The organism is Saccharothrix longispora, from assembly GCF_030852425.1.
In the GTDB taxonomy this organism is placed as follows: domain Bacteria; phylum Actinomycetota; class Actinomycetes; order Mycobacteriales; family Pseudonocardiaceae; genus Actinosynnema; species Actinosynnema longispora.
In genome coordinates this window covers 173015-230685 of sequence record NZ_NSDM01000014.1, presented here as the reverse complement: position 1 = coordinate 230685, position 57671 = coordinate 173015, and the positions used below count along the sequence as shown (strand labels likewise).

The 57671-nt window shown below is 69.9% G+C and carries 51 protein-coding genes and 7 pseudogenes (1 of these 58 cut by a window edge); 33 read left to right on the top strand and 25 right to left on the bottom strand.

The features are described from left to right. Positions 1 to 267 precede the first annotated feature (267 nt). From CKY47_RS29700 to CKY47_RS29675, 6 genes are all read left to right on the top strand, one after another. Positions 268 to 3543 carry a LamG-like jellyroll fold domain-containing protein gene (locus CKY47_RS29700; RefSeq protein WP_306749624.1) on the top strand — a complete coding sequence of 1092 codons (3276 nt, stop codon included), beginning with the start codon at positions 268 to 270 and terminating at the stop codon, positions 3541 to 3543. Positions 3544 to 3641: 98 nt separating this feature from the next. Next, on the top strand, positions 3642 to 10406 hold the full coding sequence (locus CKY47_RS29695; protein ID WP_306749623.1) for an RHS repeat-associated core domain-containing protein: 6765 nt from the start codon (positions 3642 to 3644) through the stop codon (positions 10404 to 10406). A 4-nt stretch (positions 10407 to 10410) separates the two neighbouring features. Further along, positions 10411 to 10878 carry a hypothetical protein gene (locus tag CKY47_RS29690; protein WP_306749622.1) on the top strand — a complete coding sequence of 156 codons (468 nt, stop codon included), beginning with the start codon at positions 10411 to 10413 and terminating at the stop codon, positions 10876 to 10878. 131 nt (positions 10879 to 11009) lie between these two features. Continuing rightward, positions 11010 to 11708 carry a Hint domain-containing protein gene (locus CKY47_RS29685; RefSeq protein ID WP_306749621.1) on the top strand — a complete coding sequence of 233 codons (699 nt, stop codon included), beginning with the start codon at positions 11010 to 11012 and terminating at the stop codon, positions 11706 to 11708. Positions 11709 to 11890: 182 nt separating this feature from the next. Further along, a complete protein-coding gene (locus tag CKY47_RS29680) occupies positions 11891 to 12121 on the top strand; it encodes a hypothetical protein (protein WP_306749620.1) in 231 nt (76 codons plus the stop codon). Positions 12122 to 12356: 235 nt separating this feature from the next. After that, positions 12357 to 12485: a hypothetical protein gene (locus tag CKY47_RS29675; protein ID WP_306749619.1), complete on the top strand. Its 129-nt coding sequence runs from the start codon at positions 12357 to 12359 to the stop codon at positions 12483 to 12485. Between the two features lie 113 nt (positions 12486 to 12598). On the opposite strand, the gene CKY47_RS29670 is transcribed toward CKY47_RS29675, so the two are convergent. After that, positions 12599 to 13561, bottom strand: coding sequence for an integrase core domain-containing protein (locus tag CKY47_RS29670; protein ID WP_306749618.1), 963 nt, complete (start codon positions 13559 to 13561; stop codon positions 12599 to 12601). An 80-nt stretch (positions 13562 to 13641) separates the two neighbouring features. Between CKY47_RS29670 and CKY47_RS29665 the strand changes: the two are divergent. The 3 genes and pseudogenes from CKY47_RS29665 to CKY47_RS29655 all read left to right on the top strand — a co-directional run. Next, positions 13642 to 13812 (top strand): annotated as a pseudogene (locus CKY47_RS29665) (sigma factor-like helix-turn-helix DNA-binding protein); the annotation flags it as partial. 3 nt (positions 13813 to 13815) lie between these two features. Beyond that, positions 13816 to 14103, top strand: coding sequence for a hypothetical protein (locus CKY47_RS29660; RefSeq protein WP_306749617.1), 288 nt, complete (start codon positions 13816 to 13818; stop codon positions 14101 to 14103). Between the two features lie 507 nt (positions 14104 to 14610). After that, positions 14611 to 14838, top strand: coding sequence for a hypothetical protein (locus CKY47_RS29655; protein ID WP_306749616.1), 228 nt, complete (start codon positions 14611 to 14613; stop codon positions 14836 to 14838). A gap of 170 nt (positions 14839 to 15008) precedes the next feature. Here CKY47_RS29655 and CKY47_RS29650 read toward each other — a convergent pair whose 3' ends face one another. Genes CKY47_RS29650 through CKY47_RS29635 form a run of 4 tightly spaced genes read right to left on the bottom strand, consistent with a single transcriptional unit; the run spans position 15009 to position 18410 of the window. Next, positions 15009 to 16208, bottom strand: a complete 1200-nt coding sequence (locus CKY47_RS29650) for an ABC transporter permease (RefSeq protein WP_306749615.1) — start codon at positions 16206 to 16208, stop codon at positions 15009 to 15011. Beyond that, the gene (locus CKY47_RS29645) at positions 16205 to 16891 is read right to left on the bottom strand and encodes an ABC transporter ATP-binding protein (RefSeq protein WP_306749614.1); all 687 of its coding nucleotides are present in this window, start codon (positions 16889 to 16891) and stop codon (positions 16205 to 16207) included. The genes CKY47_RS29650 and CKY47_RS29645 overlap by 4 nt, the downstream gene beginning before the upstream one ends. After that, positions 16888 to 17922, bottom strand: a complete 1035-nt coding sequence (locus CKY47_RS29640) for a peptidoglycan-binding protein (protein ID WP_306749613.1) — start codon at positions 17920 to 17922, stop codon at positions 16888 to 16890. Before CKY47_RS29640 ends, CKY47_RS29645 begins: the two co-directional genes overlap by 4 nt. Next, entirely contained in the window at positions 17919 to 18410 is a 492-nt protein-coding gene (locus tag CKY47_RS29635; RefSeq protein ID WP_306749612.1) for a hypothetical protein, read from the bottom strand. Before CKY47_RS29635 ends, CKY47_RS29640 begins: the two co-directional genes overlap by 4 nt. A 1343-nt stretch (positions 18411 to 19753) precedes the next feature. Between CKY47_RS29635 and CKY47_RS29630 the strand changes: the two genes are divergently transcribed. Then, the gene (locus CKY47_RS29630; protein WP_306749611.1) at positions 19754 to 20197 is read left to right on the top strand and encodes a hypothetical protein; all 444 of its coding nucleotides are present in this window, start codon (positions 19754 to 19756) and stop codon (positions 20195 to 20197) included. A 288-nt stretch (positions 20198 to 20485) separates the two neighbouring features. On the opposite strand, the gene CKY47_RS29625 is transcribed toward CKY47_RS29630, so the two are convergent. The 3 genes from CKY47_RS29625 to CKY47_RS29615 all read right to left on the bottom strand — a co-directional run bounded on the left by CKY47_RS29625 (position 20486) and on the right by CKY47_RS29615 (position 24018). Then, positions 20486 to 21586 (bottom strand): sensor histidine kinase, encoded by a 1101-nt coding sequence (locus CKY47_RS29625; protein ID WP_306749610.1) that lies wholly within the window; start codon positions 21584 to 21586, stop codon positions 20486 to 20488. 11 nt (positions 21587 to 21597) lie between these two features. Next, positions 21598 to 22251, bottom strand: coding sequence for a response regulator transcription factor (locus tag CKY47_RS29620; RefSeq protein ID WP_306749609.1), 654 nt, complete (start codon positions 22249 to 22251; stop codon positions 21598 to 21600). A gap of 99 nt (positions 22252 to 22350) precedes the next feature. After that, entirely contained in the window at positions 22351 to 24018 is a 1668-nt protein-coding gene (locus tag CKY47_RS29615) for an alpha/beta hydrolase (protein WP_306749608.1), read from the bottom strand. Positions 24019 to 24695: 677 nt separating this feature from the next. Between CKY47_RS29615 and CKY47_RS29610 the strand changes: the two are divergent. From CKY47_RS29610 to CKY47_RS29595, 4 genes and pseudogenes are all read left to right on the top strand, one after another. Then, positions 24696 to 25259, top strand: a pseudogene (locus CKY47_RS29610) (N-acetylmuramoyl-L-alanine amidase); the annotation flags it as partial. Between the two features lie 75 nt (positions 25260 to 25334). Next, positions 25335 to 25706, top strand: a pseudogene (locus CKY47_RS29605) (transposase family protein); the annotation flags it as partial. A gap of 262 nt (positions 25707 to 25968) precedes the next feature. Further along, entirely contained in the window at positions 25969 to 27546 is a 1578-nt protein-coding gene (locus CKY47_RS29600) for a hypothetical protein (protein ID WP_306749607.1), read from the top strand. Beyond that, positions 27524 to 28042 (top strand): hypothetical protein, encoded by a 519-nt coding sequence (locus tag CKY47_RS29595; protein WP_306749606.1) that lies wholly within the window; start codon positions 27524 to 27526, stop codon positions 28040 to 28042. Before CKY47_RS29600 ends, CKY47_RS29595 begins: the two co-directional genes overlap by 23 nt. Positions 28043 to 28317: 275 nt before the next feature. Here the strand turns inward: CKY47_RS29595 and CKY47_RS29590 are convergent, their stop codons facing one another. Together CKY47_RS29590 and CKY47_RS29585 are read right to left on the bottom strand one after the other, a co-directional pair. Continuing rightward, positions 28318 to 28767 (bottom strand): transposase, encoded by a 450-nt coding sequence (locus tag CKY47_RS29590; RefSeq protein WP_306749605.1) that lies wholly within the window; start codon positions 28765 to 28767, stop codon positions 28318 to 28320. 164 nt (positions 28768 to 28931) lie between these two features. Then, complete coding sequence (locus CKY47_RS29585) at positions 28932 to 29087, bottom strand: hypothetical protein (RefSeq protein ID WP_306749604.1); 156 nt, start codon at positions 29085 to 29087, stop codon at positions 28932 to 28934. A gap of 214 nt (positions 29088 to 29301) precedes the next feature. Here CKY47_RS29585 and CKY47_RS29580 point away from each other — a divergent pair, with 214 nt between their 5' ends. The 6 genes from CKY47_RS29580 (at position 29302) to CKY47_RS29555 (ending at position 36241) form a co-directional block, all read left to right on the top strand. After that, positions 29302 to 30306, top strand: a complete 1005-nt coding sequence (locus CKY47_RS29580; RefSeq protein WP_306749603.1) for a TIGR02679 domain-containing protein — start codon at positions 29302 to 29304, stop codon at positions 30304 to 30306. Positions 30307 to 31053: 747 nt separating this feature from the next. Continuing rightward, a complete protein-coding gene (locus CKY47_RS29575; protein WP_306749602.1) occupies positions 31054 to 31182 on the top strand; it encodes a hypothetical protein in 129 nt (42 codons plus the stop codon). Between the two features lie 596 nt (positions 31183 to 31778). Then, positions 31779 to 33206, top strand: coding sequence for a pentapeptide repeat-containing protein (locus CKY47_RS29570; RefSeq protein ID WP_306749601.1), 1428 nt, complete (start codon positions 31779 to 31781; stop codon positions 33204 to 33206). 324 nt (positions 33207 to 33530) lie between these two features. Continuing rightward, on the top strand, positions 33531 to 33851 hold the full coding sequence (locus tag CKY47_RS29565) for a hypothetical protein (protein ID WP_306749600.1): 321 nt from the start codon (positions 33531 to 33533) through the stop codon (positions 33849 to 33851). A 210-nt stretch (positions 33852 to 34061) separates the two neighbouring features. Beyond that, positions 34062 to 34793, top strand: coding sequence for a tryptophan 2,3-dioxygenase family protein (locus tag CKY47_RS29560; RefSeq protein WP_306749599.1), 732 nt, complete (start codon positions 34062 to 34064; stop codon positions 34791 to 34793). Next, a complete protein-coding gene (locus tag CKY47_RS29555; protein ID WP_306749598.1) occupies positions 34790 to 36241 on the top strand; it encodes a pyridoxal phosphate-dependent decarboxylase family protein in 1452 nt (483 codons plus the stop codon). The genes CKY47_RS29560 and CKY47_RS29555 overlap by 4 nt, the downstream gene beginning before the upstream one ends. A gap of 340 nt (positions 36242 to 36581) precedes the next feature. Here CKY47_RS29555 and CKY47_RS29550 read toward each other — a convergent pair whose 3' ends face one another. From CKY47_RS29550 to CKY47_RS29540, 3 genes are all read right to left on the bottom strand, one after another. Continuing rightward, complete coding sequence (locus CKY47_RS29550) at positions 36582 to 37343, bottom strand: transposase family protein (protein ID WP_306749597.1); 762 nt, start codon at positions 37341 to 37343, stop codon at positions 36582 to 36584. Positions 37344 to 37594: 251 nt separating this feature from the next. After that, complete coding sequence (locus CKY47_RS29545; RefSeq protein WP_306749596.1) at positions 37595 to 37981, bottom strand: hypothetical protein; 387 nt, start codon at positions 37979 to 37981, stop codon at positions 37595 to 37597. Positions 37982 to 38053: 72 nt separating this feature from the next. Then, positions 38054 to 38821 carry an integrase core domain-containing protein gene (locus CKY47_RS29540; RefSeq protein WP_306749595.1) on the bottom strand — a complete coding sequence of 256 codons (768 nt, stop codon included), beginning with the start codon at positions 38819 to 38821 and terminating at the stop codon, positions 38054 to 38056. Positions 38822 to 39331: 510 nt separating this feature from the next. On the opposite strand from CKY47_RS29540, the gene CKY47_RS29535 reads away from it, so the two are divergent. Continuing rightward, positions 39332 to 39541: a transposase gene (locus CKY47_RS29535; protein ID WP_306749594.1), complete on the top strand. Its 210-nt coding sequence runs from the start codon at positions 39332 to 39334 to the stop codon at positions 39539 to 39541. A 234-nt stretch (positions 39542 to 39775) separates the two neighbouring features. Here CKY47_RS29535 and CKY47_RS29530 read toward each other — a convergent pair whose 3' ends face one another. Together CKY47_RS29530 and CKY47_RS29525 are read right to left on the bottom strand one after the other, a co-directional pair. Then, on the bottom strand, positions 39776 to 39958 hold the full coding sequence (locus CKY47_RS29530; RefSeq protein WP_306749593.1) for a hypothetical protein: 183 nt from the start codon (positions 39956 to 39958) through the stop codon (positions 39776 to 39778). A gap of 133 nt (positions 39959 to 40091) precedes the next feature. Then, the gene (locus tag CKY47_RS29525; RefSeq protein ID WP_306749592.1) at positions 40092 to 41243 is read right to left on the bottom strand and encodes an alkaline phosphatase PhoX; all 1152 of its coding nucleotides are present in this window, start codon (positions 41241 to 41243) and stop codon (positions 40092 to 40094) included. A 192-nt stretch (positions 41244 to 41435) separates the two neighbouring features. Here CKY47_RS29525 and CKY47_RS29520 point away from each other — a divergent pair, with 192 nt between their 5' ends. Further along, complete coding sequence (locus tag CKY47_RS29520) at positions 41436 to 42524, top strand: IS630 family transposase (protein WP_306749591.1); 1089 nt, start codon at positions 41436 to 41438, stop codon at positions 42522 to 42524. Between the two features lie 217 nt (positions 42525 to 42741). After that, positions 42742 to 43317 carry a dihydrofolate reductase family protein gene (locus CKY47_RS29515; RefSeq protein ID WP_306749590.1) on the top strand — a complete coding sequence of 192 codons (576 nt, stop codon included), beginning with the start codon at positions 42742 to 42744 and terminating at the stop codon, positions 43315 to 43317. A gap of 96 nt (positions 43318 to 43413) precedes the next feature. Here CKY47_RS29515 and CKY47_RS29510 read toward each other — a convergent pair whose 3' ends face one another. From CKY47_RS29510 to CKY47_RS29490, 6 genes and pseudogenes are all read right to left on the bottom strand, one after another. Beyond that, on the bottom strand, positions 43414 to 43671 hold the full coding sequence (locus CKY47_RS29510) for an integrase core domain-containing protein (RefSeq protein WP_306749589.1): 258 nt from the start codon (positions 43669 to 43671) through the stop codon (positions 43414 to 43416). A gap of 143 nt (positions 43672 to 43814) precedes the next feature. Continuing rightward, positions 43815 to 43964 (bottom strand): DIP1984 family protein, encoded by a 150-nt coding sequence (locus CKY47_RS29505; protein WP_306749588.1) that lies wholly within the window; start codon positions 43962 to 43964, stop codon positions 43815 to 43817. 44 nt (positions 43965 to 44008) lie between these two features. Then, positions 44009 to 44248: pseudogene (locus CKY47_RS37055) on the bottom strand (DIP1984 family protein); the annotation flags it as partial. 182 nt (positions 44249 to 44430) lie between these two features. Continuing rightward, on the bottom strand, positions 44431 to 44850 hold the full coding sequence (locus tag CKY47_RS29500; RefSeq protein ID WP_306749587.1) for a hypothetical protein: 420 nt from the start codon (positions 44848 to 44850) through the stop codon (positions 44431 to 44433). Positions 44851 to 44864: 14 nt separating this feature from the next. Then, the gene (locus tag CKY47_RS29495; RefSeq protein WP_306749586.1) at positions 44865 to 45413 is read right to left on the bottom strand and encodes a PadR family transcriptional regulator; all 549 of its coding nucleotides are present in this window, start codon (positions 45411 to 45413) and stop codon (positions 44865 to 44867) included. Between the two features lie 437 nt (positions 45414 to 45850). Further along, a pseudogene (locus CKY47_RS29490) lies at positions 45851 to 46144 on the bottom strand (transposase); the annotation flags it as partial. A gap of 21 nt (positions 46145 to 46165) precedes the next feature. On the opposite strand from CKY47_RS29490, the pseudogene CKY47_RS37050 reads away from it, so the two are divergent. After that, positions 46166 to 46344, top strand: a pseudogene (locus CKY47_RS37050) (IS256 family transposase); the annotation flags it as partial. Between the two features lie 219 nt (positions 46345 to 46563). Here CKY47_RS37050 and CKY47_RS29485 read toward each other — a convergent pair. After that, complete coding sequence (locus tag CKY47_RS29485; RefSeq protein WP_306749585.1) at positions 46564 to 46962, bottom strand: hypothetical protein; 399 nt, start codon at positions 46960 to 46962, stop codon at positions 46564 to 46566. 489 nt (positions 46963 to 47451) lie between these two features. On the opposite strand from CKY47_RS29485, the gene CKY47_RS29480 reads away from it, so the two are divergent. From CKY47_RS29480 to CKY47_RS29470, 3 genes are all read left to right on the top strand, one after another. After that, positions 47452 to 47955 carry a hypothetical protein gene (locus CKY47_RS29480; RefSeq protein ID WP_306749584.1) on the top strand — a complete coding sequence of 168 codons (504 nt, stop codon included), beginning with the start codon at positions 47452 to 47454 and terminating at the stop codon, positions 47953 to 47955. A gap of 8 nt (positions 47956 to 47963) precedes the next feature. Further along, complete coding sequence (locus CKY47_RS29475) at positions 47964 to 48635, top strand: hypothetical protein (protein WP_306749583.1); 672 nt, start codon at positions 47964 to 47966, stop codon at positions 48633 to 48635. A 315-nt stretch (positions 48636 to 48950) separates the two neighbouring features. Continuing rightward, on the top strand, positions 48951 to 49883 hold the full coding sequence (locus tag CKY47_RS29470) for a serine hydrolase domain-containing protein (protein ID WP_306749628.1): 933 nt from the start codon (positions 48951 to 48953) through the stop codon (positions 49881 to 49883). Between the two features lie 466 nt (positions 49884 to 50349). Here the strand turns inward: CKY47_RS29470 and CKY47_RS29465 are convergent, their stop codons facing one another. Further along, positions 50350 to 50871 (bottom strand): MarR family winged helix-turn-helix transcriptional regulator, encoded by a 522-nt coding sequence (locus CKY47_RS29465; RefSeq protein WP_306749582.1) that lies wholly within the window; start codon positions 50869 to 50871, stop codon positions 50350 to 50352. Positions 50872 to 51222: 351 nt separating this feature from the next. On the opposite strand from CKY47_RS29465, the gene CKY47_RS29460 reads away from it, so the two are divergent. The 5 genes from CKY47_RS29460 to CKY47_RS29440 are packed head-to-tail and all read left to right on the top strand — an operon-like array spanning position 51223 to position 56005. Further along, positions 51223 to 52425, top strand: a complete 1203-nt coding sequence (locus CKY47_RS29460) for a cytochrome P450 (protein ID WP_306749581.1) — start codon at positions 51223 to 51225, stop codon at positions 52423 to 52425. Continuing rightward, positions 52422 to 52613 carry a ferredoxin gene (locus CKY47_RS29455; RefSeq protein ID WP_306749580.1) on the top strand — a complete coding sequence of 64 codons (192 nt, stop codon included), beginning with the start codon at positions 52422 to 52424 and terminating at the stop codon, positions 52611 to 52613. The genes CKY47_RS29460 and CKY47_RS29455 overlap by 4 nt, the downstream gene beginning before the upstream one ends. Then, positions 52610 to 53863 (top strand): NAD(P)/FAD-dependent oxidoreductase, encoded by a 1254-nt coding sequence (locus CKY47_RS29450; protein ID WP_306749579.1) that lies wholly within the window; start codon positions 52610 to 52612, stop codon positions 53861 to 53863. The genes CKY47_RS29455 and CKY47_RS29450 overlap by 4 nt, the downstream gene beginning before the upstream one ends. A 43-nt stretch (positions 53864 to 53906) precedes the next feature. Continuing rightward, positions 53907 to 54581: a DUF3159 domain-containing protein gene (locus CKY47_RS29445; protein WP_306749578.1), complete on the top strand. Its 675-nt coding sequence runs from the start codon at positions 53907 to 53909 to the stop codon at positions 54579 to 54581. After that, positions 54578 to 56005, top strand: coding sequence for an MFS transporter (locus CKY47_RS29440; RefSeq protein ID WP_306749577.1), 1428 nt, complete (start codon positions 54578 to 54580; stop codon positions 56003 to 56005). The genes CKY47_RS29445 and CKY47_RS29440 overlap by 4 nt, the downstream gene beginning before the upstream one ends. A 199-nt stretch (positions 56006 to 56204) precedes the next feature. On the opposite strand, the gene CKY47_RS29435 is transcribed toward CKY47_RS29440, so the two are convergent. Both CKY47_RS29435 and CKY47_RS29430 read right to left on the bottom strand, forming a co-directional pair. Beyond that, on the bottom strand, positions 56205 to 56648 hold the full coding sequence (locus CKY47_RS29435; RefSeq protein ID WP_306749576.1) for a hypothetical protein: 444 nt from the start codon (positions 56646 to 56648) through the stop codon (positions 56205 to 56207). A gap of 145 nt (positions 56649 to 56793) precedes the next feature. Continuing rightward, positions 56794 to 57108, bottom strand: coding sequence for a hypothetical protein (locus CKY47_RS29430; RefSeq protein ID WP_306749575.1), 315 nt, complete (start codon positions 57106 to 57108; stop codon positions 56794 to 56796). Positions 57109 to 57474: 366 nt separating this feature from the next. Between CKY47_RS29430 and CKY47_RS37045 the strand changes: the two are divergent. Beyond that, positions 57475 to 57671 (top strand): annotated as a pseudogene (locus tag CKY47_RS37045) (Cmx/CmrA family chloramphenicol efflux MFS transporter); it runs 912 nt beyond the window's last position.

Genomic DNA, 57671 nt, shown 5'->3' with positions numbered 1-57671 from the left:
ACCGGTCATGATTCCTCCTCAGGTTTGAGGGTTGGTACAACGCCGCGCGGTGGGCGCGGTACGGGGGGCTTGGAGTTCATGCGAGCGCGCGTTCACGCGCGGGGGTCGACCCTGCGCGCTTCCGTTCTGGGGCTTGTCGCCTCGCTGGTCGTCGGGGTGGTGGTGGTTCCGTCTCCGGTCCTGGCCCGGACCGCATCGCCGGTGGTGCCGGATTCGGCCCCGGACGAGGTGACTGCGGCTCGCTATGCGGCGCAGAGCGGTGAGTCGGTGGTGGTGGAGTCCGCGACCACGGAGACCGACGAGGTGCGGGCGAACCCTGATGGGTCGATGACGTTCACGCAGCACGTGCAGCCGGTGCGGGTGCGGCGCGGGGACGGGTGGGTGCCGGTCGACCTGTCGTTGGAGCGCAGGCCGGACGGCACGTTCGGACCGAAGGCCTCGACGGTGGAGGTGTCGTTCTCCGCAGGCGGAGCCGGTTCGGCGGACGAGCCGTTGGCGAAGGTCGTGCAGGGTGGTCACGAGGTGGGGCTCGGGTGGGGGAGCGATCTGCCCGAGCCGGTGGTGGACGGTGCGACGCTGACCTACGCCGAGGTGCTGCCGGGAGTGGATCTGCGGGTGCAGGCGCACCACGGCGGGTTCAGCGAGCTGCTGGTGGTGAAGACGCCGGTGGCGGCGGACAACCCGGCGCTGGAGCGGATCGCGTTCCGCACGCACGCCGAGAACGTGCAGTTGGACGACGGTCGTCGTCCGGACGGCGATCTGCTCGTCAGGAACGGCGCCGGTGAGCCGGTGTTCGTGGGCGACGCGTCCCGGATGTGGGATTCGTCCGGTGGCGCGACGGAGGAGCACGCGGCCGAGCCGGGTGACCGGCAGGCGAGCATGGGTGTCGAGATCACGCCGGAGGCGGTGGCGATCACACCGGATCGGGCGTTCCTCGACGACCCGGCGACGACCTACCCGGTGGTGCTGGACCCGGAGTACTACTGCACGAACTGCGGCAAGGTGCACCACGCCGTGGTGCAGGAGCCATGGCCCAACGCCAGGAACTTCGACGCCACCGGCGGTCAGCTGGGTGATCTGAAGGCCGGGTTCCTCAACGCCTCCTCACTGGGCGCCTCGTTCAACGGCGTTTCCCGCTCGTACCTGCAGATGAACACCGCTCCGATCGCCGGCAAGCACATCCACGGCGCCACCCTGCACACGAGAGTGGCCAGCACCTACTCGTGTTCTCCGTCGGCGACGCAGCTGTTGCTGGCCGGGTGGATCGACGCGAACACGACGTGGAACAACCAGCCTGCCTGGGGCGCGTACCAGTCGGAGAGCAACGTCCGCAACAACGCGGCGCACTGCCCCACCGACGGCGGCGCGGGGTTCGACGCCACCAACGCGGTCCAGTCCGCGGCGGCCGGCCACTGGGGGTGGACGACGTTCGTGCTCAAGGCCAAGCACGAGGACCAGCTCGACACCTCGTGGCGGCGGTTCGACCTCAACCCGTATCTGGAGGTCCGCTACAACAGCTACCCGAACCAGCCGTCCGACATGGGCGTCGAGGGCTGGGGACCCAACCCGACCAACGCCCTGCCGTGTCGCGCGGGTGCGGACCGCGCGGTGGTCGGCACGAGGACACCCCGGCTGCGCGCCAGGCTGTCCGATCCCGACGGCGGCCGGATGGACGCGGGTTTCCGTGTCATGGAAGGTCCCCAGGAGAACTACTGGTGGAACGGGCAGGACATCCACATCGGTGACGTCTGGTCCGGGAACTTCGCGGAGGTGCGGGTCCCCGACGGCTGGATCACCAGGGATGGCGTCTACACCTGGCACCTGTGGTCGGGCGACTACCAACTCAGCAGTTGGACGTCGAACTGCGAGTTCGAAGTGGACGGTACCGCGCCGAACACGCCCGCGGTGACCTCCGCCCAGTACCCGCCGACCGGAGTCAACGGCAGCGTCGGCCGCACCGGCCAGTTCACGTTCACGCCCAACGGCAACACCGGTCCCGCCGGCCGGATGGACGTCGTCGCCTACGGCTGGTCGCTCAACAACGACACGGCCGAGAAGCACCGGGTGCCGGTCACCTCCGCCGACGGAACGGTGGTCGTGCCGATCACACCGACCCAGACGGGCACCAACACCCTCTACGTAACCGCCTACGACCGGGCGGGCAACCGCGCCGGCACCAACGCGGTCTACACCTTCCGGGCGGCCGAGCCCGCCGGCCACAAGTCGGCGTGGGCCTTCGACGAGCCGTCCGGCACGGTGGCCGAGGACGCGGGCGACGGCAACCACGACCTCACCCTGTCCGGCGGCGCGTCGTTCGGCCCCGGCTACGACGGTCGGGCGCTCGTCCTCGACGGCACCGGTCACGCCGCGTCGACGTCGGCGGTGCTGAACACCTCACAGGCGTTCTCGGTGTCGGTGTGGGCGAAGATGGATCGCAAGGGCAGCCACCTGACCGTGGTCGGCCAGGACGGCAACCGGGCCAGCGCCTTCTACCTGCAGTACGCCGCCGACGTCGACCGCTGGGTCGTCGCCACGCCCGGGTCCGACGCCGACGCCCCCGCGTCCTACGCCCGCGTCGCCTCGGTCGACCCGGCCCTGGTGGGGGTGTGGACGCACCTCGCCACCACCTACGAGCCCAACACCGGCACGCTCGCGCTCTACGTCGACGGCAAGCCCCAAGGTTCCACGACCGCGCAGGTCGTGCCGTCCGCCGGTGGCCTCACGGTCGGCCGGGCCAAGTCGGCAGGGGCGCACTCCAACCACTTCCCGGGCTCGATCGACCTCCTCAGGGTGTGGGACCGCGCGCTGACCGCCGACGAAGCCGCGCAGCAGGCGAACACGGCCGTGATGCGCGCCCGGTTCGCGCTGGACGAGCAGACCGGGACCACGACCCTGGAGCAGGTGTCCGGGCAGCCTGCCGCGATCTCGGGCGGAGTGGCCTGGTCGGGCACACCGGCCGACCCCGACGACCCGAACCAGATCCTCGGCGGCGCCGACAAGTGGCTGAAGTTCGACTCCTCGTGGACCGGCCAGGTCGCCGCGCCCAGCCCGGCCAACCTGCGCACCGACCGGTCCTACACGGTGTCGGCGTGGGTGCGCCACGGCGGCCTCGACCCCGCGGCGCGCGCGGCGGTGGGCTTCGGGGACGCGACGCACTCGCCGTTCCTGCTGGGCTACCGCCCGGAGACCGGCAAGTGGGGCTTCTTGATGAGCAAGGGTCCCGCCGGCAACGGGTGGTACGCCCTGTCCGACCAGGGTGCGCGGCCCGACCAGTGGGTCCACCTGGTGGGTGTGTTCGACGCGCCGCAGGGGCGGATGAGCCTGTACGTCAACGGCGTGAAGCAGGGCTCCTTCATGGGCACGCCCGATGGCGCGGGTGTGCACGGCTGGCACGCCTCGGGCCCGCTGTGGGTCGGCCGCGGTATCTGGACGGGTCAACGGTCGGATGTGTGGAAGGGCGACATCGACGACGTCCGCGTCCACTCCGGCGTGCTGACTGAGAACGAGATCGAGCAGTTGCGCTTCTCCACCCAGCACCACTGACGACATCCGGCTGATCATCGTGGCCCGAGGGAGCTTTTGTGGGATCCGCTGCGCGGAGATGGGCACGTAGAGCAGTAGCGGTCGGCATCGTCGCGGTGTTGACGGCGTCGACAGGGCAGGCGTACGCCGCTTCACCCGACCAGACCGAGTGGAAGCTGCGGGAGTTGCAGCGGGAGCAGTCCGTGGCAACCGCTCCCGTGCCGATCGACAAGCCGCCCGGTGATCCGGCTCCCGCGGTGGTGGACGCGCCGCGGGAGCCGGCCCGCCCGGCGGCCGTGCGGAGCGAGGTCGACCTCGGGGGTACGGGCGGCACGGCGGCGCAGGCGGCGGCCCGCGCGGCCGGCACGCCGATCCGCGCTACCGGTACGCCGGTCGCGGTCGGCCGGGCCACCGTCGGCGGGACAACCGGCGACAAGGCGTCCGCGCGCCGGTCGGGTGCGGGCAAGGTCCGGGTGGAGGTGCACGACGAGAAGACCTCGCCCGGCGCGGTGGTGTTCAGCCTCGCCGACGCCGGTGGCGTCGACGGCGAACCGCTGGAGGTGACTTTCGACTACGGGGCGCTGGGTTCCTCAGGCGATTCCGGGTCGAGGCTGGTGCTGGTGTCGTTGCCCGCGTGCGCGGTGAGCACGCCGGAAAGGCCCGAGTGCCAGGTGACGACCCCGGTGCAGGACGCTCGGAACGACCCCGGAGCCGGGGTGTTGTCCGGCAGGACGACCGTGCGGTCGGCCGAGCCCGCGGTGTTCGCCGTCGCGGCCTCGACCGGCAGCGACCTGGGCTCGTACGCGGCGACGTCGCTCTCCCCGGCGGGGGCCTGGTCCGCCGGCGGGTCGTCGGGCGACTTCAGCTACGGCTACCCCATGCGGGTGCCGCCGGCGATCGGCGGCGCCGCTCCCGCGGTGACGCTCGGGTACTCGGCGCAGAGCCTGGACGGCCGCACGTCCGCGACGAACAACCAGGCGTCCTGGGCCGGTGACGGCTGGGACGTCTCACCGGGCGGGTTCATCGAGCGCCAGTACAAGCCGTGCGGCCTCGATCTGGGCGGGAACAACGGCCAGACCAAGACCGGTGATCAGTGCTGGGCCACCGACAACGCCACGATCAGCCTCGCCGGCGTCTCCGGGAAACTGGTCAACATCCCGGGCACCGACACCTACCGGGCGCAGAACGACGACGGCGCGCGGGTCGAGCGGCTCACCGGCGCGGTCAACGGCGACGACGACGGTGAGCACTGGAAGGTCACCACGACCGACGGCACCCAGTACTTCCTCGGCCTCAACCGCCTCCCCGGCTGGGCGACGGGCAAGCCGGAGACCCAGTCCGCGTGGACCGTCCCGGTCTTCGGCAACAACACCGGTGAACCGTGCAACGCCGCCACCTTCGACGCGTCGTGGTGCCGGCAGGCGTACCGGTGGATGCTGGACTACTCGGTGGACACGCGCGGCAACGTGATCACCTACTACTACAACCGCGAGTTCAACCGCTACGGCCGCAACGCCGACCCCGCCAAGGGCACCGACTACGTGCGCGGCGGCTGGCTGGACCGGGTCGAGTACGGCCTGCGGTCGGACGCGGTGTTCGCGCATCCCGGCGCGAAGGTCGTGTTCGAGACCGCCGAGAGGTGCGTGCCCGGTGGCGCGGTGACGTGCGACCCGTCGCAACTGAACGCGTCCACGGCGGGCTCCTGGCCGGACGTGCCGTTCGACCAGATCTGCGCCGCGGGCGAGCAGTGCACGCACCGGCTGACACCGTCGTACTTCACGCGCAAGAAGCTGACCAGGGTGACGACCCACGTCGCGAACGGCACGTCGTCGTTCCAGGCGGTCGACTCGTGGACACCCGCCTACGAATTCCTCTCCACCGGTGACGGCCTCGCGCCGTCGCTGAACCTCAGGTCCATCACCCACACCGGCCTCGTCGGCGGCTCGGTCTCGCTGCCCGCGACCACGTTCGACTACACGGCCAAGGCCAACCGGGTCGACACGAGCGTCAACTACCGGCCGCTGACCCGACACCGGCTGACGAAGATCACCAACGAGGCGGGCGGCCAGACCGGCATCTCCTACAGCGACGCCGACTGCCTCCCCGGCACCCGGATGCCGACGACCCCGGAGTCGAACACGCTGAGGTGCTTCCCGACCTGGTGGTCGCCGGAAGGCGCCCTGGAGCCCCGCTTCGAGTGGTTCCACAAGTACGTCGTGACGACGGTGGTCGACACCGACGTGACCGGCGCGTCCGCCCGCATCCCCACGACCTACGAGTACGTGGGCGACCCGGCGTGGCACTTCGACGAGGCCGACTTCGCCGATCCGGCCCGCCGGACCTGGTCGCAGTGGCGCGGTTACGGCACCGTGCGCGTGAAGAAGGGCGACGCGGAGGCCGGCCCCCAGTCCGTGACGGAGACCGTCCACGGGCGCGGCATGGACGGCGACAAGCTGCCGTCCGGCACCCGCGAGGCGTGGATCACCACCAGCGAGGGCGAACCCGTCCGGGACAGCGACCGGCTGCGCGGATACCTGCGCGAGACGCGGCAGTACGACAACGGCATCCTGGTGTCGGCGTCGGTCAACGACCCCTACCTGCCCGAGACGCCGACCGCGGTGGACTCCCTGGGCAACAAGGCGTTCGTCAACGCCGACGCCGCCGTGCGGGGCCGGACGCTGCTGCAGGACGGCACGTGGCGGCGCACCAAGGTCGAGAAGCAGTTCAACGCCGAGGGCGCCGTGACCCGCGTCGAGGACCACGGCGACCTGGCCGTGACCGGCGACGAGTCGTGCACCCGCACCACCTACGCGCGCAACGAGACCGCGTGGATCCTGAGCACGGCATCCCAGGTGGAGACCGTGGTCGGCACGTGCGCGGTCGAGGCGTCGGCCACGACGATCCAGTCCCTCGCGCGCTCGTACTACGACGGCCAGGCGCACGGCGCGGCCCCGACCCGGGGGTTGATCACCAAGGCCGAGGTGCTGGACGAGTGGAACGCGTCCGGCCAGAGCTGGGTGACCGCGTCCACCGCCGCGTACGACGCGTACGGCCGACCGCTGGAGGTCATCGACTCGCGCGGTGAGAAGACCACCACCGCCTACGCCCCGGCCACCGGTCCGCTCACCCGGATCACCAGCACCAACCCGCTCGGCCACGTGTCCACCGAGCACCTGAACCCCGCCTGGGGCACGTCCGTCGCGTCGGTCGACGCCAACAACAGGCGCGCCGACCTGTCCCACGACCCGCTGGGCCGCCTGGTCGCCGCCTGGCTCCCGGGCCACGACAGGGCCTCGACGCCGGCCGACGCGCTGTTCGAGTACCACTACAACGCCGACAAGGCCGTCGTGGTGGTGTCCAAGCAGCTTCAGGACAACGGTTCCTACCTGGCCGGGTACACCCTGTACGACGGGTTGTTCCGGCAGCGCCAGTCCCAGGTCCCCGCGCCGGGACCGGACGGGGGCCGGCAGATCTCGGACACCTTCTACGACTCGCGCGGCCTGCCGCACCTGGTCAACGGCACGTACTGGAACGACAGCGCCGCAGGCGGCGAACTGGCGGGCGCACAGGAGTGGACCGTGCCCGGCCAGACGGTCACCGAGTACGACGGGATGGGCCGCCCCAAGGCCACCATCTTCAAGAGCTTCGGTGTCGAGCAGTGGCGCACCACCACGTCCTACGGCGGCGACCGGGTGCACACCACCCCTCCACAGGGCGGCACGGCCACCACGGTCGTCAACGACGCCCAGGGCCGCACAGTGGAGAAGCGGCAGTACACCGACGGCCTGGGCAGCGCGTACGACAGCACGCGCTACGCCTACAACCACGCCGGTCTGCTGTCCACGGTCACCGACCCGGCCGGCAACCAGTGGCACTACACCTACGACCAGCGCGGTCGCGTGGTGGCCGTGGACGACCCGGACGCCGGGCACTCCACCACCACCTACGACGCGGCGGGCCAGGTCCTGACCACGACCGACGCCCGGGGACGCACCACCGCCAACTCCTACGACAAGCTCGGACGCCTGGTCGGCAGGTACCAGGACTCCCTGAGCGGTACCAAGCTCGCCGAGTGGGAGTACGACACCGTCGCCGGCGGGAACGGCCTCGGCATGCCCAGGGCGTCCCGGCGCTTCGACGGCGGCCACACCTACCTGCGCTACGTCACCGGCTACGACGCCGCGGGCAGGCCCACCGGCGAGAAGATCGTCATCCCGTCCGCCAAGGAGGGCGTGCTCGGCACGACCTACGAGCTCAAGCAGACCTACACCTACACCGGCAAGCCCGACGTCACCACGTACTCGACGGTCAACTCCGCCGGTCGGCCGATCGTCTCCGGCGAGTCGATCGGCACCAAGTACAACGCGTTCGGCCAGGCCGACAAGCTGATCGGCCAGGACGTCTACGTCGGCGCGACCGGCTACTCCAGCTTCGGCGAGGTCCTGCGGGTCCTCAACGGCAACGCCGACTCCGGCGCGGAGAAGAACGTCGCGGTCACCAACACCTACGAGATCGGCAGCCGGCGCCTCAGCAGCACCGTCGTCGAGCGCGAGACCACGACCGACGCCGAGCTGTCCGACCGCGCCTACAGCTACGACAAGGCCGGCAACATCCTTCAGGTCGCCGACACTCCGGAGAACCGGCCGGCGGACATCCGGTGCTTCGCCTACGACCACCTGCGCCGCATGACCGACGCCTGGACCCCGTCAACGGGCGACTGCGCCGCCACCAAGTCGACCACCACCCTCGGTGGACCGGCCCCGTACTGGCACTCGTGGACGTTCGACGAGACCGGCAACCGGCTGACCGAGACCCAGCACGCCACCGCCGGCGACACGGTCCGGACCACCGCGTACCCGGCCGCGGGTTCTCCGCAGCCGCACGCGGCGCAGTCGGTGACGACCACCGGGCCGAACGGGACCTCGCTGGACACGTTCGCCTACGACCCCACCGGCCGTACCACGACCCGGACGATCGGCGGTGACGAGCAGAAGCTCGAGTACGACGCCGAGGGACGGGTCTCCAAGATCACCAACCCCGGCGGCGAGGAGTCGCAGTACCTCTACGACGCCGACGGCAACCGGCTGATCAGCCGTGAGCCGTCCGCGACGACGCTGTACGCCTTCGGCCAGGAGATCCGGCTGGAGAACGGGACGAACACCCCGACGTGGACCCGGCACTACGCCCACGCCGGCCGGGTCGTCGCGGTGCGCAACAGCGTCACCGGCCTGAAGTGGCTGGCGGGCGACCATCAGAACACCGGCCAGCACGCCGTCACCAAGAACACGATGGAGGCCGTCGAACGGCGCCAGACGCCGTACGGCGCCGCGCGCGGCCCCGCACCCGGCTCCTGGCCGGACCGGCTCGGCTTCGTCGGCGGCCGCGATGACGAATCGGGCCTGACACAGGTCGGCGCCCGCCTGTACGACAACGCCTCGGGCCGGTTCCTGTCCGCCGACCCGATCATCGACAACAACGACCCGCAGCAGCTCAACGCCTACGCCTACGCCAACAACAGCCCCGTCACCTACAGCGACCCGACCGGCCTGATCCGCGACTGCGGCCCGGACGGCGTCCTGTGCGGGGGCTACCGGGAGGTCGTCCACGGCGACAAGGAGAGCTGGCAGCGCGAACACGACTACTACTCGCAGCGCGAGCAGGTCGTCCAGCAGCAGAACCGCGCCCAGAGCGCGGCGGTTACGCAGGCGATGGCCGAGCAGGGCATCAGCCAGGAGGACTACCAGCGGGCCCTGGCCGATGCGCACAAGACCAAGTGGGACGTGATCAAGGAAGTCGCCTGGGAGGTCATCAAGGACGTCTCCGGGTGGAACGACATCGTCGACTGCTTCACCAAGGGCGACATCTGGGGCTGCGCCGGCCTGGTCGCCGGCCTGGTGCCGTGGGGCAAGGTCGGCAAGATCATCGAGGCGGGCATCGGCGCGGTCAAGGCCGTCAACCGCCTGGCGGGCATCGTGGACAAGGCGAAGGGCGTGCTGCGCCGCGTCCAGGCGATCACCGAGGACGCCGGCCGGGCGGTCGTCGCCAAGTTCCAGAAGATCCTCTCCGGTGGTCCGGCGAGCTGCGTGAGGCACAGCTTCGTCGCCGGGACCCTGGTGCTGATGGCGGACGGGGCGACCACGCCGATCTCCGAGGTCGAGATCGGCGACAAGGTCAAAGCCACCGACCCCGCCACCGGTGAGACCACCGACCGCGAGGTCGTCGCCACCATCGTCCACGACGACGAAGACGACATGACCCGCCTGACGGTCGCCTCGGAGGACGGCTCGCAGGGCACGGTCGACGCCACCTCCTGGCACCCGGTATGGGTCGACGACGAAGGCCGCTTCGTCAACATCGGCGACCTCAAGCCCGGCCAGCGCCTCAAGTCGGCAGACGGCACGTCCGCAGTCGTTGCATCAGTCGAGCGTTACACCCACCTCGAACCGGTCTACGACCTGACCATCGACGGCGTCCACACGTACTACGTGGTGTCAGCCGGTGTGGCCTTCCTGGTTCACAACTGTGGTGACGGCAAGCTCAAGAAGGGCGAGCAGTACATCTACCGCGCGGTGAAGGAGCAGGAGCTCGGCCAGCTCCTCGATGCCCGGCGCTTCCAGAACGCGCCGGGCATCGAGTCGAAGTACTTTTCGGCCACCCCTGAGGGTGCTGCCCTCTACGCCCGGACCGCTCACGCGAACTTCCCCGAAGAAGGTCCCTACACCCTGGTGCGGGGTGTCATCAGGACGGAGCACATCCCCGCCGAGAGCAGGATCGACCACTTGGCCGACGGCGGTGGCGGGATCGACGCGTTCGCGCTCTGGGAAGACGCGATGAGTACGATCGGCCGAGTCAGGATCATGCCCTCCATGCCGGTTCCGAGGTGAGTCGATGAAGATTTGCGTGACCTCCTCCCGGCAGTCCACCCTGGACCTCTGGTCCAGGCTGCTCCCCGCCTCGACGGCGATCCGGTTCGTCAACGGGAGCAGCCGGTCGGTCCGGGCCGACGTGCTCGTGATGTCCGGTGTCTGGGCCTTCGACCGCTACGGCGGCCGCCCGGACAGGGAGGCGGCGCAAATCCTGCCGAACACGCGGGGCGACGGTTTGCCGGAGTGGATCGTCGTCCCGCCGTTCCGTCCGGTCGTCGAACGGGACGGGGAGTTCGTCACCAGGGAGGACTTCGCAGAGGTCAGTCCTGCCTACTACGCGGTCCTGCGGTCTCTTCAGGCGGTGGGGGAGGAGTTCGGGGATTCGGTCACCGTGGTGCTCGACCTGTCGTTGCTCGGGATGGACGAGCCGAACGACGAGTCGACCCCGGCCTCGGTGGCCCGGGCGATCGAGGAGTTCCTGGCAGGGTGAGCGCCGGGACCTCACCCCGGTGCCGCCCTGTGCGAGGTCCCGCATCATGCCGGAACGCATCGCGCCCACAACTCGGCCAACGTCCTCAGCAACCGCTCCCGAAACCCCGGGGCGTGCTGTGCCGCGTCCAGGTGATCACCGAGGACGCCGGCCGGGCGGTCGTCGCCAAGTTCCAGAAGATCCTCTCCGGTGGTCCGGCGAGCTGTGTGAGGCACAGCTTCGTCGCCGGGACCCTGGTGTTGATGGCGGACGGCTCCACCACACCGATCTCCGAGGTCGAGATTGGCGACGAGGTGAGAGCCACCGATCCCGCCACCGGTGAGACCACCGACCGCAAGGTCGTCGCCACCATCGTCCACGACGACGAAGGCGACATGACCAAGCTGACCGTCACCGGCGAGGACGGCACCACCGGCACGGTCGACGCCACCTCCTGGCACCCGGTATGGGTCGACGACGAAGACCGCTTCGTCAACATCGGCGACCTCAAGCCCGGCCAGCGCCTCAAGTCGGCAGACGGCACGTCCCCAGTCGTTTCATCAGTCGAGCGTTACACCCACCTCGAACCGGTCTACGACCTGACTATCGACGGTATTCACACCTACTACGTTGTGTCAGACGGTGTGGACTTCCTGGTTCACAACTGCGAAAAGTCTGTCTCGATCTATCGGACGCCGAAATCGAGCGACTTGAACCATGAGATCGCCAATGGTCCTAACCCGGCTTCGCATCAGGATGGTGACCAATCCGTTTACTTCGGGGAGTACGGCGTAGCTGCGGAGTATCAAGGAAGAGGGGGTATGCTGACGGGATGGTCAGGTACGACATGAATCCGGACTTCTTGACTGAGTTTGCAGACACTGTCCATCGGTATGACTGGCAAGGGCCTGGAGGCAGTGCGCGAATCGAGTTCGCCGTTCCGGTGGGTAGACTTGACCGCTTCAACGAGCTCACAGTGAGCAGGGTGTGGCAGCCGAAGGGGCGTTAAGGCATGGGCGACTTGCATAGGGAAATGGACGTGGTGGTGCTTGAGAATTTGCCGTGGGGTGTTCGCGTGCATATCGATGGCGGCGGGGAAGGGATGATCGACAAGACGAAGACTTCCTCGTGGAATGCTGGTTCGGATGCCGGGCCGGAGGTTGGCGAGGTGCTTCGTGTCGTCGTCCTAGACGACGGCCGGCTGCCCTGGCGGTTGAGCGCCTTGACGAAAGACATCGAGTTGGCGCGTAAATTGCGGAGATGATATTCAGTCGAAAGTGATCACCTTCCGGTGGGTTGATCACTCGTGATCGAAGTCGAGGGTGTGCGCCGGTTGTCGCCTGCGGAGCATGGGGTTGTGCTTGCCGAAAATATCGTCCGTGCAGGTCAGGTGGCGTGGTGATACTCGTTGAGGATGCCGCCCAGTCGTTGCCTGTACCGCTCGAGAAGTCATCGTCGCTGGTAGAAGCGAGGCTTCAGTGTGTTGAGAGCATGTCCGGGTGATCGTGTCGCTGCTGTACAAGCTGACCCGGAAGCTGCTGACCATCCCGTCAGCGGTGCTGCGTAGCGAGACTGCCAAGGACGCCGAAATACTCGTGTGGGTTCCAAAAGTCAGCCATGTGGCCTGACCTGCGGTTAAGCTGCTGTGGGTTCGTACTTGTTGATGAGGCCGCCGAGGACTGGTCGGCGGCGTATCGACGTATAGCCCGGCTTTGCGGTCGGGTGGTCTGGTCGTGGTGGGTCAGGCCCATAGGGCTTGGTGGGGTCGGCGGTGGTTGTAGTGGGCCGCGTAGCGCTGCAGCACTGTTCTCAGGTGGTGTTCGTTGATGATGAGCAGGCGGTCGGTGGCTTCGCGTCTGATGGTGCCGACGAACCGTTCGGCGTGGGCGTTGGCTCGTGGACACCGTGGTGGGATCTTCACGACCTGGATGCCGGCGCCGGTGAGGACGGCGTCGAATGAGGTGGTGAACTGGCCGGCCCGGTCCCGGATGAGGAACCGGAAGTCGTCGGCCCGATCGGCCAGGTCCATCAGGTTGCGGGCCTGCTGGGTAGTCCAAGGACCATCGGGGTTGGTGGTGGTGCCGAGGATGTGGACGTAGCGGGTGGCGATGTCCATCACGAAGAACACGTACACGCGCTTGAGGGTGACGGCGCAGTCGACGTGGAAGAAGTCGCAGGCCAACAGGCTCGCGGCCTGGGCGCGCAGGAACTGTCGCCAGGAGGTGTCGGTGTCGCGCTGGGGCGCGGGTGGTATCCGCAGGCGCGTGAGCACGCGGCGGACCGTTGAAGCGCCTACCCGGTGGCCGGGCTTGAGCAGCTCGCCTTGGATCCGGCGGTGGCCCCAGCCGGTGTTCTCCCGGGCCATCCGCTTGATCAACGCCACGACGGTGTCGTCGGTCGGCGGGCGGCCGGTGCGGTTCGGGTAGGTCCACTTCTTCGCGATCAGGCGCCGGTGCCATCGCAGGACGGTGCCCGGTGTCACCCAACGGTGCTCGTACAGCATCTGGGGGAGTCGGCGCACCAGCGCGGCGAGTACGGCGCGATCGGCCCGCTCCAGCCGCGGGCGGGGGTTGGTGCGGCGCAGTACGGTGACTTCGTGCCGCAGCACCAGCGGCTGCACGTCTTTGGCCGCCGATGACCGGCCGAGCAGGACCAGCCAGCCGACGAGCCGGACGAAGGGCAGGTACAGCAGTCGTAGCGCCATGCCCCGCGATCATGCTCCTACGGCTCATGGTGCGCGATCGCCGCAGCTCAGCGCTCAGGTACAGAGTTCTGGAACCTCACAAGCTCCTGCAGGTCCTGCCGGACAGGCAGCGGGAGATCCTGGTGCTGCGCGTCGTGGTCGGTCTGACGGCCGAGGAGACCGCGGAGGCGGTGGGATCGACCCCTGGGGCGGTCAGGGTGGCCCAACACCGTGCGCTGGCCCGGCTCCGCAAGGCACTGGGCGAGGGCTGAACCGTGTCGATCACCAGCGGAACCGCCACCGCAGCCGTGCTCCCGCCCCTGGCCACGTCCATGTACCTGGCCGGAATGCCCTGGTACGCCCGCGTCCTGCTCGGCCTGTGCGCGCTGGGAACCCACGTCCTGCGGCAGTACTGGCTGTTCCGGCTCGGCGTAGTCGGAGCCGATGAAGCGTGGCGGCCGGGAGTCGGTGCAGCAGTGCCGCGAGGATGCCTGGTCGACGGGGGAGAGCCGTGGGCGGGCTTCTCCGAGTTGGCGTTCCAGGACGGTGATCTGGTGCCGTAGCGCCAGGATCTCCGTGTCTTTGTCCCGGTCGCTCAGGGGCGGCAGCCGCAGCAGAGCGAAGGCGTTGGTCACGCCGAGGTCGGCCAGTCGGAGCAGCACAGCCGGTCATCATGCCCGTCAGTTGACGAGACTGTGGATCACCAGCACTCTATGGGCTATCCGAGCCTGTTGGCCTGCTCACGCTTCTCACCTGCATGGATGAGGTTATCGGCATACACAGGCCGGACGTGCCGTCGACGGGCCGGCGCGCGCTGAGGACCACGCGGCGGCTGGGCCGCGCGAGTCCGCGCGCCGCAGTCCTGCGCGGGATGTCGCACCGGTCCCCAGCGTCTGCGGGGCACCTGCCGCTCGTACGCCGCCTGCCCGTCTGATGGCGCCGGATGAAGGGGGCCCGGTGGACGTCCGGCACGTGGAGTTCGCAGGCGACCTGTTCCTGCGCCTCGCCGCGGACGGCCGGCTCGTGCTGGAGCCGTCCGAGGCCGACAGGGCCATCGCCGGGCTGAGCACATGCTCGACGTGGTCGCCGACCGCCTGCGCGTGGTCGACCTGCTGCACGGCACGTCCCTGGACGGCCTCCGCCGCGCGCACCCGGAGGTCGAGCGCGCCGTCGTGGACGCGGTGTTCTCGGAACAGGTCACCGACGGGCGCCTGAGGCGGACGGTGGAGGAGCTGCCCAGGTACATCGAGGCGCTCGAAAGGGCCAAGAGGCCAGTGCCATCGCGGGCGGACCGGTAGGACCACGGCCGCGCGTCCTCGTCACCGGGAAGCACGGCTGAGCGCCGCCCGCACCGGTGTCCCACACCGGCCCTGGTCGGCCTGGTGGAGCCGCGACGGCCACGTGGACGTGCCCGGCGACCGCGGTCGCCGGGCACGCGGTGCCCACCAGGTTCACCCCGGCGGTCGCATCAGACGGCGTTCAGCGCCTCGGTGGGCGACAGCCGGGCGGCGCGGGCGGCGGGGAACCAGCCGGCGACGGAGCCGATCAGGACCGACGAGCCGACGCCCACCGCCACCGCCACCGCCGGGACGGTGATCGGCCAGCCGCTGTGCAGGGCCCACCCGGCGGCGGTGGCCAGGCCGAGCAGGATGCCGGTGAGGCCGCCGAGGACGGACAACAGCACCGCCTCGGTGAGGAACTGGGTCCTGATCTGCCTCCTGCCGGCACCCAGGGCCCTGCGGAGGCCGATCTCGGCTCGGCGCTCGACCACGGACACCACCATCGTGTTGGCCACGCCGATGCCGCCGACCACCAGCGCGACCGCGCCCAGCCCCAGGTAGGCGGTGGCGAAGGTGGTCTGCGCGGCCATCTTCGCCTGCAGGGCGTCTGACGGGCGGCTGACCTCGACCTCGTTGGGGTTCTGCGGGTTGACCGTGCCCGGCAGCAGTTCGGCGATCCGCTGCACGGCGTCGTCGTCGGAGCGCTCGTAGACGGTGGTGGGGTGGCCGTCGAAGCCGAGCAGCGCTTCGGCGGCCTCCCAGCCGATCAGGGCGGCCCGGTCCAGTTCGGGCGCCAGCTCCACGCGGGCCAGGACGCCGAGGACGGTGAACCAGCGGCCGCCCAGCCACACCTGCGTGCCGGGAGCGTCCACGCCCAGGTGCTCGGCCGCCGCCGCGCCCAGGACCACGCTCGGGTACCGGCCGGTGGCGGTGTTGAGCCACGTGCCGGTGCGCACCTGCGCGCCCACCACGTCCGGCAGGTCCGGTTGCGCCGCCAGCACCTGGATGGCGCCGGTGGACCGCGGGTCGGTCAGGTCGGTGCGGTGCACGGTGGCGCCGCGCACCGCACCCGTTCCGCCGGCCCGGTGCACGCCGGGCACCCTGGCGACCATCGCGACGACCTCGCGGGGCAACCGGCTCGTCTCGCCGGTGAACGTCTTGCCCGCGTTCACGCGGAGCAGGTTCGTGCCCAGGGCGTCGAGCTTCGCGGCCAGTTCCGCCTGTCCGGCCGCGCCGATGCCGAGCAGGGCCACCAGCGCGGCCACGCCGATCGCGATGCCCAGGGCCGACAGCGCGGCCCTGCCCGGTCGGCTGGCCACGCCCACCAGGCCCACCCGGACCAGCTGGGGGAACCGGACGCGGGCCGGGTGGGGGAGCGGGGCGCTCACCGCGACGCCAACGCGCTGTCGTGGCGGACCCGGCCGTCGAGCAGTTCGACCCGGCGCGGCAGCGAGGCGGCGATGCCGGGGTCGTGGGTGATCACGACGATCGTGGTGCCCTCGTCGTTGAGCTGCCGGAGCAGGTCGAGCACGCCCGCGCCGGTGGCCGAGTCCAGCGCGCCGGTCGGTTCATCGGCCAGTACGACCGCCGGGCCGGAGACCAGCGCGCGGGCGATGGCGACCCGCTGCTTCTCCCCGCCGGAGAGCTGTGCGGGCCGGTGCGCGGTGCGGTGGCCGAGACCGACCCGTTCCAGCGCCTCGTTCGACCGCCGCATCTGCTCGGCGTGGCTCACGCCGTGGTACAGCAGGCCGGTGGCGACGTTCTGGGCCGCGGTGAGGTGCGCGGTCAGCAGGAACTGCTGGAAAACGAACCCGACCCGCTTCGCCCGAACGGCCGAGAGCTGCCGGTCGTCGAGCCGCGCCACGTCGTGGCCGAGCAGCCGCACCACGCCCTCGGTCGGCCGGTCGAGGGTGCCCATGAGCTGGAGCATCGTGGACTTGCCCGAGCCCGACGGGCCGACCACCGCCAGCAGCTCACCCGCGTGCACGCGCAGCGACACGTCCCGCAGCGCGTGCACACCCCCGGGATGGGTCCGGCTGACGCCGTCCAGTTCGATCACCGGCGGGGTCACGACGCGGCCACCCGGACCTCCGCGCCCTCGGCCACGCCGGTGACCTCGACCCGCCCGTTCCCGAACAGGCCCAGCTCCACCGGGGTGAGGTCCACTCCGCCCGGGCGCACGACCTCGACGCCGTAGCCGCCGCCGGGCAGCGCCAGCAGCGCGTTGACCGGGACGGTGATGACGCCCTCGCGCCGTTCGGTGGTGAAGTGCACGGTGGCCGGAGCGCCGTCCAGACCGCCCGCCGCCGCCGGGTCGACCAGGGTGACCAGCACGTCGATCACCGCCGTGCCGTCGTCGCGGTTCCTCGCGACCGTCCCCACCGAGGCGACCGCGCCCTTCGTCCGGGCGCCCCCGGGCAGCCGGACCTCGACCTCCGCGCCCTGGCGGGCGATGGCCTGCTTGGCGACCGGCATCTCCACCGTCACCAGCCGTCCGGTGCCGCTGGCCCGCAGCACCGGGCCACCCGCGCCCGCGCCGAGCACCGAGGTCACCTCGGTGACCCGGATCTCGCCGGGCAGCACCACCACGTCGCCCACGTCGAGCGCGCCGGTGCGCTCCAGTCCCTTCACCCGCTGCCACTCGCGCAGCGCCGCCGCCGTGGCCCAGGTGAACGCGTCGTCGGGCGTGCCGGAGAACAGGCCCAGGTCCTTGAGGTTCTGCTCGACCAGCGTCACGTCCGAGCCCTTGCCCACACCGGCCCCGACCCGTCGCCACAGCGGCTTGTCGCCGCGCCACAGCGGGACGGGCCGGTCGTCCACCGCGAACACCCGCTCGTCGTGCCGCACGACCGAGCCCGGCGCGGGCAGCCAGGTGAAGACCCCGCCGGCCCTCGCGGTCACCTGGTAGGAGCCCGCGTAGCCGAGCGTGCCGCCGACCTGCTCCTGCTGCACCAGGTCCCCCCGGTCCGCGGTGGCCGTCCCGCCGGGTGGGTCCGGCACGACCTCCGCGACCCGCTCCTGCCCGGTGACCGCGACCGCGGTCACCCCACCCGCGCCGGCGACCAGCACTGCCGCCGCGATCACCACCGGGAGCCGCTTCACCGGCCGCCTTCCGCAGGTGCGGCGGGAACGGAACCGGCCTTGCCGCATGCCGTCAGGGCGTCCTGGAGCGTCTTGTCGTCCACGCCGCCCTCGTCGATCGCCATGCCCTTCCCTGCCTGGGGGTCGGGCACGTCCACGCCGTGTTCGCGCATGCACCGCGCGAACTCCAGCCGTTCCTCCATGACCTTCGGGTCGTTCGGGTCGAAGCGGGTGGAGGACTGGAACTCCTTGCACGCCTCCTGGGCCTTGGTGAACGCGGTCGGGTCGTCGTCCTTGCCCATGGCCGTCACGCCGCCCCGGACGGACCCGTCCTCCCCGAACGTCGGGTCGGGCATGTCGACACCGTTGTCGCGCATGCATTGCGCGTACTTCAGCGCCTTGGTCTTCTTGTCGGTCGCGGCGTCCCCGCCGGTGCCTCCGCTCGTGTCGCCGCAGCCGACCACCAGTGCGGCGAACAGCAGCGCCAGTGCTCCCAGGCGTGTACCCACGTCGTTCCTCCTCGGTTCGCGGATCCGTCGGGAGCAGGTCTACCGAGGGGGGTGTTTCCAGGCGGTTTCCGCCGCAGCGCCCGATGCCGCCGGGACCGCGGCGGAAGTGCTGCTCGCGGTGCCGGTACGGACGCGCGCGGTGCGACGTACCTCACTTCGCCGTGTGCGTCCGCAGGGACGAGGACGACGGCAGGCCGGCGGGCAGGAGCGCGAACCACGGCCCACCACCGGCATGAGGTCCGACCGGTCCGACCTCCGGTGGCACGGCGTGGACGGCACGTTCGTCGGCTCCGGGGTGGAGATCGCCAGGTACATGGCGGCCGAGCCCGGCGTCTCCGAGGACGGCACCACCCCGGGAGTAAGCCCACCCGCAGACCGCCAGGACGTGATCGTCGGTGGTGTGGTGGGCCTGGTGGCCGCCGATCACCCGATCACCGACGAGGCCGTCCTCACCGGATCGGGTTCCCGCCGGGATGACCTGGCCGACCGTCGTTCCGGTCCGCCCGCGATGTCCTTGAGCGTGGTGAGGCGAACCGTCCGCCGGCCCGGCACCCGACCGGCTCCGGGAGCGTGCCGGAGGGGCGGGCGGGGTGCTGTCGTCCCGGACGAGCACCGTCCACAGCGGACCACCTGCCGCCGAACAGGCGGAAGGCGGCGGGTGACACTTCGGTCCGGGTGCCACGTGGACGGGTCGGCGGCCGGACTTGTGGGCAAAGGTGGCGGCACGGGTGGGCAGACGCCTCGCCCGTCACCGCGTCACGCCACCGATCGCGTGGTCTGCTTGGCGCAGGACACCCGGGAGGCGGTAGACATGGTCCTTCGCCCACAGCATGCCGGTACGGCGTCGACGGTGTCGGACTCGGCTCCGCTCCGGCAGACCCAGTGCGCCGCCTGGTACCGCACCCGCCTGGGCCGGCCGGTCGAGGTCGTGGACGGAGATGTGTGGCTGTCCCTTACCGCGGGGCTCACCGCGTTCGAAGTACCCGCACACCTGGTGCCCCGGGTTCTCGAACGGATGAGGTCGATCGGGACCGGCGGCCCCGCCCCGCGCACCGGCCACGAGCGCGTGGCGTTCCTGTGCGATGCCGACGACCTGGTGCTCGCCCAGTCCGACATGCCGGTGGAGGTCGCCCAGCTGCGGGCTTCGGCACGACTGGTGTTGCCGCGGCCCGGCGACGCGGGCGCCTGGGTCGTTTGCCCGACCTGCACCGCAGAGTGCTGCCCTCGGCGGGGGCGGTGCTCCACGCGATCACCCACGTGACCGCCGCAGCGGCGCGTGAGGTGTCACGACGAGCACCGGTCCGCGTGAGCCGCTCCCGGCCCGTGCGCCGCCTGCCCACCCGATGCCCCTCGACGAAGGGGAGGCGTTTTCCCTCTGGCAGGAAGACTTCGCCGGCGATCTGTTCCTGCGTCCCGCCGTCGACGGCAGGCTCGTGCTGGAACAGGAGGAAGCCGACCGGATCATCGCGGACCTGAAGCGCACCCTCGACGTGGTCGCCGACCGCCAGCGCATGATCGACCTGCTGCGGGACGTGTCCTTGGACAAGCTCCGCCACCTCCACCCCGGACTCGAGAGCATCGTCGCGGACGCGGTGTTCGAGGAACAGGTCACCGAGGGACACCTGCGGCGGACGCTGCACGAACTGCCCAAGTACATCGAAGCGCTCGAAATGGCCAAGCGACCCGTGCGAGCCGAACAGTCCCCGGACGGGCAGGTCCCACCGGAGACATCCGGAGGCCGCTCCCGGGTCGAGCCCGACGGTCCCGCGGACACGGCTGCGACGTGATCGCTCCGGAAGCCGTCCGACGGGGAACGCGACTCGCTGATCCGATTCGGTCACCGACCACCGCAGAAGCCCGCCCTGAGGTCGGCACGGGGAGGTCGGCGTCCCGTTCAGGCACTCTTGCGGGGGATCGCCGAAGTGCCGTTCGTGGCGCGCGCTCGCTGCGCGACATCGCGAACCCGACACCACCGCTCGCCCGGTGCTCACCCGGGTCGATGCGGAACAGCCCGTCCCGAAGCCGTTGAGCGACATCCTCCCGATCCCCGACAGGTCACACCCGTCACACCCCGGTCACGAGCCGGTCGGTAGCACGACCTCGATCCGCAGGCCACCGCCGGGGCGGGGCGTGGCGGTGACCACGCCGTCGTGCGCCCGCGCGATCGAGTCCACGATGGACAGGCCCAGGCCCAGGCCCGCGCCGGTGCCGGTGGTGTGAAACGGTTCGAACAGCCGGGGGAGTTGGTCCTCGGGGAGGTGGCGGCCGGTGTTGGCCACGCCGAGTCGGCCGTGCCCGTCGGTGCGCACCCAGGCGGTGCCGCCGGGCGCGTTGTGGCGAATGGCGTTGACCACCAGGTTGGCGGTGAGCTGGACGAGCAGGACGCGATCGCCCAGTACGGCGGCGTCCACTGCCTCGACGTCGAGTTCGACCCGGTGTTCCGCGGCGAGGTCGCGGTGCTGGTCGACGACCTCGGTGACGACCTCGCGCAGGTTCACCGGTTCCCGGTGCTCCAGGCCGCGGTCGCTGCGGGCCAGGAGCAGCAGGCCGTCGATGATGCGCTCGATGCGGCGGTTGGTGGTCAGCAGGTGGTCCCGGGTCCTGACCACGTCGGGGTCCGGGTTGTCGTCGAGGCCGATCTGGAGCGCCGCGCGCTGCAGTGCGAGCGGGGTGCGCAGTTCGTGGGAGGCGTGGGCGACGAAGCGGCGCTGGCTCTGGAAAGCGGATTCGAGGCGGTCGAGCATTCCGTCGATGGTGTCGGCGAGCTCGATCAGCTCGTCGCGCGGTCCGTCGAGGGAGAGCCGTTCGTGCAAGGTGCCGGCCGAAAGCTGCCGGGCGGTGGCGGTGATGGTGTGCAGCGGGCGGAGCACGCGGGCGGACAGCCACCAGCCGCCCAGCAGCGACAGCGCGGCAACGCCGAGCAGGCACAGGGCCGAGACGACGATCAGCGTGTCGAGGGCGGTCGTGCGGGCCACCTCGACGACCTGATCGCTGTCGCGCGAGTAGACCTGGATCTCCCCCGTCGGCAAGGCGGGTGTGCCCCGGACCGCTTGTGCCAACTGCGGTTCGAGCTGCCGGTCCATGGCCAGGTACACGGCGGTGAGCAGGAGGGCGCCGCTGACCAGGATGAGACCGCCGTAGAGCAGGGTGAGCTTGACCCGGATGGTGACTCGCACGTCGTCGTCCCTCAGAGGCGGTAGCCGGCGCCGGGCACGGTCTCGATCACCGGTGGGTCGCCCAGCTTGGCACGCAGCTTGGACATCGCGACGCGCACCGCGTTGGTGAACGGGTCGGCGTGCTCGTCCCAGGCGAGTTCGAGCAGCCGCTCCGGGCTGAGCACGGCTCCCTGCGCGCGTAGTAGCACGGCCAGCACGGTGAACTCCTTGGGCGAGAGGTCCACGGGTCGGCCGTCGCGGGTGACGGTCCGGTCGGCGACGTCGAGCCGCACGCCCCTGCGTTCCAGGACCGGCGGCAGCGCAGGTTGGCTGCGTCGGCACAGCGCGTGGACCCGCGCCACCAGTTCCGGGTACTCGAAGGGCTTGACCAGGTAGTCGTCCGCGCCCAGTTGCAGACCGTCCACCCGGTCCTCCAGCGAACCGGCGGCGGTGAGCATCAGGACCTTCGTGCGGCCGCCCCGCGCGACCAGGGCGGCGCACACCTCGTCGCCGTGCCTGCCCGGCAGGTCGCGGTCGAGCACGAGGACGTCGTAGTCGTGGTAGGTCAGCCGTTCGTCGGCGGCCAACCCGTCGTGCACCACGTCCACCACCAACCCGTGCTTGCGCAGACCCATCGCCACCAGGTCTGCCAACTCCACCTCGTCCTCGGCCAGCAGCACGCGCATCGGTCCAGGATAGGAAATGGGGTGTTTCCACCGCATTTCCGCCGCCGCGAGCCGACGCCGCCCGCTCTCCGGTGCGATCCGGGGAGCGGGCGGTGTCCGTCAGTGCCGCAGCGGCCCGTAAGCGTCGAGCACCGAGCGGATGCGGTCCGCCAGGGGCTCGGCGACGGGGGTGCGCGGGGCCGCGGCGGTGGCGTCGCCGTCGGCCGGGACGTCGGGCCTGGGTTGGCCCGCGCACGTCGTTCCCCTCGCCGGCACGGTGCCGCGGACGAGGTAGGCGTCGACCAACTCCGTCACGCACGCGTTGCGGCCGTACAGGCCGTGACCGCCTTCATCGGTCACGGTGACCAGGCGGTCGTCCAGCTCCCCGGCCATCACCACCCCGCCCTCGTACGGCGTGATCGGATCCGCCTCGGCCTGCACCACGAGGCCACGCGGGTAACCGCGGCGCTTGAGGTCGACCAGCTTCTCCGGTGGGGTGAACGACCGGAACGTGCAGTTGCTCGGAGCCGCGGCCATCGCGCCCGCCGTGTACGGGTACTTCTCGCGGAAGATCCGCATCTGCTCGTAGTAGGCGTTCAGGTCGGTCGGCCAGTCGGCCTCACAGGTGACCGCCTGGTAGCTCCCCGGCCGGAGGACGGTCTCCGAGTGATCGACCAGCAGCGCCAGCGCCTCGGCGGCCTCTGGTGTCACGGGCGCGCCGTCGGCCAGCGAATCGAGCAGCCGCACCAGCTCCGCCGTCTCGGTCCACAGCGGGCGGTAGGTGGCGCTGGTGCCGATGACGATGTCGAAGACGGTGCCGTCGATGGGCTCGATACCCGGCGGGTCGTCCGGCAGGTGGACCGGGTTCGCCTGGAGTCGACCGCGCAGGGCGTCGAACCGCCGCAGGACCTCCTCCGGGGTCTTTCCGAGCCCGAAGGTCCCGTCACGCTCGGCGGCCCAGGCCGCCAACGCCTCGACGTTGCGGGTCGCGCCGACGGCCTGCTGCTTGGTCGCCTCGTAATAGAGCCAGCCGGGGTGCATCGAGGAGTCCAGCACGCTGCGGTCCAGCCGGTGCGGGAACAGGCTGCCGTAGACCGCCCCGAGGTAGGTGCCGTAGGAGAACCCCAGGTAATTGATCTTCCGCTCGCCCAGTGCCGCCCGCAGCAGGTCCATGTCCCGGGCGGTGTTCGCCGTGCTGATGTGCTTGCGCACCTCCCCGCCGGCCGCCGCGCACCCCCGCTCCAGCCTGCGGGCGTCCTCGGTGATGGCGGCGAACAACTCGTCCGGTGGGCGGCTGTCCTCCGTGACGGTGGTCGGCGTGTCGCACGACAACTCGCCGGAGTACACGACACCCCGCGGCGAGAAGCCGATCAGGTCGTAGACGTCCGCGATCCCCTGGTCCTCGAACGCCTTGGGCATCGTCACGCCCTCCTGGCCGGGCCCGCCGGGGTTGAGCAGCAGCACCCCCCGGCGCTCGGCGGGCTTCGACGCCTTGCGGCGCGTCACCGTGATCTCCATCGTCCCGCTGCGAGGACTGCGGTAGTCCACCGGCACGGTGATCTTGCCGCAGTCGATCCCCGTGAACAGCGCGTCCCACTGCTCCTGCGTGTAGTAGGGCGGCGGCGCCAGGTCGCACGCCTGCCACCGCACGTGCCGGTGGCCGATTCCCGCTGTCCCCGCGTCCTCTTCCGCCGTCGCGGTGACGGGCGTGATGACCGCCCCGACCGCCACCACCGTCGCCGCCACCACCGTCGCCGCCACCACCTGCATCGAACCTCGTCGTCCCAACGTCAACACCTCTCGTGTTCAGCCGATCACCGACCGCGCGGACGTTAGGGACGAGGGTGTTTCCACGGCATAACCGCGTACCGAACGCAGTGCGGGCGCGTGCGACATCCCCGCGGGACGCGCCGTGCCGTAGCGCCACCGCCGTTTCCCGGTGGTTTCCGCGTGTTCCGGAGTCGTATTCGGTGCCCGACAGGGCCGCGTTCCGACGGTCCTGGGCGATCGGCGTTGATCCGAGGACGTGCGGCCGTGTAATCCAGGAGCGGTCCGTCCACGGGGGACGGACCAGTGGCGGGGCTGGATCGCCCCCGCGCAACGGGAAGCAGTGGAGGAACGAATTGACTTCGATCCCACGCCGTTCGGTGTGAAAGGGAGCGCTCGGCGCGGCGGCGGTGACCCTGGCGGCAGGACCGGCGATCACGGCCGCGCAGCCGGGGACGGTCCTGCCGGAAACCCTCGACCGCACGAGGTCGCTCGCCTACGGCCGCCACCGCGCCGCCACCGGCGCGGTGGCACCCACCCACCTGAGCGTCAGTTCGGCGAATAGCAGGTTCCGGGCGCGCACCGCGTCGGGGTGGGGGGAGTGGCGCTCGATCGCGAGCTGCCCCAGCGGCCGCAGCGAGGCGTCGAGGACCGCGTTCGTCCGCGTTCCGGAGGGCGCGCTGGAGTACGAACTCGACATGACCGAGTGCGGGTCGGTCTCGGAGCTCAACACCACCGCGGGGCGTGCCCTGGGCGAACCGGCGCCCTGGTCCGCAGGGACGTGGCTGTGCGGTCGGCGGTTCCACGGGACCTACCTGTCGCGGGCCGCGTGGGGCGCGAACGAGCCACTGCGCTTCGCCGAGGACGGCTCCGGACGCTACCCGCTTGCCTACTTCCCGGTGCAGACGCTGACCGTGCACCACACGGCGCTCCAGGTCGGCCCGGACCCGGCCGCCGATGTGCGGGCGATCTACCACGACCACACCATCACCCAGGAGTTCGGAGACATCGGCTACCACCTGCTGATCGACCCGGCCGGTCGGGTGTACGAAGGGCGGCACTCGGGCGTCGACGGCGTCCCGGTGTTCGGTCCCGACCTGTCGAACGGCGTGCCGCAGATGTCCAACGCCGCCCACGTCGGCGGGTTCGACGCGGGCAACGTCGGCGTGTGCCTGCTCGGCGACCTCACTTCCGGCGAGCCGACCCGGGCCGCCGGTGACGCCCTGGTCAAGGTGTTGGCGCTGCTGTCGCTGGCCTGCGGCCTGAACCCGCTGGGGCGGACCGACTACGTCAACCAGGTCAACGGTGCCACGGCGACCGTGGACAGCATCTCCGGCCAAGTCCTCGCCGATCCCGCCGGGCGACTGCTGTGGACCTCGCCCGAGCTGCCCGGTTCGGTCCACGATCCGACCGCGGCCCGCACCCACGGCATCGTCGACGCTCTTACCATGGCCGACATCGCCTGCTGGGCCGATAAGGCCTACCGAGGCGCGGGCGGTCCGATCCGAGTGCCCCATCGCGGCAGGTGGCACAACCTCCCGCCCCGTCAGCAGGCGGTCAACCGCTCCCACGCCCGCATCCGCGCACTCGGCGAACGAGCCGTCCCCATCCTGGAAGCCTGGCGACTACTGCGCAGACTCCGCTGCTCCACAACCCGCATCACCGACCTGACCCGAGCCGTCCTCACACTCCACCTCAACACCGGATGAAGTCGGAAAGGCCGCACTCCCTCCCGCATCGATCGCGGGGGACTGTAAACGAGCGGCTCTGGCCCGTAGTCGGTGGTGACGCTGGGCATCCTCCTGTCCTGACAAGTACCGGAGTGGCCATCGACTACGGTTCAGAGCCGCCCGTTCGACAGACCCTCGGCAGCCCGAACCGGACGTGGAGCGCGCCGACCACTTGACCGCGAAGGCTGGAACCGTCCGCAATTCTGCGTATGCGGTGCGGTGGGTCCGGGGTTCGGTGGGCGTGATCGAGTACCGCCTCCTGGTGGACAGCGGTGTTAACGGGCGGGGGGACGAGGTGGGGCACATCGTTCAGGGCGGCGTGGTGTCGGGGGCGGGGGCGTTGTTCCAGGCCGGGCAGGACATCACCGTGCAAGGTGATCTGGTGGTGCACGGCGTCGCGCCAGAGCGCGGACAGCCTCCGGTCGGACGGCTGCTCACCGAGGTGACCGACCCGTTCGGCCTGGAGGTGCACCGGCCGAGGGGCGATGAGCGGCACGACCCGCTGGAGGGCGCGTTCGTCACCGATCCGTTGCTCTACTCGCGGAGGTCCCGGCTGCCGGAGTTGCCGGTGCTGCCGTCCTACGTGCCACGCCCGCACGACGTCGCCCTGCGCGAGGCGCGGGACGAGGCGGTGGCCGGCCACCACCGGGTGATCACGCTGGTCGGCGCGTCCTCGACCGGCAAGACGCGGGCGTGTTGGGAGGCGGTGCGCGGCCTGCCACCCGGTTGGCGGCTGTGGCATCCGATCAACCCCGACCGCGCCGAGGCGTGCCTGGCGGGACTGCCCTTCGTCGCGCCGCGGACGGTGATCTGGCTCAACGACGCCCAGCACTACCTGTCGGGGCCGGTCGGCGAACGGGCCGCGGCCGGCCTCCGGGAACTGCTGGGCGACACCGGACGCGGTCCGGTCCTCGTCCTGGCCACGACGTGGCCCGAGCACTTCACCATGCTCACCGCCGACCCGGGCGGGCACGCCCGCGTCCTGCTCGAAGGCACGGCGATCGAGGTCCCCGCGAAGTTCAGCGTGCAGACGTACGAGACGGCCTGGACGATCGCCGCCCGGGACCACCGCCTGGGCACCGCGCTGCGCCGCGCCGAAGACGGCCAGGTGGTCCAGTACCTCGCCGGAGCGCCTGCGATTCTGGAGCGCTACCGGTACGCGCCGCCCGCTGCCCAGGCGCTCGTGCACGCGGCGGTGGACGTCATCGCCCGCTGCGGCGGCCGTGATCTTTCGGCGGCCCTGCTGACCGAGTTGGGAGCGCAGTACCTGGCCGGCCGATCGGAGCTTCGAAGAGGGGATTGGTTCTCTTCCGCGGTGGAGTACCTCACCGAGCCTTGCCGTGGCGTACCCGGTCCGTTCGAGGTGGTGAACGACCCGTCCGGACAGACCTGCTACCGCCTGGCGGACTACCTGGTCCAGGAGTTGACCTGGCGCAGGTGGAACGTCTCATGCAACGCGGAGTTCTGGAACAGCCTGCTCGCCCATGCGACTCCCGCCCAGTTGCCGCTGCTCGCCGTGCAGGCTGAGGCCAGGCATTTGTACCGCTGCGCCTACCGCGCTCACCGGAAGGCGGGGGGACCTGTTCGCGGCCGTATCGCTGCTCTACCGCTGCGGTCGCGCGGCGGAAGCGCTCGTCCTGTTGCGCGGCATGGCGTCTGCGGGGCACGCCGATGCCGTGCGCAACGCGGCAGCACTGCGTCGCTATGTGCGACGGATGCGGAAGGTGGTGCGGAAAGGTCGACGGTGTACTGGCCCGCGAGCCGGGGCCGACGCCTTCGAAGCGGGGGGAGTGCTGGTGAGATCCGGCCGGCACCGTGAGTTGCTGATCTTGGCGGACGAACTCATCGCGGCGGGCAAGGTGTCGCTGGCTTATAACGCCCTGATCCACCACAGCATAGAGGCGGGCTGCGCGGAGATCATCGCGGACCAGTTGGTTGACGCAGGGCTTCCCGGCGTCAGACAGTTCGAAGAGGACTCCTCCGGCCGGTTGTGGTACAGGGAGATGATGCGCGAAGTCAACTGCCGGCTGATCCGGGTGTTGAAGGGTCGCCTGAAGGACCAGAAGCCCTTCAGCCTCCTGGAAGCGGTCCTGCTGGCGAACCAGGCCGGAGACCGGGAAGCCGAGATCGAATTCGCGCTCCGCGCGGTCGAGGCGGATCTGCCGTTGCCCGACGAACAAGCGGTCGCACGCCCGCTCTTCTCCCAAGCCTTGGGGATCCTCCACCACAACGGCAAGTCCGACGACGCGTTCCGGCTGGCCCGGTACGGTCTCGCGCCGGGCGCGACCATCGCCGAACCCTGGCCGGCAGAGTGACCGGGTACCGCTCGCCGCACTGAAATCGGCTCAACTCGGTGCGTGGCGTGCGGTAGCGTCCGTTTCGACTCAAGACCGGCTTCGCCACCGACTCGCCCATCCGCACCTGGATCCATTATCGGGCCAAGGTCGCGTGAAGCAGCACCAGCCATGCCGCTACAGATCTTGAAAGCTGGCATCACGGGGGTTCCGGCTCGAAGTCCAGCCCGGTGTGGACGAAGAAGGCGCTGATCGGTCGGGTCGGTACTGCATCCGCTTGAGCCGGTTCTTCACGATCACGACCCGGTGGTCGATGCCGTGGACGAGGAGATTTCCATGCTGCGCTTGAGGTGTGACCAGACGTGTTCGGTCGGGTTGAACTCGGGGACGTAAGGCGGTAATCGGATGACGTTGTGTTTGCCGAGAATGGGGTTGGCCGTGGTGCCGAGGATGTGGACGTGGCGGGTGGCGACCTCCATCACGAAGAAGACGTAGATCCGTTTGGGGGTGGTGGCGCAGTCGACGTGGAAGAAGTCGCAGGCCGACATGCCCGTGGCCTGCGCGCGCAGGAATTGTCGCCAGGAGGTGTCGGTGTCGCGCCGGGGCGCGGGTGGGACTCGCAGGTGCTCGAGCACGCGGCGCACGGTCGAGGCGGCCACCCGGTGGCCGAGCTTGAGCAGCTCACCCTGAATGCGTCGGTAGCCCCACGCGGCGTTCTCCCGGACCATCCGCTCGATCAACGCCACCACGGTGTCGTCGACCGGTGGGCGCCGGGTCCGGTTCGGGTAGGTCCACTTGTCACGCCCAGGCGTCGGTGCCATCGCAGGAGGGTGCCCGGTGTCACCAACCGGTGCTCGCGCAGCGGTCGAGTGAGTCGGCGAACCAGCGCGGCGAGCACAGTTCGATCGGCCTACTCCAACCGCGGGCGGGGGTTGGTCCGGCGCAGCACGGCAACTTCATGGCGCGATACCGGCAACTCCACGTCCTTGGCTGCGGAGGACCGGCCGAGCAGGACCAGCCAGTCACCGGGTCGGACGAGGATCGGGTACAGCAGTCGTAACGCCACACCTCACGATCATGCCCTGGAGGTCCAGCGTGTGCGATCGTCGCAGCTCAGCATCCCAGTGCAGAGTTCTGACACCCCCACAGGCCGCAGACCGGTGAAGGGTGCGTGCGGTCCACTCCGACCGGGACGCTGAGATCACCTGTACCCGATCGTGATCCCCGATCCGTCCAGACGACCCATCATCGAGTTACGTGACAACCTCTAGGCTCGGACGGTGCACTGGGACCGACCTGAACTCGCCGAGCTGTGGCGGCTGGCCCGCGAGACCCTGGAGGGTGGCGGCCGGTCCGCGTTCGGCATTCGCGTCGAGGACGAGAAGACCGCCGCGGCGCTCACCGAACTGTTGCGCAAGCCGGTCGCGCACCCGGCCCGCCGCCAGATCTCCCTGGCGCGTCTGGACGAGCACGTCCGTGCGCACGGCAGCACGCTGACCGAGGTACTGGAAGCGTTGCACGGCAGGCCGATCGGCATGTCCACGGCCGAGGAGGCCTCGACAGCCGACGCCGTGCTGAAGTTCGCACTGCGTCAGCACAACCTGCTGCACGAACCGTGGGCCGCACCGTGGATCGCGCACGTGCGCCGGTACGGCAAGATCCCGCAACCGGCGTTGCCGATGCTCGCCAACCAGGCGGCCTGGGTACTCGGCAAGCTCGGTCCGACGACGACCCGGTACGCCCTGGCCGGCAACGACCTCGACGACGGACGCCCGCTCGCCCGCATCGTGGGCAAGGCGCTCGAACTCATGGGCACGACCTGGGAGCAGGCTGGAATCTTCAAGGACGCCTACAGCGACCCGGTGCTGACCTCCCAGGGCTACCTGACGCTGAACGACACCCTCGAGGCCCCGGAGATCACCGTTGTCCGCAGCCCACGCCTGCTCGAATCCGGCGTGCCCGGCCCGTTGATGGTGCTCCCGAACGGCCTCACCGCGCAGGCCAAGCACCACCTCGTCGGCAAGGCGGTCCGCTGCCACAACGACTTCACACCGGACGGCGTCCGCGCGACCAACGACATCCTCGCCTGGACCGGCGGCACGGCGTGGCGCATGTCGGCGAACGACTACCGCGAGGCCGTCACCACCCTGATCGCCCGCGGCGTCGAACTGCCGACGTTGAACAACGGCCCCGCGGAGGCCACCTGGGATCCCGACCTGGCCAAGACCATGACCACCACGGGCCTGGTGGTCACCGAGGAGCACGTGCTGCCGTCACTGCTCTGACGGCGAACCGCCTCACGTCCCGCCACCTGTACCCCCTGGATGATCCACGCACGATCCTCCGCAGGTCAGCGAGATCCGGCGTCCTTCGCGGCCTCGCCGCGCAGCAGCGCCGGAGGGAGTGGACAGCAGCTGAACCACCCCCGCGTGCGCGGGACGAGGCTTCGCGACCAGCGGGTTTACGAACCAGAACAGTGTTTCTCATTCGGTCCGCATCGGTCCACCATCTGCTGTTCGCCTCGCATGTATCCACGATCCCACATGTCGAAGGCAGACCTGTCCGCGTATCGTCATGGCAGCCGAGGACTGCTTGCTCTCAGGTGTCGGCGACAATCGCACCGCTTATGCCCAGGGCTCGGGCGAGTGCGTAGGTGAGGTGCCACGCCAGGTCCCCAATGGCGTGCGTTCACCTGGTATTTCGCTCGATCAAGTCCACGGGGATGCCTCCGGCAACCGAGGGCTGGAGCCTGCCCGACCCGGGCGGGCAGGAGAAGTCGTGGACATTGGTCCGGCCTGGACGTCCGACCCGGTGACCCGGCAACAAGTAGTCGACAGACAACGACGGGCCCGGCGCGGCTGCTCAGAGCAGGCGCAGGGCCTGCGGGTCGAGCGAGCGCTGCCTCGTGGAAGCGCACGAGGTGGTGCCTCGGAACCGGTGCGATGCCGACCGGGTGACGTGGTTGCCCGTCGAGGTCAGCGCACTGACGTTCTGCTGCGCATCGAGGAGCAGCAATGGAAGGGGTACCGGTCATGACCGACGAGCGCGCCGGCGATCGGGGCCCTGGCCTCGCTGTGACTGTGGTGCTGCTGGTGCGGGCCCGCGCCCGTCGCGCTGCGCTGCGCCGCAAGCGCGAGCCGGCCGACGCCGACTTGCGGTGAACGCGCCGGGGACCTCCCGTACTGGCACCTGCAGTGGACCGGGACCGCCGTCCGCCTCATCGGGGCGACCGGCCTGCCCACCGTCGTCCACCCGGTCGCTCGCCGCCGCGCCTGAACCAGGGGGTTCGAGGAAGGCCAGTGCGTGGAGGCGTGTGGCGAGCGCGGTGTCGAGGTGGCGGAAGTCCGCTGCGGTGATGCTCCGGACCTGGACGGCGGGAAACTCCCGCCCAGGCCGACCGGCGCGGCGGGGGTGCCGGGTCGATGCCCGCGGTGTGCAGGATCTGCCGGACCGTCGAGGCGGCGATGCGGTGGCGAGCCGCAGCACGAGCAGCTCGGTGTCCTCGACCGCCTCGCCGCGCAGCACGGGGGACGGACGGCGACTTCCGGGTGATCTTGCACAGAAGGGACAAGATCACCCGGACATTGCCTCCAGCGGCGTCTGCGCTGCTCTGCCGGCGACGATGACTCTCCAACGGCACAGGCGACGGACCTGTCGCACAGTTCGGTCACTCCCCAGGCGCTCCCGGACGCCGACCAGTTCGCTGACATCAACGGATCACCGTCGCACCCGGCACGATCGACGCCATGATGGTGCGGTGACCGATCCTTCCACTCCGGCGTCAGTCGTTCCGCTCCCTGCTGGTCAGTCGAAGCAGGTCGTGACCCCCTTATCGGGCAAGGCGGTCTTCGCCGCGGCGGTGGGGACAGTGCTCGTCGTGGTCGTGGCTGTCACCGCTTTGTGGCTGACCCTCGCCGTAGGCGGTGTCGATCCGGCACGGGTGACCGCGCGGTTGGAGGTGTTGCGGATCGGGCTGAGCCTCGGTCTGGGTGGCGGCGGGCTGTTCGCGCTCTACCTGGCGTGGAGACGGCAGCGGTCCACGGAGATCGCGCTGCTCCAGAAGGAACGCGACCAAGCAGACGTCGCCCGCGCTCATGCCCTCCAGGAGCGCGTCGCCGCGGAGAACCGTGCGCACCAGGAACGGGTTGCCGTCGCCACCGAAGCCGACGCGGCCGCCCGCCGCATCACCGAACTGTTCACCAAGGCGGTTGAGCATCTCGGGGCCGGTGAGGCCCCGGTCCGCTTGGGAGGGCTCTACGCGCTGGAGCGGCTGGCTCAGGACAATCCCGAGCAGCGGCAGAGCATCGTCAACGTCGTGTGCGCCTACCTGCGGATGCCGGTCGACCTGCCGCAGGAGCCGGCCGACGACCCCGACGCGCACCGCCGGCGGCTGCGTGAGCGCGAGGTCCGGCTCACCGCTCAACGCGTCCTGACCGGTCACCTGCGCCCAGGCGACGATCCCGGCCACCACACCGCGGGGTTCTGGCCCGACCTGGAGCTCGACCTGACCGGCGCGGTGCTGCTCGACGCCGACTTCAGCGGCTGCCACGTGCGTGCCCTGCGGCTGCCCGGCGTGACGTTCCTCGGCGACGTCCGATTCACGGGGGCGACCTTCACCGAGGACGTCGCCTTCGACCAGACCGCCTTCACCGGCGACGTCAGGTTCGACCACGCCACCTTTGCCGGTCGCGCTTCGTTCCGCGACATGGCCTTCACCGGAAACGCCGACTTCACCGGGGCGAAGTTCGCGCGGGGCGCACGGTTCGAGGGTGCCTCCTTCGCTGCCGAAGCCGGATTTCGCGGGGTGAGGTTCACCCGCACCGCATGGTTCACCAAGACCGCGTTCGCCCGTGGTGCCGAGTTCGGCTCGGTCCGCTTTGCCGCCGACGCCGAGTTCCGGGGCGCGGTCTTCGCCGGCAACACCAGGTTCGTCGACACCGCCTTCCTCGGCAGCGCCCACTTCCACGGCGCCGCGTTCCGCCGGGACGTCAGCTTCCGGGAGGCCGTCTTCACCCGCAGCGCTAACTTTCACGGGGTGGGCTTCGGCGGCAACGCCGGGCTGCGCGACGCGGCGTTCCGCAAGGACGCCGAGTTCCGCGGCGCCGTCTTCACCCAGGCTCCCCGGATCACCGCCGACCAGTTCTCCGGCGGTGTGCCACCGGAACTGGTGGAGCGCCGGAAGTAGACGTCGGTTCCGCGAACCGCAACGCGATCCGTGGAAGCGAACGGAAGGTGTCGGACCCGTTCGACGGCCTTGAACCGCATTCAATGCCCCTCAAGGGCGTGTTCGTACCGCGCACCAGCAACTCCACGTCCTTGGCCGCCGGTGGCCGGCCGAGCAGAACCAAACAGCCGACGAGCCGGACGAAGACCAGGTACGACAGTCGTAGCACCATGCCTCACGATCATGCTCCTACAGCTCGTGGTGCACGATCACCGCAGCTCAGCGCCTCAGCGCCTCAGCGCAGAGTTCTGAAACCCCACAGGCGGCTCTGCGGCACCGAGCTTGGTGACGGTCCAGCGGGCGATCCGCCGCGACTTGACCCGCGGTGACCGCGCGGGGCTGGCCACTGGTGAGCGGGACCGGCGGAGGTTCGACGTGTTCGGGCAGCGCCTGCCGTCGTTTCGTAACGCGGCCTGGGAAGCCGACCACATCGAGGCTTCGGTGGAGGTCGACGTCGACGGCAGGGTGGTGAAGCCGTGGGTGACGTGGTTCGTCGACGCCGCGCACAATGAGATCTGTGGTACCGCCGTGACGCCGGGGATGCCCCTGACGAGGGTGTACCGGTCCAATCGAGAACCCGACGGCACCCTTGATCCTCACGACTGATCGGGGACTACTTGCTGTGGACCCAGTGTGGATCCTGATGTGCAACCCAAGGTGCGTGAGCGGTGACACTGCGGACGTATGGTCGCGCGCACCAGTGATACGCGACTCACGTCGTCCGATGTATCGAACAGCTCATCTAATGTGACGCCCAGCGGCTAGGCCAACGGCTTGGGACGGTCGGACCAGGCATCCGAGGCTCGTAGGAGAAACATGGCGGCGTCACCACCGAGGCAGGCTTCCACCGCGTATGAGCGATATCTGCAGACGGACCAGCTGTTGAGCCTGCAGCGGGATCCCGATGGCCTCGTTCATCCCGACGAGATGATCTTCCTTGTCGTCCAGCAGTCGTCGGAATTGTGGCTGAAGCTCCTGGTGCGCGAACTCGAGGCCGCCGAGGCCCTGGTGGCCGCCGAAGCGACACTGTCCGCGATTCGTCACCTCCGCAGGGCGCATTCCTACATGGGAACCTTGACCGGCCAGCTCGACGTGCCGGACTACATTTCCCCCTGGTCGTATCAGCAGATCCGTACTCAGTTGGAAGACGGCTCCGGTTTCTCCTCCCCTGGCTGGTCCTCTACACGCAGAGTGGCACGAAGGCTGGGCGACGAATTTTTCGCGCTCCTGGATCGGCGCGGTGCCGGGTTGCGTGAAATTTATGTCAACCACACTCGATTCGAGGACCTTTACCAGCTCGCGGAAGGCCTGGTCGACCTCGACGTCGACTGCATGCTGTGGCGCACGCGGCATCTGAAGGTTATCGAGCGCACCATCGGCTCCGAGACGTCCGGGCTGGCCGGAACGCCGATCGAGGCCCTCGCCAAGTTGACCCCACAGCGTTTTTACCCTGCTCTTTGGCAACTCCGTTCGCAGCTTACCGACGAAGCTGACCGGCGGCTCGCCTCGCCTGGGCAGGGCCGACTTGAGGAGCAGGCTTGCGAATGAACGAAAAATCGCCTGCGTCCTCGATGGACTGGGACGACCTGATCGACGCAGTACGCCCCTACCTCGACACGCTGATCGACACTCAGCGCACACCGTCGACCCGGCCGGTCTTCACCGACGACGAGGCGTTCCACGAGAGTTCACAGGCACCGGGACCTGTGCCGGAGGTGAGCACCCCGCTGCCGGACCTGCTGGACGAGATCGTCTCGTCCGTGCTTGCACGCGGGTATCTCAACGGGGCGCATCCGCGTTATTTCGGCTATTTCCACCCACGTCCGCTACCTGTGACAGTGCTCGGGGACAGCATCGCCTCTTTGCTCAACCAAAGCCCGGCGGCGTGGCGGATGGGCCCCGCCGCGACTTCGATGGAGGTGCAGACCCTGGCGTGGCTGGCCGACTTCATCGGCTACCCGGGCGCGGCGGGTTCTGCTCTTCCCCCTGGGATCTTCACCTCGGGCGGGACTATCGCCAACATTTCCGCGTTGAAGCTGGCCAGAGACGCCGTACTCGGGGAAGAGGTCCGGGAGAACGGAATCAGCGGGGGCAGCTTGCGCGGCACCGTGTACGCCTCCGCCGAGTCGCACTACTCCCTCTCCAGGGCGATGGACATGCTCGGTATGGGCCGCCGGTCGCTGCGGCTCGTCCCGACCGATCCGACCGGCCGCATCCTCGTCGAGGCCCTGACCGACCGGATACGCGATGATCTGCGTAACGGGCATCGTCCGGTTGCGATCGTTGGCATGGCCGGCGCGACCGCCACCGGTGCGATCGATCCGCTTGCCGAGTTGGCCGAGATCTCCGCCGAGTACGGCATGTGGTTCCACGTCGATGGTGCGGCAGCAGTTGTCTTCGCCGACTTTCAGCGGACCCGAGCGGAGTTCGCCGGTCTCGCGATGGCGGACTCAATCACACTGGATCCGCACAAGTGGCTGTTCCTGTCCTATGGGCTTGGATGCCTGCTGGTCCGTGACCCGAACCGGCTTTCGAGCAGCTTCTCAGACCAGGCGCACTATTGGAGCCATGACAGCCGGACCGACTTTGTGCACCTCGGGCCGGAAGGAGCACGTCCATGGAAGTCCCTCGGGCTCTGGCTGGCGCTGCGTCATCTCGGACGGGACGGGTACGAAAGCCTGCTCATGGGCAATCTCGACATGGCGCAGTATCTCGCCGAGCGGGTACGTGCGGCCGACTGTCTTGAACTCTTCGCCGACCCGGCGCTTCCCATCTGCTGTTTCCGGGCCCTCCCTCCGAACAGCGATGTTGATATCAACGCCTACAACACGGCTTTGCACAGCGCGGTTATCGAGCGTGGCGATGTCCACCTCACCATCTGCCACCCGAACGGCGAGGCATACCTCCGGGTGGCGATCAACAACTACACCACGCGCCGCGAACACGTCGACGCCCTCATCGAATCGGTGCTCAGGGCCCGCGCCACGCTCGGCTAGCCGATGTTGTGCTGCGTCATCAGCTGTTCGAGGTGGGAGCGAGCGGACTCGGTCCTGGAGCACGACGATCGCGAACGCGGCCTCGCCTGGTAGGTGCTGAACAGCTCACTGGCTTTCGTGCTGATGACCCGCAGCAACCTGTGGGGTGCCAATAGTCGGCCGCATGGTCTGACCTGCGGTTAGGCAGTTGTGGGTTCGTACTCGTTGATCAGGCCACCGAGGACTGTTCGACGGCGTATTGAGGTGTAGTCCGACTCTGCGGTCGGGTGGTCCGGTCGTGGTGGTGTGAGTTGTGGGGGTTGGTGTGGTCGGCGGTGGTTGCAGTGAGCCCTTTCCAACCTCATCCGGCGGCGAGGTGGAGTGCGAGGACGGCTCGGGTCGGATTGGTGATGCGGGTGGTGGAGCAGCGGAGTCTGCGCAGTGGTCGCCAGGTCTTCAGGGTGGAGACGGCTCGTTCGCCGAGTGCGCGGATGCGGGCGTGGGAGCGGTTGACCGCCTGCTGTCCGTGCGAGAGGGTGTGCCACTTTCCGCGGTAGGGCACGCGGATCGGACCGCCCGCGCCTCGATAGGCCGTGTCCGCCCAGCACGGGCTGCCTGCTGTGGTCAGGGCGTCGACGATGCCGTGGGCGCGGGCCGCGGTCAGGTCGTGGGCCGAGCCGGGCAGTGCGGGCGAGGTCCACAGCAGGCGTCCGGCCGGGTCGGCGAGAACCTGGACGTTCATCCCGTGCCGCTTGTGTTTACCCGAGTAGTACGGGCGGTCGGCGGCGACGCGGTCGATCCGGAGCAGGGTGCCGTCGAGGATGACGTAGGCCTTGCGTGCGGCGACGTATGCCGCGTCGGCCAGGTCCGGTGCCAGTGCGGCCAGGAGTTCGACCGCTTCGTGGATGTAGCGGCAGACGGTGGCCAGACCGATGCCGAATCCGGCGGCGAGACGGGTGCAGGTGTCGCCGCAGCGCAAGTGGGCCAGCACCAGCAGGGCTTGACGTCCGGGGTCGAGGCGGCGCCACCTGGTGCCGATCCGGCGCCGATGCACGGTCAGCTTCCGGGCGAGGAGCCGGAGGTGTGAACTGGACAGGTCGATCGCGGATGGGTGGACAAGCACTCGAAGCTCCTGGCGATGGCCTTGCTCTTGGTCGAGAAGTCATCTACCAGGAGCTCCGCCACGTCTCCGGCCCGCCACCACCAAGTTGGAAAAGGGCTCACTGCACCTCGCCGCCGGATGAGGTCGGATCGACTTCCTCGGCCCGTTTGTCTCCGGTCGCACGGACAGAGCGTTCGAAGTCCATGGTGGAATGGACCTCGAACGCTCTGTTCACCTCACGGCAACATCGGGACCTGTGACAGGTTCGGTTGTCAGCAGGAGCCCTCGTGCCAACGCACCTTCGTCACGGTTACGGGAAGGTAGAAGATGTTGCCGCCGGGGCGGACGCAGTTCGTGTAGTTCGACGTCGACCCGTCGGGCCAGGTATAGGAGTACCCCAGGTCGACGTTGCGGGACGTGTAGTTGTGGAAGGTCTTTGCCGGGACGCTGCCGGACCACTCCGTGTCGGTCATCAAGGAGGGGGTCTCCACGGGCGCGGGCTCCGGGTGGGCCCAGTTCGGCCAGACGCAGAACGTGCCCCGCTGGCAGTTCCCGGGCGGCCATGCCTCGTCCGACGTGGAAGCCGCTGCCGACGTGGCGGGGGCGGTGACCAGAAGACCTGCGGCGGCAACGGCAAGGAGAATGGTTTTCAGGCGCATGATTTCCTTCCCAGAATGAGTCGCTCAGCTTTTCGAATCTACCGCTCGGTGGTTGAACGGTCAAGTACCTGTTCATTTGCTGTCGGTGCCGCAAATGTTCGAAACATTAACGGGATCTCCTGCGTCAGGAGTCGAATGGGGCGGGCGGTTCGTGGTCGGCCCGGACGTCTGGGGCGGGACTCGGCGGCGTGGCGTCGTGCGAGGATGTCCCCGGTGCCGGCGCAGCACTGTCCGCGGGCGCCCCGGCAGTCGGAAGACTGCCGGAAGTGCAGCCCGGCTCTGCGTCCGGCGGGTCTGGTCGTGGTGGTGCGGGTTGCAGTGCTCGGTGGGTCGGCGGTGGTTGTAGTGGGCCGCGTAGCGGTCCAGCACCGCTCGCAGGTGGTGTTCGTCGAGGACGAGCAGTCGGTCGGTGACTTCGCGTCGGACGGTCCCGACGAACCGCTCGGCGTGGGCGTTGGCTCGTGGACACCGTGGTGGGGTCTTCACGACCTGGATGCCTGCGCCGGCGAGAACCGTGTCGAACGAGGTGGTGAACTGGCCGGCCCGGTCGCGGATGAGGAACCGGAAGTCGTCGGCCTGGTCACCCGGGTCCACCAGTAGGTTGCGGGCTTGTCGTGTGGTCCAGGGGCCGTCGGGGTTGGTGGTGGTGCCGAGGACGTGGACGTAGCGGGTGGCGACTTCGAGGACGAAGAAGACGTGGACCCGTTTGAGGGTGATGGCGCAGTCGACGTGGAAGAAGTCGCAGGCCAGCAGGCTTGCGGCTCGGGCGTGCAGGAACTGTCGCCAGGAGGTGTCGGTGTCGCGCTGGGGCGCGGGCGGTACCCGCAGGCGCTTGAGCACGCGGCGAACCGTTGAAGCGGCTGTCCGGTGTCACCAGCCGGTGCTCGCGCGGCCGTCGGGGAAGTCGGCGCACCAGTGCGGCGAGCACCGCGCGATCGGCCCACTCCGGCCGCGGGCGAGGAGTGGTCCGGCGCAGCAAGGCGACCTCGTGTCGTAGCACGAGCCGTTCGACGTCCTTGGCCGCGGAGGACCGGTGGAGCAGGACCAGCCAGTCACCGAGTCGGACGAAGATCAGGTACAGCAGTCGTGACGCCACACCTCACGATCACGCCCTGTTGGCCGAGGGAGCAGGATCGCTGCAGCTCAGCGTCCCAGCGCAGAGTTCTGGCACCCCACACCCGGTCGCTCATGGGCAGCAGGCGCAGCAAGGCGAACGCGTTGGTCACACCGAGGTAGGCCAGCCGGAGTGGCGCAGCCGGTCATCATGCCGCGTCGGTCGACAGGGCTGTGGATCACGGGCACTCCACGGGCTATCCGAGCCCTCTTGTCCTGCTCATGCTTCCGACCTGCATGGATGAGGTTATCGGCAGGCACACGGCTCGGTATCCCAGCGACGTCACCGATGCCCAGTGGGCCGAGTTGGACCCGCTGCTGCCGGATCCGACGTGCCTGGTCGGTCGAGGGCGGTGGGAGGAGCACTGCCGACGGGTGATCGTGGACGCGATCCTGTACGTGGTGGACGACGACGTCGAGTGGCACGTCATCGCGGATATCCGGTAACGATCGTGGCGGCTGGGCGCTTCAATGAAGCCCGTGGACAACCTGCCTGACGAGCTGCGCGAACGTGTGTCGCGGCTCAACGCCGACCTGCTCACAGACCTCCTCAGCCCTGACGAGGCGGTCTGGCTGGCCTGCGATCTGCTCGTCGCCGGGAGCTGCCGTTGGCGTAGGACGCCGTGGCCGGTTCACCGGCCGCGTCGTAGGCCGCAGTGGCCAGCACCGTCGTACCCAGCTTCACGCTGAGGAGACGTCCGGCGTCGTCGTAGGTGTGGGTGGCCTCCTGCGGGGGTCCGCGGGGTCGGGCGGGGTCGCCTTCTGCGAGGCGACCCGGCCCGACTCGTCGTAGCGGTTTCCGCGCACCCCGTTGGCGTCCACGTGGTCCACGACACGACCGAGCAGGTCGACCCGCGTCGTCACCGAGCCGTTGTGGTCGTTCGGGACGAGTGCCGGGTGGCGCCGATCCCACCTCCGGCAGGGGTGCCGGTCCGGGGTGGGTGACGTGCCGCCGGACTTGCCGTCCGCCCCGCGACACGTCACCGCCCGGGGGTGGTCACAGGGAGGTGCGGAACGGTCCGGTGACCTCGTAGGTGATGCCGCCGGTGCTGGAGCCGCTGGTGCCGCGCTGCGAGGAGAAGTACAGGCGGTTGCCGGCGGGGTTGAAGGCGACGCCGCAGATCTCGGAGGAGGCCTGGTTGGTGATGCGCAGGAACGGGGCGACGACGTCGTCGGGGGTGATGATGCAGATCTCCATGTTGCCGCCGTCCTCGGCGACGTAGAGGTCGCCGACGGAGGCGCCGGTGAGGTTGTCGACGCCGGTGAGCGGCGGGTTGGCGGTGAGGTTGTCGTCGTAGGCGATGGCGATGGTGTTGTTGACGGCGTTGTAGGCCCAGACGCGGTTGTCGCCCTTGGTGGTGAAGAAGCACGTTCCGTTGCGGTAGTAGGCGCCTTCACCGCCGTTGAAGATCTTGGCGCCGGAGACTTGCTTGCGGGTGCGGGTCGGGCTGCCGTCGGGGTCTGGGACGTTGGCCCAGGAAAGCACGCCGTTGACCTCCTTGAGCACCTGCAGGGTGCCGGACGAGAGGTCGCCCCAGGTGGTGGGCACGAAGCGGTAGAAGCAGCCGTCGGTCTCGTCCTCGGTCAGGTAGACCACCTTGCGGTCGGGGTCGCAGGCGGCGGCCTCGTGCTTGAACCTGCCCATCGCGGCGCGGCGGACGGCGGGCTTCGCGCCGAACGGGTCGGTCTCGTAGGCGTAGCCGAGGTCGACCTCCTCGCAGGACAGCCAGGTGTTCCACGGTGTGTCGCCGCCCGCGCAGTTGCGGTTGGTGCCGGACAGGATGCTGTAGGCGCCGGTGATCGAACCGGTGGAGGAGAAGCGGATCGCGCTCGCGCCGCCCGCGCCGCTGCCCATCTCGGCGTTGGACACGTAGATCCAGCCGGTGCCGTCGGTGAAGCAGGCGCCGCCATCGGGGGCGCTGTGCCAGGTGAAGCTCGTGCCCGGCACGGTCCGGGTGGAGCGGGCGATCACCCGGCTGGTGAACCCGGACGGCAGCTGGATGCCGTTGGCGTCGGCGGTCCGGAGGCTGCCGTAGGGGCTGGTTCCGGTCTTCGCCGGGTAGGCCAGGGCCTCGCTCCACAGCGTGAAGCCGAAGGCCATCGAACCGCCGCCGGCGACGGCGGCGCGCAGGAAGGTACGACGTTCCACGACTGCTCCTTCCCGTCGAGGGATTCGGGCCGCGCTCCGGTGGCGCGCCCGGCGTTGGTCCACTCGACGTGTCGGCCAGGGAAGCGGGCGGACGTGAACTGCGGGCGGGGCAGTCGGTGAACCACTCCGCAACAGATGTCGAACCGCTTTCGTCGAGATATCGAGCCGAAAGTGATCGTCTTCCGGTAGGCCGTGGTCGAGGTCGAGGGTGCGCACCGGTTGTCGCCTGCTGAGCGTGAGGTGCTGCGGTTGCGGGTGGTGGCGGCGTTGGAGTCCGGGCGGGTCGAGGGTCATCGGCAGGCGGCGGAGGTGTTCGGGGTGTCCGAACGCCCGGTGGGTACCTGGTGGTGTGTCCATCGGCGGGACGGCCGTGACGGCCTGGTGACTCGCAAGGGGCGTCCCGGCCCTGCCGAACTGATCGGTCCGGAGGATCGGGGCACGTTGTTCGCGGCGATGGCCGACTGCACGCCGGAGGAGTTGTTGATCGGCGGCCCGCTGTGGACCCGTCAGGCGGTGGTCGAGCTGGTCCGGTTGGTCGTCGGGGTCGACATGACCGAGCAGGGCGTCGGGCTGTGGCTGCGCGGGCATGGATTCACCCCGCAGCGCCCGGCGCGACGGGCCTATGAGCAGCAGTCCGCCGTGGTGCGGGCCTGGCTGGACGAGGAGTACCCGGCGATCGGGACACGGACGAAGGCGGAGGACGCGGCGATCGCGTGGGTGGACCGGTGCGGGCTGCGCTCGGACGCCGTCCCGCCCGGCCGGTCCTGGGCGCCGAAGGGGCGCACGCCGATCGTGCGGGTGACCGGCAAACGGCCGCGGGTCAACGTCATGTCCGCCGTCGCCTCACGCGGCGCGCTGTGGTTCACCGTGTTCACCGGACGCTTCACCGCAGCCGTGTTCACCGCGTTCCTCGACCGCGTCGCCCGCCAGGCGGGCCGGAAGGTGCACGTCGTCGCCGACCGGCACCCGGTCCACCGAGGCAAGGCCGTCCGCTCCTGGCTGGAGGACAACGCCGACCGGGTCGAGCTGCACCTGATGCCCGGCTACAGCCCGGAGCTCAACCCCGACGAGTTGCTCAACGCCGACCTCGAACACAACGTCAACGCCTCCCGCGCCCGCACCGTCGACCGCCTCGCGCACGGGACCCGTCGGTTCCTGCGCCGCCGCCAACGGCAGCCGCACGTGGTCCGCGACTACGAACGACTACGCCACCACCATGAGGCCATGGTCCGATGGTCCATCGTCCGCGTCACCAGCCGCCGGCTCACCCGACCCCGGTAGGTCGCTGACAGCTTCGGCCGCTCGCGCGAGCGCGGTCGTCCAGACGGCCCAGGCCGGCCAGCCGGCTGCCGAACACCCGAAGTCGACGGAACGGTCTGTCGCGACGGGAGGTGCGTGTGGCTGGCGTCACAATTCCTCGAGCGCGGAGGTGTCTTACTCGGTATCTACCGTTCGACGCACTGATGACAGCAGTTCGGAGCAACGAAGGAGCACCCCGATGCGCACCCTGATCGCCACCGCGTTCGTCTCGCTGGACGGCGTCGTCGAGGCACCCGGCGGAGAACCGGGCTACCGCAACTCGGGCTGGACCTTCAAGGACATCGAGTTCGACGCCGCCGCCTACGAGATCAAGAACCGCGAACAGGACGAGGCCACGGCCATGATGATGGGCCGGGCCAGCTACCAGGCGTTCTCGCCGGTGTGGCCGGGCATGACCGAGGACTTCCCCGGCTACAACGCGATGCCGAAGTACGTCGTGTCCACCACGCTGCGGGACGAGGACCTGGTGTCCGGCTGGGGCGAGATCACCATCCTGCGCTCACTGGACGACATCGCCGCGCTCAAGGAAACCGAGGGCGGACCGATCATCATCCACGGCAGCGCGACCCTCAACCGCAACCTGTCCGACGCCGGTCTGATCGACCGCTACCACCTGCTGCTCTTCCCGGTCCTGCTCGGCGCGGGCAAGCGACTGTTCAGCGACACCGACAAGAACAAGCAGAACCTCACGGTGGTCGAGAACGAGTCCTACGCCAACGGGATCCAGAAGTTGGTCTGCGACGTCGTCCGCTGACCCCGCCCCGCTGGGTCCACGCGAGAGCGACTCGACCGGGCACTTCCACCACTGCCCGGTCGGGTTCCGACCGAGGTGACATGTCGTCCGTGAAGGTCAGGCGGTGTGGTGGTACTGGTCGAGGATGCCGCCCCGTCGTTGCCGTCGGCGGATGTCGAGTCGGGTGTCGGTGGCCGGCTGTGGTGGCGCGTGCAGTGGTCTGGCGTTGGCGATGCCCTGGCGGGGTCGGTGGGTGTTGTGGAACTGCTCGTACTCGCGGAGGGCGTGGAGTAGGTGCGGTTGGTTCCGGATGAGGGTGCGGTCGAGGAGTGCGCGGCGGCGGCTGCTGATCCAGCGTTCCACGATTGCGTTCACTTGTGAGGTGTCCCGGGTTGCGTTGCGATCCGGGGAATCGGACCCTGCGCGCTGCCCTCCGCGCGCTGGAGAAGGTGGGCCGGATGAACCGCCGGCCCGCGGTGTGCGCTCGCCTCCCGGGCGACTACCCGCTCCTGCCGCGCTCACTCCAGAACGTCCACCTGCCAGTTCGCCTGCTGGATGTCGATGTCGATCTCGCGGATGTCCCGAGCCAGTCGGTCGGCGTCCGCGCGCAGCGTGGCCACTGGTAGGGCGGAGGCGTGCAGCAGTTCGGAGCGGAGTTGGCGGGCCATGCCGTGCTGGTTGCGGCCCGTGGCGTCGTCGTCGGTCGCGAGGCATTGGCGCGGTTGATCCGACGGACCAACGACTCCAGTTCGTCACACGCCTCCAACGGCTGTGCCGGCAGGCGCTCGGCGTCTTCGGGGGGCATCTCGCCTTCCTGGTAGCGCGCGTTGCCGGCCACTCGCACACGCAACTCCTCGACCCGTCGCGCGACGTCGGCGCGCAACGCGAGCGCCTCATCCAGCCGTGAACAGCGGATGGAATGTGCCACGACGGTGATCACGGAGCACGCCATTCCACGCACCGGCCTTCGGACCGGGTTCGCAGCCCGGGCCACCTCCGCTCGCGCGGGGAAGACCGCCGCGAGGTGTTGTACCTGGAAACGAAGGACGGACCACCCCCGCTCGCGTGGATGTGGAGTGCGGGAGCAGTATCCCGTGCCGTTGGGCACTGCCCCCGGCGCCACGGACGAGGATGTCAGTGGGCGGTTTGGCGTTGCCCGCGTGCGGTGGTCAGGCACAGTGCGGCCAGTACTGCGATGATCGGTGCCCAGCCGAAACGTTCCCACGGGCTGGGCGAGGCCAGGTTCATCAGCATTCCTGCCGTGAGCAGCCCGACCAATGCCCACGTGCCGACCTTGGCGATTCGCTCCGGTATCCACCGCACGCGGTAGCCACCTCGCCGCAGCACCACCGCTGCGGCCACCAGCCAGAACGCGGTGGCGACCCCGCTGGCGATCCGCAGGGTGCCGGGCAGTTCGGCCGACGCGCCGCCGAACGCTGCCCGGCCCAGCGGGACTCCGGCCGCCAACAGTGCCTGGAACGCCGACACCAGCACGAACCCTGCTCCGGCAGCGGCGGCGGCATGTCTCAGCCGGTGGGTGGAAGTTGTCGTCATGAGGTTCTCCCTGATCAGGTTCCGGCCATGTCGTCGAGTTCGGTGAGGGTGGACAGTGCTTCGTGGGCCCATGCCTGTGCGGCACGGGCGGAGTGCTCTCCCGCGGAGACGGTGAGCAGCCAGTAGTCGCGGTCCCCGCTGTCCTGGCCCTCGACCTCCGCGCGGATCCGCGCGTACCGCTCCAGCGCATCCTGTGCTTCGGTCAACATCGCCTGGACCAGCGTCCGGCAAGCGGCAGGGCCGAGATGACGGCCGAAGTACAGTCGCAGCAACAGTCCGTTGCGCGGCGGTGTGGCCTGCACCGGCTGCGCCAGCAACTCCTCCAGGTGACGGATCCCCGCCGGTGTGATTGCGAACGTCGACCCACGGGCCTGAGCCGCGTCCTGTCGGCGCACGAACCCCTGTTGTTCGAGGTTGGCCAGGGTGGGATAGATCTGGCCGTAGCTCTCGCTCCAGAAATGCCCCAACACCTCGCGGATCGCTTCCCTCAGCGCGTACCCCGTCATCGGCTGGATGCTCAACCCGCCCAGCACCGCGATCTCGGTCTGACTCGCTCTCGCCATCACGCCTCTCTCTGCCAGATATATCTATCAGATAGACGGGTTGATCGGCAAGACTCTCGCGTCGACCGGCAGTCCACCGCTTCAGGTGATCGACATGACGCCCAGTCCACGCCATGCGGTCGGGCGGGGACGTGCCGGCACAGTGCGCGACACGGCTGATGGCACGAGTCGACCAGCCGAACACGGTGAGGGTTCGCCTGTGCACGCCGCTACCCCTGCAGGGCGCTTGGGCCGTGGACGAGACGCCAGCCTGGTGCCGACGTGTGCAGCCGTCAGGCTGCGAAGGCCACCGCGACATCCTCGGGCTCTGGGCCGGCGACGGTGGCGAGGGCGCGAAGTGCTGGCTGCACGTGCCGACCAAGCTGCGCAACCGCGATGATGCGGACGTTGACGGACTCGATGGCGCTGGTCGAGCAGATCACCCGCCGGATCTCCGCGCCGAAGGCGAGGAAGGGCACGAACTCCGCCCAGGCGTTGCCCCAGAGCCGGACGATCGCCGGATATCGGGCGTCCCACGTGTCGGTGAACTCGGCGAACCGCTCACGTGCTGCGGCCTCGGTCGGGACGGTGCAGGCGGGTTTGAGGGCCTTGGCGATGACGTCCCGGTGCTGGCGGCCGGCGTAACGGAAGCTGTTGCGCGGCAAATGGACCACGCAGGTCCGCACGACCGTGCGCGGCCAGACCGCGGTGACCGCGTCGGGCAGCCCGGTCGACCCGTCGCGGACCAGCATCAGCACGTCGGCATCCACCACGCGGTCAAGGCCCGTGGCCATTTCCCCCACGAGCAGGCCGCACTCAAGTGCGTCCACCTCGCGATCATGAGCCTGGACCCGACCGGGACCGGACGCAAACGCTGGATGATGCGCCGGAGCCGGCGCTGAACGCCTTCGAGATCGCCTTCGACGGCCGCCTGGCCGCCGGACGCAAGTAACCCTCTTCAACCCGAGTTGCACCGCTCGTTCGACAGACCCCGGCAGGCGGTCAACCGCTCCCACGCCCGCATCCGCCCCTTGGCGAACGAGCGGTCTCCACCCCCAGGACCTGGCGACCCCTGCGCAGGCTCAGCTGCTCCACCACCGCATCACCGACCCGCCCCGAGCCATCCTCGCACTCCACCTCAACGCCGGATGCGGTTGGAAAGGGGGCTCGGTCACCACGGCGCCGCGGGTCGGCCGTGCCAGGAGTCCCGGCGCTTCTCTTGCTCGGCGATCGTGTCGAGCAGCTCAACCGGCGCGTCGTCCAAGGTCTGCACCAGGTCGGACGTCGTCGCCTCCTTCCCCGGCCGCATCACGTACGCCTTCATGCCGCCACCCATGTCCCGCGCCATGCCGCTCGACCACACGTCCCGCCGCGCACCCTGCACCGCCACCGCATACCCGTACGGCTCCAGTTGACGCCGCAATCGCAGCAACGCCTCGAACATGTCCGGTCCCGTAGCGGTGAACAGGTCTCCCCGGAGCACCAGTTCGATCCGGTAGCGGGGGTGCGGCCCGTCGTACCCGTCCAGGAAGGCGCGCATCGGCACCCGCAGCTCCGCGCCGTCACACACGACCAGGACGTCTCGATCCGTCAGAACCCCCGGGTACCCGTCAGCCACAGCAAATTCAACCAGACCGCCGGCGCGACCGGCCCGGGTGGCAAGCGCCGGCGCGTGGAGAACGGTCCCACGGACTCGGCTCGCCCTCCCGGTCACCGCGCCACACCAGGCCCGACCCGACGTCCGGAGCCGTGAGGTGAGGTCGAAGCGCTCCAACGTCCCGGACACCGACACGGCGGCCACGGCGTACCCGGCCAGCAGCGCGATGCCACGAATTCCCGAGTACTGCCCCCGGACCGCGTGCACTGCGCCTGGCGCGCACCGGCGACGCCGAACTCCCCCTCGCCCCGCTGGTCCTGGCCACGCTCGCCGCGCTGGTCATCGCGCCGGCCCGACACCTCGCCGGGACCGGGCTGCCCGCACCGCGTCGCGGTAGACCCGGCGCGCAACCGCGCGCGGCCACCGCCCACCTGCGCCCCTGCCCGCGAGTTCCCCGGCACCGTGACCGCCCCTGCGGCCGCTCGCCCCGATCCGGCGGCGCGGGTCGTCGACGAGGTCGCGCGACAGGTGAAGCGTCGCAGGCCCGGCTCACCGGCCCACGTGGTGGGCCGCCCAGCCCGCGGGGCCGAGGAGTACCTGCGCCACTACGCCCACGACCACGCTGACTGGGCCGCGGTCGACAACCTCATGCGGTCGCAGGGGTTGCACGCCAAGCCCTTCACGCCCCAGATGCTTGCGGCCTTCCACGCCCGGTTCGCGACCGGACACGGAACCCGCCCCCTGATCGGCAGCCCCGACGACATCGCCGACCGGATCGCGCGCTTCCACCAGTCCGGGTTCTCCGGGATGACGCTGAGCTTCGTCGACCACCTCTCCGAGCTGGACCACTTCGCCCAGGAGGTGCTCCCCGGCCGCACGCCCGGGGCCTCCGCGTGTCCCCGTGTTCACGGAACCGGACGGCGTGAGTGGACCCCGGAGGAGCAGGCCGCCGCACACCGCAATTGAATGTGCACATGACCGCCTACGACATCGCGGACAAGCTGCCCGCGATTCCCGAACTGCGCGACCTGTGTCGCGTCCTCGCCGTGCTGGACGCGGTGCTCGACCCGGACAACGAGGACCGCCACCACTCCTACGACCCCGCGTGGGCACCCGGCGAAGAACTGGCCTCCCAGAAGGACGGTGGTGGCAACGAGTACTCCATCGTGTTCACCGCATCCGGAGCGTACGTGCGCGGGTTCGACCACGAGTCGCCGATCAGTCCGTACGCCACCGACGACGGCAAGCCGTGGCCCGGCGTGACCGACTCCGTGCCGGAGGTGTTCCGGGCGCAGGTCGACGAACCCGCGTTCACCGACGAGGGCACGCCGTGCGTGACGGTCTGCCTGTGGCGCGAGTGGGGTGACGCCAGGTGGCGGCACGGCGACATCGCCTTTCCCGATGACGCCCAGGACGGTGCGGACTGGTTGTTCGACCTGCTCATCGACGGCAGCCCGGAAGCGTTCCAGGACTGGGCGCAGGACTACTACCAGCAGCCGGTCGACCTCGAGGCGGTACGCCACCTCTATGCCGGGCGTCCGCTGACGACCGAGGTCGTGGCCGCGCTCAACCCCGCCACCACCCTCGCCGCCATCGCGGACGACATCCACCGGATCGGCTTCCCGATCAGCGGGTCGCCCGCCTGAGCGCGGCCACAGCCCGAGGTCGCCCCGTCCTTCCGCCTGCGCACACCAGCCCGCCGGCCTGTACGGTGCCAAAAGTGGGCTACATGATCTGACCTGCGGTTGAGCTGCTGTGGGTTCGTGCTCGTTGATCAGGTCGCCGAGGGTCGGTCGACGGCGTACCGACGTCACCGCATACCAAAGTCGCATCACCGGTAGTCGAAGGAAGCGTGTTGTCCAGGGGCACGCCGACTACCGTTTGCCCGTCGCCGTGTAAAGGGTTCCAAGGGGTGGGTCTTGTCGGGTGCAACGCTTGCGGAGAAGTCGGTCGCGCGCTTGGTGGCTCGGCACCGGGTGGCCGCCGTCGCCACGGTGTCGCCTGCCGGGACGTCGGTGGCGAGCGTGGGCGCGTGCGCCGACGCCGACTTCGAGATCGGCTCGATCTCCAAGGGGATCACCGGCCTGCTCTACGCCGACGCGCGGGAACGGGGCGAGGTCGGGCCGTCCACCACGCTGGGCGAGTTGCTGCCGCTGGACGGCACTCCGGTGTCGGGCGTGACGCTGTCGTCCGTCACCACCCACCGCTCGGGCCTGCCGAGCCTGCCCGCCGCGGCTTCCCCGCTGCGCAGGTCGCTGGCACTGTGGCTGCACGGCGCGAACCCGTACGGCGACACGCTCGACCAGTTGCTCACCCAGGCACGTGGCGTGCGCCCCGGCCCACCCCGGCCCCGCTACTCCAACCTGGGCTTCCAGCTCCTGGGGCACGCCCTGGCGAGCGCCGCCGGCACGACGTTCCAGGGCCTGCTCCGGGACCGGGTCGCCACCCCTCTCGGCCTGGACGTGTTCTACGCGCCCGCCACCCCGACCGACCTGCGACCGGCCGCACTCACCGGAACCACCAGGTGGGGCCGCGAGCGCCGGCCGTGGACGGGCGAAGCACTGGCACCGGCCGGGGGCATCCGCGCGCGCATCGGCGACATGGCCCGCCTCGCCGCCGCCCTGCTCGACGGCTCCGCGCCCGGCATTGCCGCCCTGGACCCCGTCGAGGACTTCACCGGCCGGGTGGTGCGCATCGGCGCGGCGTGGATCACGATCGAGCGCAACGGCCGTGCCATCACCTGGCACAACGGCGGCACCGGCGGATTCCGCACCTGGCTGGGCCTGGACCGCGCGGCCGGCACCGCGGCGGTCATCCTCTCCGCGACCACGATCTCGGTGGACCAGCACGGCTTCACCCTGCTCGAACAGCTGACCGGGGAAGAAGGCCGCTGACCGGGCACCGTCGACCGTGGAGTTCCGTGCTCGTCGGTCAGACCGCCGAGGACCGGTCGGCGACGTACGGAGGGACGGCACGGCTGTGCGATCGGCCGGTCCGGTCGTGGTCGACTGAATCATCGTGCGGAGTGCCGAAGTGGGCAGCGCAACTCTGCTCGAGCCGCTCGGGGGCGCGGCCTCGTCCGCCACGCGTGACCAACTGGCCGCCGAGGTCGTCGTGCTCACCCACAACCGGCCGTTGCACGAGGTCGACCTGCGCTGGCACCCGCGGGCCGAGGACCTCCTGTGGCGCCCGGAGCTGCAGGAGGCCAAGCGCAACGAGGGCGGCCGGGTCAACGTCCGCTACCTGCGGGGGCTCAAGCGGGAACTGCTCGGCTCCTTCCGCGCGCTCGGCGAGGCACACGCTCCGTACCTGCGCGTCCGGTACGCCTTCTGGCTGGGCCCAGCGGGTCCGCCTCCCATCTCACCCTCGGCCGGCCGGGCCCCCGCCGGTTCCACGCGAACGGCCCTGAGGTCTCCCGGGGTCCGGCATCGGCGCGTTGCCGAACACCTTCTCGCCCTCGACGGCGAAGCGCGGCAGCAGCCGCCCGAACACCGCGCGCTCTTCGCGCGTCCAGTCGGCGCAGATGCGCCGGATCAACGCCCTGTTGCGCACCCTCATGTCGTCGAGGAAGTCCCGGGCCGCCGGGGTCAGGCTCGCCACCATCGCGCGCCGGTCCCGCTCGTCGGGCCGCCGGATCACCAGGCCGCGGGACTCCAGGTCGTCGAGGTGGCGTGTCACCGTCGTGCGGTCGAGGCCGAGCTCTTCCGCCAGCTGCGACACGCGCAGCGGTCCGGTGCGGTGCAGCACGAACAGCGGCGAGGCGGTGCCGCGGCGCAGCCCGGCGGAGATGCCGCCGGCGGTCCGCTCGAAGAAGTCCTCCGTCGTCCGCGTGAGCAACGCCATCGCGTCGAAGACGCGGTTCTCGAGCGTCTGCCGCGTCATGGGTCCGCTCCGCTCCCGGTCCGCCGGAGAAGGGATCGAAGCACCTGCGTCACCGTGGGTCGTCATGCCGGCGTCACCGCGTCCAATCGTCGAGCTGGCGGGAGTGGTCGCGCGGTCCACGCCGCGCCGCCTGATGCGGTTCACGTGCACACCGCTTCCTGGAGCAATGTACGCGAGCACCTGTCCCGGTACTCGGCCGACTTCAGCGGTAGCACCGGAAGTACGCCAAGATACGTGTAGACCACCTCGCAATATGCGTGTACTGTACCGCATATCTGAACGGCGGTCGAAGGTCATGACGACCATGCCGGAGCGCGCCGCCACCCACATCACCCCTGAAGGGAACCGCGCGTGGAACCGAACTACCCGCTGCACCTGCCCGACTTCTACATCGGTGATCCCGCACCGGCCTACCGGGACCTGCGTCGGAACTCCCCGGTGCACTGGACCAGCGCCAACGGCGGGTTCTGGGGGATCACCCGCTACGAGGACATCAAGTTCATCGGCTCGCGGCCGCACCTCTTCTCGTCGGCCAAGGGAGTGCTGATGCCCGACGGCAAGCCCCGGACGGCCGACCCGCGCCCGATGCTGATCACGACCGATCCGCCGCGGCACAACGCGTTGCGCAAGCTGATCTCGAAGGGCTTCACCCCCAGGCACGTCAACGCGATGGAGCCCGACATCCGCGCGATCGTGCGCGGTGTGCTCGACTCCGCGGAGGCAGGCGTCGAACTCGAGTACGCCGAGGGGCTCGTCGCGAAGGTCCCCGTCCGCATCATCGCCGACCTGCTCGGAGCGCCGGCCGAGGACTGGGAGCAGTTCCGCGCCTGGTCCGACGCCTCCGTCGGCTCTGCCGACCCCGGCATCACGTTGACCTCGCAGGAGGCGTTCGGGGCGCTGACCACGTATTTCCGCCGGCTGATCGAACTGCGGGAGCAGCGCCGCGCCAACGACCTCATCTCGATCCTCATGGACGCCGAGGTCGACGGCGAGAGCCTGTCCCACGACGAACTCATGTCGTTCCTGCACCTGCTGCTCGTCGCCGGCAACGAGACCACGCGCAACCTGATCGCGCTGGGCACCATCGCGCTGGTCGACCACCCCGAGCAGCTGCGGATGCTCGTCGAGGACCCGAGCCTGATCCCCTCCGCGGTCGAGGAGATGCTGCGCTACGTCTCCCCGGTCACGCACATGACCCGCTGGGCCACCGAGGACGTCGAGCTGCGAGGCAGGTCCATCAGGGAGGGACAGGCGGTCGTGCTGCTCTACGGCGCCGCCAACCGCGACGAGGACGTCTTCGGCGACACCGCCGAGCAGTTCGACGTCACCCGCCGCCCCAACCCGCACCTGGCCTTCGGCACCGGCGAGCACGCCTGCCTGGGGCTGTCATTGGCCCGGCTCGAGGCCAGGGTGTTCTTCGAGGAGTTCCTCGCCCGCTTCGACCGCGTCGAGCTCACCGGCGAGGTGTTGCGGATGCGCTCGACCATGGTGCCCGGCGTCCGGACCATGCACGTCCGCCTGGGTGCCGCGAGCGGGAAGGCGCCTGTCCGATGAGGATCGTCCTGGACCGGGCCAGGTGCACCGGCATCGGGATCTGCGAGTCCTTCGCGCCCACCGTGTTCGAGGTGGACGACAACGGCGAACTGGTCGTGTTGTCCACCGAGGTGCCGGAAGGCGCGCTGGACGAGGTGACCGCGGCCGTCGAGGGCTGCCCGGCCCTGGCACTGGGGCTGGAACCGTGAGCGCCACGACGGTCCGCACAGGACCCCGCTCGCTCGTGGTCGTCGGCGCCTCGCTCGCGGGTCTGCGCGCGGTCGAGGCAGCGCGCAAGGCCGGGTTCGCCGGCCGCATCACCCTGATCGGCGACGAGCCCCACCTCCCTTACGACCGGCCGCCGCTGTCGAAGCAGATGCTGGCCCCAGGAGGCTCGACCGAACCGGTGACCTTCCGCAGCCGCGCGGAGCTCGTCGACCAGCTGGACGTGGAACTCCTGCTCGACACCCCGGCCGCCGGACTCGACCCGGACACCGGGGTCGTGCACGCCGGCGGTGCAGAGGTGGCCTATGACGCGCTGGTCATCGCCACCGGCGCCGCGGCCCGCGGCCTGCCGGGAACGGAAGGCCTGGCAGGTGTGCACGTCCTGCGGACGCTCGACGATGCGCGCGCGGTCCGACGTGCTCTGGACGAGGGTGCTCGCACCGTCGTCGTGGGGGCCGGATTCGTCGGGTCCGAGGTGGCCTCGGCCGCCCGCGAGCGCGGCTTGCCGGCAACTGTCGTGGAGGCGCTGCCGGCGCCACTGGTCCGGTCCGTCGGGCCCGAGCTCGGTGCCGCGCTGTCGTCGTTGCACACCCGCAACGGCACCGTGCTGCGCTGCGGACAGGCCGTGGCCGCGGTGGAGGGCACTGACCGGGTAGAGGGCGTCCGCCTCACCGACGGCACCGTGATCGGCGCCGACCTGGTCGTCGTCGGCATCGGGGCGGTGCCCCGCACGGACTGGCTCGCCGGCAGCGGACTGCCCGTCGACGACGGCGTGGTCTGCGACGAGTTCCTCGGCGCCGGCGCACCCGGCGTCCACGCCGCGGGAGACGTCGCCCGCTGGCACAACCCCCTGTTCGACCGCTCGATGCGGGTGGAGCACTGGTCCGCCGCCGCCGAGCAGGGGGCGCGTGCCGCACGCAACGCGGTGGCACCGGCAGATGCCCGGCCCTACACGACGGTCCCGTACTTCTGGTCGGACTGGTACGGCTCGCGCATCCAGTTCGCGGGTGTCACGGCAGAGGACGGTCTCGAGATCGTCTCGGGCGACCCGGCCGGCGACCACTTCGTCGCGCTGTACCGCGAGGGCGACCGCCTGACCGGGGTGCTGACCCTGAACGGGCAGCGCCACGTCATGAGGTACCGCCGGCTCGTCGCTCAACGAGCCCGCTTCGACGAAGCCGTCGCGTTCGCCAGGACGTCGGCGCCCGTGCGCTCCACGACCGCCACCTCCTGAGCTCCCGCCAACACCGGCCTACCGCTGGAAGGACGAGACAGCCATGACCGAATTGCGGCAACACGACACGGTGGACGACGACCACACGACCTCACCCTCCGACACGGGGCCCACCCGTGCGGAGGCGATGCTCGCCCGCATGGGCACGCGGATGGGTTTCATCCACTCCGCTGTCCCCGTGGTCGTGTTCGTGACGGCGAACCTCTTCCTCCCCTTGCCGGCGACGCTCACCGTCGCCCTGCTGACGGGGGTGGGACTGATGGTGTTCCGGCTCGTGCGCGGTGAGCGCTGGATCTCGGCGGCCGGCAGCCTGGCAGGCGTCGCGGTCGCCGCCGGGATCGTGGCACTGACCGGGTCGGCGAAGAACTACTTCGCGGTGGGGATCTGGGCCTACCTGGCAGGCTTCGTGATCACTCTCGGCTCCGTGCTGCTCCGCCGGCCGGTCACCGGCGTCATCTGGAACTTCGTGCACGGCCGCAAACACCGGTGGCGGAACGACCGGACGGTCCTGCGCGCCCACACCATCGCCACCCTCGCCGCAGCCGCCGTGCTGGGTGCCCGGTTCGGCCTCCAGCAGTGGCTCTACCTCAACGACAACACCAGCGCGCTCGGTGTCGCCCGGATCGCGATGGGCACGCCGTTGTCGGCGCTCGTCGTGGTCGTCATCGTGTGGGCCTTCCGGCGCAGCACCAAGCAGTTGCTCCCGAAGAACCCGTGACAACGCCACCGAGGACGCTCATCGCCGTGCTCGCCCTCGCGGGGATCACGGTGTCGTTGCAGCAGACCTTCGTCATCCCCTTGCTCCCTCATCTGCCGGCGCTGCTGCACACGACCCCCGGCAAAGCCTCGTGGGCCGTGACGGCCACGTTGATCGCGGGGGCGGTGTCCATCCCGATCGCCGGCCGGCTCGCCGACATGTGGGGCAAGCGGCGCGTTCTGCTGTGCTGCCTCTCCTTGCTGATCACGGGTTCCGCGGTGACGGCGCTCAGCACCTCGCTGGGCTGGTTCGTCACCGGCCGCGCCCTGCAGGGCACCGCCGCTGGTGTGGTGTCCCTGGGGATCAGCCTGCTCCGCGACCACCTGCCGGCGCGCCGGCTGGCCTCCGCGACGTCGGTGATGAGCACGTCGCTCGGTGTCGGGGCCTCACTGGGAATCCCGCTGTCGGCGTTGCTCGCGCAGTACACCGACTGGCGGGTCCTGTTCTGGACCGCGGCTGGGCTGGCCACCGCGGCGGGTGTTCTCGTCCTGCTCGTCGTGCCCCGCACGTCGCGGCCGCGGGACGGCCGGTTCGACCCGCTGGGGGCGTTGCTGCTCTCGGGAGCGCTGGTCTGCCTCTTCCTCGCTGTCTCCCAGGGCGGTGGCTGGGGGTGGACGAGCGGCCTCACCCTCGGGTCGTTCGCGGGCGCTGCCACGCTGCTGGTCCTGTTCGGCGCGTGGGAGCTGCGCATCCCGCAACCGTTGATCGACCTGCGGGTGAGCCGCCGGCCGCAGGTCCTGCTCACCAACACCGCTTCGGTGGTCTTCGGCTTCGCCATGCTGGCCAACTCGCTGGCGTTCACCCAGCTCCTGCAGATGCCCGCGACGGCGGGGTACGGGTTCGGCGAGTCGATGCTCGTGGCCGGCCTCCTGCAGGCGCCGGGCGGGGTGTGCATGATCGCCATGTCGCCGGTGTCGGCCAGGATGACCACCCGTCTCGGACCGAAGGTGACGCTCATGGCCGGGGCCCTGGTCCTCGCGTGCAGCTACGGCTTCGCGGCGCTGTGGCACGCCCAGCTCTGGCAGTTGCTCGTCTGCACCGCCCTCGTCGGGTCCGGCATCGGGCTCGCCTACGGGGCAATGCCCTCGCTCGTCATGGACGCGGTCCCCGCCGGTCAGACCGCGGCGGCCAACGGTCTGAACAACCTCTGCCGGTCGTTGGGCACGTCCACCGCCGGCGCGGTGACCGGACTGCTCCTCGCCGCCGGGACCACGACGGTGAGCGGGCGTGCGGTCCCGGCCCCTGCCGCGTTCACCACCGTCCTGCTGGCCGGCGCGGCGGCGGCGCTGCTCGCCCTGGTCGTCGCCGCCTTCATCCCGGGTCGTCCACGCGTCTTGACCGCCGCTCGTGCCGGTGGGCGTCCGGTACGTCGACGCACGGTGTGATCCCACCGTCCGGCGATGAATCTGCGGTGCCGGCCGAGCAGGGTGCCGGGAGTGATCGGGAGGACTTGACGGCCATGAGCGCGTGGCCGGATCGGCGTCGAGGGACGAGACGTCCGGTATCCAGGCCGGCCGAAGGCTCCGATGCCCGCTGCGAAGGCCAGGGGGCGGGCCTCGAGCGGCCTGCCCCCTGGCCACTGGGTCAGAAGGTCATCGCGTTGAGAACCCTGGCGAGGGCCTTGTAGGCATCCCGCTCAGTGGTTCCGCTGATGGGACCGGTGTAGCCGCCCTTGGCCGTGGCCCACCGTTGCAGGCCCTTCCTCGTCTCGGCACCGGGGTTACCGTCGATCGGACCGTCGTACCAACCGTTGTGGTCCATGTACCGCTGGATGGCCTTCCAGCTGTTCGGGCCCATCACCCCGTCGACCGGACCGGTATAGCCCCAACCGCGGCCGAAGCACTGCATCCGAGCCCAGAAGATCGGGCCCGGAACGCCGTCGTTCACGGTGCTCGTCTTCGGCACGGTGCGACAGTCGTAGGTAGCGGTGGTCGACGGGCCGGTCGCGGTCCCGGCTGCCGAGGCGACACCCGTCACCGACGCCAGCAGGCCTAACGCCACAAATACCGACACAAGAAGTTTGCGCATTGTATTCCTTCTCGTTCTTCCGAGTTCATCCGGCTTTCGCGTACCGAGCACGAGGCTAACCGCCGGGGGCTCGGCGCATGTGGGTCGAACGACCCTCAGCCATTCGAGTACACCCGTGAAACCGGCGGACCGGCGGACCGGTCGCTCAGCGCTCCTGATGCAATGAGATGCTTTCAACCTGGTGATGGCGGGCTGGAGACATGGAGCCTTTTCCAACCTCAACGCCACGAACACCGCCACGCCGACGTTCGCCAGCGCGGTCAGGCCCGGTCGGACGTCCGGGGGAACAGCAGTTCCGGTATCGCGCCGCCGAACAACGCGGGCCGTGCAGGACACCGGCCACGACCTCGCCGACGACCGGCGGCTGACCCACCCGCCTGGCCGGCGTGCCGACCAACTGCGCCGCGCTGAGCACCACCACCAGCGCGAACAGGAACACGATTGCGTTGAGCGGGGTCACAGGGCCTCACTTCCCGAGGTCAGGGACGGTCGGTCACGCAATTCACCCGGCCGCGCCGTGCGACACCCAGGTGGTGGTTGGACATCTCCGAAACCACGTTGCCACCTTGTTGGACATGGCCGGCCCTGAGGCAGCGAGTAGGTAGCCGCCGGATCTCTCCGGTGGCGTTCTCCGCAGTCGCGCCCACCCCGTGCCGACGCCTTGGGGCGTACTCCGCCGCTGTCTCGGCCTGCCTCGTGCGGTCCTCGTCACCGTTTCGATCTCCCACCCGGACCCGTTCCTGGTTCCTGTCGCGCCCACGACGGCGGTAGCGCCGCTTGGGCAGTTTTGTCGCACACGTTCTTCAGGCAGTCGTGGAGCCTTTCCATGCCATTCGCCGTATACGTCCTCGCGCTGGCGGTCTTCGCCCAGGGGATGTCGGAATTCATGCTGTCCGGCCTGGTGCCGGACATCGCTGACGAACTGTCCGTGTCCATCCCCGCCGCGGGCTCGCTGACCTCCGCCTTCGCCATCGGCATGGTCGTCGGCGCACCGGTGGTGGCGATACTGAGCCTGCGTTGGCC

What these genes read in the sequence shown, in the direction of transcription:
- CKY47_RS29680 (WP_306749620.1), top strand. Translation starts at nt 11,891, where the DNA reads ATGGACGTGGTGGTGCTTGAGAATTTGCCGTGGGGTGTTCGCGTGCAT.
- CKY47_RS29515 (WP_306749590.1), top strand. Translation starts at nt 42,742, where the DNA reads ATGCGCACCCTGATCGCCACCGCGTTCGTCTCGCTGGACGGCGTCGTC.
- CKY47_RS29670 (WP_306749618.1), bottom strand. Translation starts at nt 13,561, where the DNA reads ATGGCGCTACGACTGCTGTACCTGCCCTTCGTCCGGCTCGTCGGCTGG.
- CKY47_RS29475 (WP_306749583.1), top strand. Translation starts at nt 47,964, where the DNA reads ATGACCGCCTACGACATCGCGGACAAGCTGCCCGCGATTCCCGAACTG.
- CKY47_RS29630 (WP_306749611.1), top strand. Translation starts at nt 19,754, where the DNA reads ATGCCCCTCGACGAAGGGGAGGCGTTTTCCCTCTGGCAGGAAGACTTC.
- CKY47_RS29505 (WP_306749588.1), bottom strand. Translation starts at nt 43,964, where the DNA reads ATGGCCCGCCAACTCCGCTCCGAACTGCTGCACGCCTCCGCCCTACCA.
- CKY47_RS29465 (WP_306749582.1), bottom strand. Translation starts at nt 50,871, where the DNA reads ATGACGCGGCAGACGCTCGAGAACCGCGTCTTCGACGCGATGGCGTTG.
- CKY47_RS29545 (WP_306749596.1), bottom strand. Translation starts at nt 37,981, where the DNA reads ATGCGCCTGAAAACCATTCTCCTTGCCGTTGCCGCCGCAGGTCTTCTG.
- CKY47_RS29435 (WP_306749576.1), bottom strand. Translation starts at nt 56,648, where the DNA reads ATGCGCAAACTTCTTGTGTCGGTATTTGTGGCGTTAGGCCTGCTGGCG.
- CKY47_RS29620 (WP_306749609.1), bottom strand. Translation starts at nt 22,251, where the DNA reads ATGCGCGTGCTGCTGGCCGAGGACGAGGTGGAGTTGGCAGACCTGGTG.
- CKY47_RS29500 (WP_306749587.1), bottom strand. Translation starts at nt 44,850, where the DNA reads ATGACGACAACTTCCACCCACCGGCTGAGACATGCCGCCGCCGCTGCC.
- CKY47_RS29690 (WP_306749622.1), top strand. Translation starts at nt 10,411, where the DNA reads ATGAAGATTTGCGTGACCTCCTCCCGGCAGTCCACCCTGGACCTCTGG.
- CKY47_RS29560 (WP_306749599.1), top strand. Translation starts at nt 34,062, where the DNA reads ATGGCGGCGTCACCACCGAGGCAGGCTTCCACCGCGTATGAGCGATAT.
- CKY47_RS29455 (WP_306749580.1), top strand. Translation starts at nt 52,422, where the DNA reads ATGAGGATCGTCCTGGACCGGGCCAGGTGCACCGGCATCGGGATCTGC.
- CKY47_RS29655 (WP_306749616.1), top strand. Translation starts at nt 14,611, where the DNA reads ATGCTCGACGTGGTCGCCGACCGCCTGCGCGTGGTCGACCTGCTGCAC.
- CKY47_RS29495 (WP_306749586.1), bottom strand. Translation starts at nt 45,413, where the DNA reads ATGGCGAGAGCGAGTCAGACCGAGATCGCGGTGCTGGGCGGGTTGAGC.
- CKY47_RS29535 (WP_306749594.1), top strand. Translation starts at nt 39,332, where the DNA reads ATGGATGAGGTTATCGGCAGGCACACGGCTCGGTATCCCAGCGACGTC.
- CKY47_RS29575 (WP_306749602.1), top strand. Translation starts at nt 31,054, where the DNA reads ATGACCGACGAGCGCGCCGGCGATCGGGGCCCTGGCCTCGCTGTGACT.
- CKY47_RS29555 (WP_306749598.1), top strand. Translation starts at nt 34,790, where the DNA reads ATGAACGAAAAATCGCCTGCGTCCTCGATGGACTGGGACGACCTGATC.
- CKY47_RS29445 (WP_306749578.1), top strand. Translation starts at nt 53,907, where the DNA reads ATGACCGAATTGCGGCAACACGACACGGTGGACGACGACCACACGACC.